Annotated in this window: 51 protein-coding genes, 1 pseudogene and 1 riboswitch (2 of these 53 running past the window's edge); of the genes and pseudogenes, 15 read left to right on the top strand and 37 right to left on the bottom strand. The window is 38.1% G+C overall.

Translation table 11 applies throughout. The features are described 5' to 3' along the window. A protein-coding gene (locus I5435_RS03990) for a class I SAM-dependent methyltransferase (RefSeq protein ID WP_337983293.1) crosses the window boundary here: on the top strand, nt 1–318 show its 3' portion. Its footprint begins 279 nt before the window's first position; only the last 318 of its 597 coding nucleotides appear in the window; the start codon falls outside the window, past its left edge; it ends in the stop codon at nt 316–318. A 69-nt stretch (nt 319–387) separates the two neighbouring features. Here the strand turns inward: I5435_RS03990 and I5435_RS03985 are convergent, their stop codons facing one another. The 7 genes from I5435_RS03985 to pdhA form a co-directional block, all read right to left on the bottom strand. Further along, the gene (locus I5435_RS03985) at nt 388–1,065 is read right to left on the bottom strand and encodes an LrgB family protein (protein ID WP_337983292.1); all 678 of its coding nucleotides are present in this window, start codon (nt 1,063–1,065) and stop codon (nt 388–390) included. Beyond that, nucleotides 1,058–1,501 (bottom strand): CidA/LrgA family protein, encoded by a 444-nt coding sequence (locus I5435_RS03980; RefSeq protein WP_038509463.1) that lies wholly within the window; start codon nt 1,499–1,501, stop codon nt 1,058–1,060. The genes I5435_RS03985 and I5435_RS03980 overlap by 8 nt, the downstream gene beginning before the upstream one ends. Nucleotides 1,502–1,718: 217 nt before the next feature. After that, nucleotides 1,719–2,501, bottom strand: coding sequence for an SDR family NAD(P)-dependent oxidoreductase (locus I5435_RS03975; protein ID WP_337983291.1), 783 nt, complete (start codon nt 2,499–2,501; stop codon nt 1,719–1,721). Between the two features lie 121 nt (nt 2,502–2,622). Continuing rightward, nucleotides 2,623–4,038 (bottom strand): dihydrolipoyl dehydrogenase, encoded by a 1,416-nt coding sequence (lpdA, locus tag I5435_RS03970; RefSeq protein WP_024362203.1) that lies wholly within the window; start codon nt 4,036–4,038, stop codon nt 2,623–2,625. Nucleotides 4,039–4,043: 5 nt separating this feature from the next. Then, nucleotides 4,044–5,387 (bottom strand): dihydrolipoamide acetyltransferase family protein, encoded by a 1,344-nt coding sequence (locus tag I5435_RS03965; RefSeq protein WP_107895635.1) that lies wholly within the window; start codon nt 5,385–5,387, stop codon nt 4,044–4,046. 47 nt (nt 5,388–5,434) lie between these two features. After that, nucleotides 5,435–6,412, bottom strand: coding sequence for an alpha-ketoacid dehydrogenase subunit beta (locus I5435_RS03960; protein WP_024362205.1), 978 nt, complete (start codon nt 6,410–6,412; stop codon nt 5,435–5,437). A gap of 3 nt (nt 6,413–6,415) precedes the next feature. Further along, nucleotides 6,416–7,531 carry a pyruvate dehydrogenase (acetyl-transferring) E1 component subunit alpha gene (gene pdhA / locus I5435_RS03955; protein WP_024362206.1) on the bottom strand — a complete coding sequence of 372 codons (1,116 nt, stop codon included), beginning with the start codon at nt 7,529–7,531 and terminating at the stop codon, nt 6,416–6,418. A 395-nt stretch (nt 7,532–7,926) separates the two neighbouring features. On the opposite strand from pdhA, the gene def reads away from it, so the two are divergent. Continuing rightward, the gene (def, locus tag I5435_RS03950; protein WP_024362207.1) at nt 7,927–8,484 is read left to right on the top strand and encodes a peptide deformylase; all 558 of its coding nucleotides are present in this window, start codon (nt 7,927–7,929) and stop codon (nt 8,482–8,484) included. A gap of 262 nt (nt 8,485–8,746) precedes the next feature. On the opposite strand, the gene phnX is transcribed toward def, so the two are convergent. The 5 genes and pseudogenes from phnX to I5435_RS03925 all read right to left on the bottom strand — a co-directional run bounded on the left by phnX (nt 8,747) and on the right by I5435_RS03925 (nt 13,996). Further along, the gene (gene phnX / locus I5435_RS03945) at nt 8,747–9,535 is read right to left on the bottom strand and encodes a phosphonoacetaldehyde hydrolase (RefSeq protein WP_029747190.1); all 789 of its coding nucleotides are present in this window, start codon (nt 9,533–9,535) and stop codon (nt 8,747–8,749) included. Further along, on the bottom strand, nt 9,525–10,625 hold the full coding sequence (gene phnW / locus I5435_RS03940) for a 2-aminoethylphosphonate--pyruvate transaminase (protein ID WP_337983290.1): 1,101 nt from the start codon (nt 10,623–10,625) through the stop codon (nt 9,525–9,527). The genes phnX and phnW overlap by 11 nt, the downstream gene beginning before the upstream one ends. A gap of 14 nt (nt 10,626–10,639) precedes the next feature. Then, the gene (locus I5435_RS03935; protein ID WP_024362209.1) at nt 10,640–11,623 is read right to left on the bottom strand and encodes an extracellular solute-binding protein; all 984 of its coding nucleotides are present in this window, start codon (nt 11,621–11,623) and stop codon (nt 10,640–10,642) included. 2 nt (nt 11,624–11,625) lie between these two features. Then, nucleotides 11,626–13,251 (bottom strand): annotated as a pseudogene (locus I5435_RS03930) (ABC transporter permease subunit). Next, nucleotides 13,244–13,996 carry an ABC transporter ATP-binding protein gene (locus I5435_RS03925; protein ID WP_024362211.1) on the bottom strand — a complete coding sequence of 251 codons (753 nt, stop codon included), beginning with the start codon at nt 13,994–13,996 and terminating at the stop codon, nt 13,244–13,246. Before I5435_RS03925 ends, I5435_RS03930 begins: the two are co-directional and overlap by 8 nt. A gap of 147 nt (nt 13,997–14,143) precedes the next feature. Here I5435_RS03925 and I5435_RS03920 point away from each other — a divergent pair, with 147 nt between their 5' ends. After that, the gene (locus tag I5435_RS03920; protein WP_024362212.1) at nt 14,144–14,902 is read left to right on the top strand and encodes a DeoR/GlpR family DNA-binding transcription regulator; all 759 of its coding nucleotides are present in this window, start codon (nt 14,144–14,146) and stop codon (nt 14,900–14,902) included. A 108-nt stretch (nt 14,903–15,010) separates the two neighbouring features. Here the strand turns inward: I5435_RS03920 and I5435_RS03915 are convergent, their stop codons facing one another. Then, nucleotides 15,011–15,781, bottom strand: a complete 771-nt coding sequence (locus I5435_RS03915; protein ID WP_337983289.1) for a Cof-type HAD-IIB family hydrolase — start codon at nt 15,779–15,781, stop codon at nt 15,011–15,013. 439 nt (nt 15,782–16,220) lie between these two features. Between I5435_RS03915 and I5435_RS03910 the strand changes: the two genes are divergently transcribed. Beyond that, entirely contained in the window at nt 16,221–16,430 is a 210-nt protein-coding gene (locus I5435_RS03910; protein WP_024362214.1) for a DNA-dependent RNA polymerase subunit epsilon, read from the top strand. A 5-nt stretch (nt 16,431–16,435) separates the two neighbouring features. Next, complete coding sequence (gene rnjA / locus I5435_RS03905) at nt 16,436–18,103, top strand: ribonuclease J1 (RefSeq protein WP_024362215.1); 1,668 nt, start codon at nt 16,436–16,438, stop codon at nt 18,101–18,103. 381 nt (nt 18,104–18,484) lie between these two features. On the opposite strand, the gene I5435_RS03900 is transcribed toward rnjA, so the two are convergent. Further along, the gene (locus tag I5435_RS03900) at nt 18,485–19,318 is read right to left on the bottom strand and encodes a TetR/AcrR family transcriptional regulator (protein ID WP_025218729.1); all 834 of its coding nucleotides are present in this window, start codon (nt 19,316–19,318) and stop codon (nt 18,485–18,487) included. 99 nt (nt 19,319–19,417) lie between these two features. On the opposite strand from I5435_RS03900, the gene I5435_RS03895 reads away from it, so the two are divergent. Both I5435_RS03895 and I5435_RS03890 read left to right on the top strand, forming a co-directional pair. Then, nucleotides 19,418–22,507 (top strand): efflux RND transporter permease subunit, encoded by a 3,090-nt coding sequence (locus I5435_RS03895; protein WP_025218728.1) that lies wholly within the window; start codon nt 19,418–19,420, stop codon nt 22,505–22,507. A 102-nt stretch (nt 22,508–22,609) separates the two neighbouring features. Then, a complete protein-coding gene (locus tag I5435_RS03890) occupies nt 22,610–23,299 on the top strand; it encodes a DUF4085 family protein (RefSeq protein ID WP_337983288.1) in 690 nt (229 codons plus the stop codon). A gap of 110 nt (nt 23,300–23,409) precedes the next feature. On the opposite strand, the gene I5435_RS03885 is transcribed toward I5435_RS03890, so the two are convergent. The 5 genes from I5435_RS03885 to I5435_RS03865 all read right to left on the bottom strand — a co-directional run bounded on the left by I5435_RS03885 (nt 23,410) and on the right by I5435_RS03865 (nt 28,922). Next, nucleotides 23,410–23,907 (bottom strand): GNAT family N-acetyltransferase, encoded by a 498-nt coding sequence (locus tag I5435_RS03885; protein WP_024362218.1) that lies wholly within the window; start codon nt 23,905–23,907, stop codon nt 23,410–23,412. 304 nt (nt 23,908–24,211) lie between these two features. Continuing rightward, on the bottom strand, nt 24,212–26,734 hold the full coding sequence (gene mprF, locus I5435_RS03880; protein WP_337983287.1) for a bifunctional lysylphosphatidylglycerol flippase/synthetase MprF: 2,523 nt from the start codon (nt 26,732–26,734) through the stop codon (nt 24,212–24,214). A gap of 110 nt (nt 26,735–26,844) precedes the next feature. Then, the gene (locus I5435_RS03875) at nt 26,845–27,507 is read right to left on the bottom strand and encodes a potassium channel family protein (protein ID WP_024362220.1); all 663 of its coding nucleotides are present in this window, start codon (nt 27,505–27,507) and stop codon (nt 26,845–26,847) included. 180 nt (nt 27,508–27,687) lie between these two features. Continuing rightward, complete coding sequence (locus I5435_RS03870; protein ID WP_024362221.1) at nt 27,688–28,140, bottom strand: TlpA family protein disulfide reductase; 453 nt, start codon at nt 28,138–28,140, stop codon at nt 27,688–27,690. Nucleotides 28,141–28,379: 239 nt separating this feature from the next. After that, complete coding sequence (locus tag I5435_RS03865; protein ID WP_025218725.1) at nt 28,380–28,922, bottom strand: peroxiredoxin; 543 nt, start codon at nt 28,920–28,922, stop codon at nt 28,380–28,382. A 404-nt stretch (nt 28,923–29,326) separates the two neighbouring features. Here I5435_RS03865 and I5435_RS03860 point away from each other — a divergent pair, with 404 nt between their 5' ends. From I5435_RS03860 to thiW, 7 genes are all read left to right on the top strand, one after another. Further along, nucleotides 29,327–29,869: a helix-turn-helix domain-containing protein gene (locus I5435_RS03860; RefSeq protein ID WP_024362223.1), complete on the top strand. Its 543-nt coding sequence runs from the start codon at nt 29,327–29,329 to the stop codon at nt 29,867–29,869. 17 nt (nt 29,870–29,886) lie between these two features. Beyond that, nucleotides 29,887–30,993, top strand: a complete 1,107-nt coding sequence (locus tag I5435_RS03855) for an ABC transporter ATP-binding protein (protein ID WP_024362224.1) — start codon at nt 29,887–29,889, stop codon at nt 30,991–30,993. After that, a complete protein-coding gene (locus tag I5435_RS03850; protein WP_024362225.1) occupies nt 30,983–31,792 on the top strand; it encodes an ABC transporter permease in 810 nt (269 codons plus the stop codon). Before I5435_RS03855 ends, I5435_RS03850 begins: the two co-directional genes overlap by 11 nt. Next, on the top strand, nt 31,789–32,586 hold the full coding sequence (locus I5435_RS03845) for an ABC transporter permease (protein WP_024362226.1): 798 nt from the start codon (nt 31,789–31,791) through the stop codon (nt 32,584–32,586). Before I5435_RS03850 ends, I5435_RS03845 begins: the two co-directional genes overlap by 4 nt. Further along, nucleotides 32,583–33,656, top strand: coding sequence for an ABC transporter substrate-binding protein (locus I5435_RS03840; RefSeq protein ID WP_337983286.1), 1,074 nt, complete (start codon nt 32,583–32,585; stop codon nt 33,654–33,656). The genes I5435_RS03845 and I5435_RS03840 overlap by 4 nt, the downstream gene beginning before the upstream one ends. A 254-nt stretch (nt 33,657–33,910) precedes the next feature. Next, nucleotides 33,911–35,107, top strand: coding sequence for an MFS transporter (locus tag I5435_RS03835; RefSeq protein ID WP_025218723.1), 1,197 nt, complete (start codon nt 33,911–33,913; stop codon nt 35,105–35,107). Nucleotides 35,108–35,170: 63 nt separating this feature from the next. Continuing rightward, a riboswitch (TPP riboswitch) is annotated at nt 35,171–35,278 on the top strand. A 121-nt stretch (nt 35,279–35,399) separates the two neighbouring features. Continuing rightward, nucleotides 35,400–35,891 carry an energy coupling factor transporter S component ThiW gene (thiW, locus tag I5435_RS03830; RefSeq protein WP_024362229.1) on the top strand — a complete coding sequence of 164 codons (492 nt, stop codon included), beginning with the start codon at nt 35,400–35,402 and terminating at the stop codon, nt 35,889–35,891. A 53-nt stretch (nt 35,892–35,944) separates the two neighbouring features. On the opposite strand, the gene I5435_RS03825 is transcribed toward thiW, so the two are convergent. The 10 genes from I5435_RS03825 to cbpB all read right to left on the bottom strand — a co-directional run bounded on the left by I5435_RS03825 (nt 35,945) and on the right by cbpB (nt 49,380). Then, nucleotides 35,945–38,542 (bottom strand): VWA domain-containing protein, encoded by a 2,598-nt coding sequence (locus I5435_RS03825; RefSeq protein WP_337983285.1) that lies wholly within the window; start codon nt 38,540–38,542, stop codon nt 35,945–35,947. Further along, nucleotides 38,526–40,271: a vWA domain-containing protein gene (locus I5435_RS03820; protein ID WP_337983284.1), complete on the bottom strand. Its 1,746-nt coding sequence runs from the start codon at nt 40,269–40,271 to the stop codon at nt 38,526–38,528. The genes I5435_RS03825 and I5435_RS03820 overlap by 17 nt, the downstream gene beginning before the upstream one ends. A gap of 11 nt (nt 40,272–40,282) precedes the next feature. Further along, nucleotides 40,283–41,155 carry a DUF58 domain-containing protein gene (locus I5435_RS03815; RefSeq protein WP_024362232.1) on the bottom strand — a complete coding sequence of 291 codons (873 nt, stop codon included), beginning with the start codon at nt 41,153–41,155 and terminating at the stop codon, nt 40,283–40,285. After that, nucleotides 41,152–42,147: an AAA family ATPase gene (locus I5435_RS03810; RefSeq protein ID WP_337983283.1), complete on the bottom strand. Its 996-nt coding sequence runs from the start codon at nt 42,145–42,147 to the stop codon at nt 41,152–41,154. The genes I5435_RS03815 and I5435_RS03810 overlap by 4 nt, the downstream gene beginning before the upstream one ends. Nucleotides 42,148–42,159: 12 nt before the next feature. Beyond that, nucleotides 42,160–43,536, bottom strand: a complete 1,377-nt coding sequence (locus I5435_RS03805) for a hypothetical protein (RefSeq protein ID WP_337983282.1) — start codon at nt 43,534–43,536, stop codon at nt 42,160–42,162. A 12-nt stretch (nt 43,537–43,548) separates the two neighbouring features. Next, nucleotides 43,549–44,394 (bottom strand): ABC transporter permease, encoded by an 846-nt coding sequence (locus tag I5435_RS03800; RefSeq protein WP_024362235.1) that lies wholly within the window; start codon nt 44,392–44,394, stop codon nt 43,549–43,551. Then, nucleotides 44,391–45,326 (bottom strand): ABC transporter ATP-binding protein, encoded by a 936-nt coding sequence (locus I5435_RS03795; RefSeq protein WP_024362236.1) that lies wholly within the window; start codon nt 45,324–45,326, stop codon nt 44,391–44,393. The genes I5435_RS03800 and I5435_RS03795 overlap by 4 nt, the downstream gene beginning before the upstream one ends. Continuing rightward, nucleotides 45,326–47,716, bottom strand: a complete 2,391-nt coding sequence (locus tag I5435_RS03790; RefSeq protein ID WP_024362237.1) for a hypothetical protein — start codon at nt 47,714–47,716, stop codon at nt 45,326–45,328. The genes I5435_RS03795 and I5435_RS03790 overlap by 1 nt, the downstream gene beginning before the upstream one ends. Before the next feature lie 264 nt (nt 47,717–47,980). Continuing rightward, nucleotides 47,981–48,868, bottom strand: coding sequence for a transcriptional regulator CcpC (locus tag I5435_RS03785; RefSeq protein ID WP_024362238.1), 888 nt, complete (start codon nt 48,866–48,868; stop codon nt 47,981–47,983). Nucleotides 48,869–48,936: 68 nt separating this feature from the next. Next, entirely contained in the window at nt 48,937–49,380 is a 444-nt protein-coding gene (gene cbpB, locus I5435_RS03780) for a cyclic-di-AMP-binding protein CbpB (RefSeq protein WP_024362239.1), read from the bottom strand. A 285-nt stretch (nt 49,381–49,665) separates the two neighbouring features. On the opposite strand from cbpB, the gene I5435_RS03775 reads away from it, so the two are divergent. Next, a complete protein-coding gene (locus I5435_RS03775; RefSeq protein ID WP_337983281.1) occupies nt 49,666–50,502 on the top strand; it encodes an alpha/beta fold hydrolase in 837 nt (278 codons plus the stop codon). Between the two features lie 109 nt (nt 50,503–50,611). Here the strand turns inward: I5435_RS03775 and I5435_RS03770 are convergent, their stop codons facing one another. The 8 genes from I5435_RS03770 to I5435_RS03735 all read right to left on the bottom strand — a co-directional run. Next, the gene (locus tag I5435_RS03770; protein WP_024362241.1) at nt 50,612–50,851 is read right to left on the bottom strand and encodes a hypothetical protein; all 240 of its coding nucleotides are present in this window, start codon (nt 50,849–50,851) and stop codon (nt 50,612–50,614) included. A gap of 109 nt (nt 50,852–50,960) precedes the next feature. Beyond that, a complete protein-coding gene (gene fadH, locus I5435_RS03765; protein ID WP_337983280.1) occupies nt 50,961–51,728 on the bottom strand; it encodes a 2,4-dienoyl-CoA reductase in 768 nt (255 codons plus the stop codon). Between the two features lie 268 nt (nt 51,729–51,996). Further along, on the bottom strand, nt 51,997–52,401 hold the full coding sequence (locus I5435_RS03760) for a DUF1700 domain-containing protein (protein ID WP_337983279.1): 405 nt from the start codon (nt 52,399–52,401) through the stop codon (nt 51,997–51,999). A gap of 2 nt (nt 52,402–52,403) precedes the next feature. Then, on the bottom strand, nt 52,404–52,577 hold the full coding sequence (locus I5435_RS03755) for a hypothetical protein (protein WP_337983846.1): 174 nt from the start codon (nt 52,575–52,577) through the stop codon (nt 52,404–52,406). 149 nt (nt 52,578–52,726) lie between these two features. Then, the gene (locus I5435_RS03750; protein WP_337983278.1) at nt 52,727–53,911 is read right to left on the bottom strand and encodes an iron-containing alcohol dehydrogenase; all 1,185 of its coding nucleotides are present in this window, start codon (nt 53,909–53,911) and stop codon (nt 52,727–52,729) included. A 17-nt stretch (nt 53,912–53,928) separates the two neighbouring features. Beyond that, nucleotides 53,929–54,690 (bottom strand): 3-hydroxybutyrate dehydrogenase, encoded by a 762-nt coding sequence (locus I5435_RS03745; protein ID WP_029747191.1) that lies wholly within the window; start codon nt 54,688–54,690, stop codon nt 53,929–53,931. A gap of 15 nt (nt 54,691–54,705) precedes the next feature. Beyond that, the gene (locus I5435_RS03740) at nt 54,706–56,022 is read right to left on the bottom strand and encodes a GntP family permease (protein WP_337983277.1); all 1,317 of its coding nucleotides are present in this window, start codon (nt 56,020–56,022) and stop codon (nt 54,706–54,708) included. A gap of 253 nt (nt 56,023–56,275) precedes the next feature. After that, nucleotides 56,276–57,671: the 3' portion of a CoA-acylating methylmalonate-semialdehyde dehydrogenase gene (locus tag I5435_RS03735; RefSeq protein ID WP_229388675.1), read on the bottom strand. It continues 122 nt past the right edge of the window; the window shows 1,396 of its 1,518 coding nt (coding positions 123–1,518); its start codon lies off the right edge, out of view; its stop codon occupies nt 56,276–56,278.

Here is a 57,671-nt window from a genome sequence, read left to right as displayed (position 1 = left end):
CCAGTAGAAACATTTGACGCTGCCGTGATGGTATTTGGTCATTTTCCCGCAGAACAGCAACATGCCGTTTTTCAACGCATCGTCAATTCGGTTAAACCCGGCGGTCGTATTATGATGGAATTATATTCCACGTCTCAATTATCCTATGCAACAGGCGGTCCACAAAATATTAATTTCCTATATAATCCAGCATCGGTGCTTATGTGGTGTCAGCCCTATAAAATTATTCATTTCTTTACCGGTGAACAAATACGCCATGAAGGTACTCTACACACAGGACTTGCACATACCATTCAATTAATCATTGAAAAAAGTTAACTATGCTTGTGTCAAGCGAAAATGCTAGCACCCTTTACAAGCCCATTATGCCTTGTAAAGGGCTTTCTTTTATAAAAATAGATAGACAAAGAGTGGACAGAGAAAAGCTCCTATAATCGCTGTTAACCCCATAGAAAGCGAACCAACCGATAATTCTTGCTCACCATACTCTCTTAGTTTTACAAGCCCAACACCGTGCGAGGCACTTCCTACTGCTACACCTCTACTGACAGCAGAATCAATTTTTCCATATTTCAATACGAATGGCCCAATAATAGCGCCGACAAAACCTGCAATCATAACAAAAACCGCCGTTAAAGGAGGAATTCCGCCAATTGTTTCACTTACCTGCATGCCAACAGGCGTTGTTAAAGATTTAGGTAACGCCGTCAGCATCCAATTTTCTTTAACACCGATCCATTTGAGCATAACAAAAATGGTTACTAATCCAGTTATCATCGCTAATATGATACCGGATAAAATAGAAACTTTATATTTCATAATGATGGCTCTCTGATTATAAAGCGGGTAGGCAAGTGCAACAACAGCTGGCCCCAACATTTTTTGTAGCCATTCTCCTCCTACCATATAGGTTGAATATGGAATATTAAAAACAAGTAAGATAGCTGCACTGACAATAGTTGTCGTCACTAATGGAATTATTAATGGGTGGGGAAACCGTTGATACAGCTTTGTAAATAATATAAACAGTCCAATTGTACCAAGTACAACAATAAGTTCAATCAACAAATAATTCTCCCTTCCCCTCTTCAATAGTTACTGCTTGTTCTTTCTTCGCTACTTCTCTTTTTTCAATCAGTTGGGTGAGTATTCCCGTTACATAAATAGCTATTAATGTACTAGCAATAACCGCCAAAATAATCAGCAGACCCGTTGTTGACATCAGTTCTGGATAATCAATAATACCAACAGTTGCTGGAATAAAGAACAATGTTAAAACGCCAATTAAAAAGCCAGCACCATCTTGAATGTATTCTACTTTCATTAGTTTAAAATTGAGTAAAAGTGCCAATAACAGTAAGCCAATTACACTTCCTGGAAGCGGAATGTGTAAGTAAGACACAATGCCCACACCGATGTAATAAAAAATATTAAGTATGCCAATTTGGACAATAATACGAACAACTCGCATTAATATCATAGTAAAATTTTCGTTCATCATTTCGCCACCGTTCCCCCCTGTTACGCTTATTCTACAACTGAAGGAATTTTCTGTCTATTACAATTTTAGAAAAATAATAGAAAAAAGAGTCAACCCAAACACGAATGAGTTGCTCCTTTGTGTACAAAATCCGCTTAACTGCGCACTTTTTCTATATTTACGCTATTGCAATAATTTAAATAAAAAGTACTAAATATAACGACATACTTGTCGCTCCCTATAAGGCGTGCCCTGAACCACCGTCAATATTTACAGCTGTTCCTGTTACATAACTTGCTGCATCTGACACTAAGAAAGTAATGACATTAGCTGCTTCTTGCGTTTCCCCTACACGACCTAGCGGAATAGATTGACCAACTTTACGAGAGTAGTCATCCCACGAAAGGTCTTGTGCTTCTTTTTTCCATAAATTTTCAATTTGATCACTTCGAATTAAACCAATACACACTGAATTCACACGAATATTATCTTTTCCTAAATCTTTGCTCATGGCCTTCGTTAAAGCGAGCCCAGCTGCTCGACTAACAGTAGTAGGAAGTGAACTTGCAGGAGGCGTTTTAGCCATTACTGCCGTTACATTAACAATCGCACCGCCGCCTACCTTTCGCATATAAGGCACAGCATATTTAGAGCAATTGATAGCACCAAACACTTTTAAATCGATATCAGCTTGCCACACTTCACTGCTGACCGTTTCAAACGGATTAGCTGACGCTGTGCCTGCGTTATTAATCACAATATCTACGCGTCCATAATGCTCCACAGTACGTTCTATAAGCCTCTTACAGTCTTTTTCCTTCGTAATATCCGTCGGTACAATTAAGACTTCCTCGCCCGTTTCATTTTTAATGCATCCAGCGGCCACCTGTAGCTGTTTTTCACCACGTGCACTAATTACTACCTTTGCACCTTCTTTTACTAGCTGCATCGCCGTATAATAACCAATCCCTTTACTTGAACCAGTAATAATTGCTACTTTTCCCTTTAAGCCTAATTCCATTTCGCCCCACCTCTATGTTTTCAAATAGTTATTTACTAGTTTTACTGTATCAAAGTTAGTAAAATTATACAAAAAAACGACTATAAAGCGAACATGCTTTATAGTCGTTTTATATGTTCAATTATTTTTTCGCTACAATATGGATTGGGTTGCCTAGTAATACTTCAGCAGCTTCCATTGTAATTTCACCTAATGTTGGGTGAGCATGAATTGTTAACGCGATATCTTCAGCAGTCATACCGCCTTCGATTGCTAAGCCCATTTCAGCGATCATATCAGATGCACCAGCACCTACGATTTGAGCACCAATTAATAAGCCATCTTCTTTACGCGCAACTAGTTTCACGAAACCTTCTGTTTGGTTTAATGCAAGCGCACGGCCATTTGCTGCGAATGGGAATTTCGCTGCAGTATATTCAATACCTTCAGCTTTTGCTTGATCTTCGTTATAACCAACTGTTGCCATTTCTGGATCAGTGAAGCATACAGCAGGAACAGCTAGATAATCTACGATTGATTTCTCGCCAGCGATTGCTTCAGCAGCCACTTTACCTTCATAAGAAGCTTTGTGTGCAAGCTGAGGACCTGCTACGATATCACCAATTGCATAGATGTTTGGAATGTTTGTACGGCATTGTTTGTCAACTTTAATAAGGCCACGTTCACCGAATTCAATGCCAACACCTTCAAGACCCATTTCATCTGTATTTGGACGACGACCTACAGTTACTAATACATAATCAGCTTCAACTTTTTTCTCTTCTCCGCCAACTTCATACGTAACAACTACGCCGTTTTCTGTTTCTTCAACGCCTTTAGCAGATGCGTTTACTTCAATTTCAACGCCTTTCTTTTTAAGGCCTTTTTTCACGATTTGTGTCATTTGTTTTTCGAAACCAGCAAGAATATCTTTGCCACCTTCGATAATTGTTACTTGTGAACCTAGGTTTGCATAAGCTGAGCCTAGCTCTGTTCCAATGTAACCTCCACCGATTACAACTAATTTACTAGGTACTTCTTGTAAAGAAAGTGCGCCAGTAGAGTTTAGTACACGCTCAGAGAATTTAAACGTTGGAATTTCAACTGGACGAGAACCTGTTGCAATAATAACATTGTTAAATGTATATGTTTGAGCAGATTCACCATTGATGATACGCACTGAATGAGCGTCAACGAAATACGCTTCACCTTGTACAATTTCAACTTTATTTCCTTTAAGTAAGCCCTCAACACCGCCAGTTAATTTCTTAACAACACTGTCTTTAAAAGCTTGCGCTTTTGAAAAGTCTAATTTCACATCAGAAGCGATGATACCCATGTCATCTGAATGTTTAGCATGCTCAAAGCGGTGACCCACTGAAATTAATGCTTTTGATGGAATACAACCTACGTTTAAGCACACACCACCAAGTACATTTTTTTCAACGATTGTTACTTTTTGGCCAGTTTGAGCTGCACGAATTGCTGCTACATATCCTCCAGGACCTGAACCAATGACAAGAGTATCTGTTTCGATTGGGAAATCTCCTACTACCATTTTTGTTACGCCTCCATTAATAATAATTCTGGCTCACTTAACAAACGCTTTAAGTGATTTAAAGCATTTTGCGCAGTGGCTCCATCGATCATGCGATGATCAAAGCTCAATGATAATGCTAACACAGGTGCAGCTACAATTTCACCATTTTTTATTACAGGTTTTTCAGAAATTCGACCAATACCTAAAATCGCTACTTCAGGGTGGTTAATTACTGGCGTAAACCATTGGCCACCTGCAGAACCGATATTCGTGATAGACATGGAAGCGCCCTTCATTTCATGCGGAGCAAGTTTACCATCTCGCGCTTTTGTCGCTAAGTCATTAATTTCATTTGAAACTGCAAATACTGATTTGCGATCTGCATGTTTAATAACTGGAACTAATAAACCTTTTTCTGTATCTGCTGCAATACCGATATTGTAGTAGTGCTTCTGAATAATTTCTTGTGTTGCATCATCTAAAGAACGGTTAAATTCTGGGAATTCACGCAATGTTGAAATAAGCGCTTTTACTACGTATGGTAAATACGTTAATTTTACACCTTTTTCAGCAGCAATATCTTTGAATTTTTTGCGATGTGCTACAAGAGCTGTTACATCAACTTCATCCATTAGTGTAACATGAGGTGCTGTTTGTTTCGAGTGAACCATTGCCTTGGCAATCGCCTTGCGAATACCAGACATTTTTTCACGTGTTTCTGGGAAGTCTCCTTCAAGAACAACTGGCGCAGCTTGGGCAGTTTCTTGTTGAGCAACTGCTTCTTCATTTGCCACTGGAGCTTCTGCAGCTTGCACTGCTCCACCACCATTTAGGAAATTCTCAATATCTTCCTTTAGAATACGACCGTTTTTACCAGTACCTGACACTTCATGAATATTTACTTCATTGTCTCTTGCAAATTTACGAACAGAAGGCATTGCAATAATACGTTTTGTACTATCTGCTGTTTCTTGTTTTACAGCTACTTCCGCTGTTGCTGGAGCTTTTGGTGCTTCTTCTTTAGCAGGCGCTTTTGCTACATCCTGACCAGCTTCAGCCGTTGACTGAACTTGTGCCTCCGTTTTCGCCTCTGCATGATCGTCACCTTTAAGTTTTAAATCTTCGTAGCCTGGAGCATCTAAACGGATTAATACATCGCCAACAACAGCAACTGTACCTTCTCCTACTAAGATTTCCTCTACTTTCCCTTCAACTGGTGAAGGAATTTCTACAACTGCTTTATCGTTTTGTACTTCACAAAGAATATCGTCTTCTTTGACAGTATCCCCAGCTTTAACGAACCATTTTACAATTTCGCCTTCGTGAATACCCTCGCCAATATCCGGTAATCTGAATTCAAATGCCATGTGTACCCATCCTTTCTCTTTGCTTTTCTTCAAATATGCAAACTACATTAGAATGTTAAGACTTTTTTCGCTGTTTCCATTACATCTTTATAGTTCGGTAACCAAACACCTTCAGCTTGTGGGAATGGGTACACTGTATCTGGTGCTGCTACACGAAGTACAGGTGCTTCTAAACTCAAGATAGCTCGTTCTGTAATTTCAGCGACAACATTCGCAGCAATACCTGCTTGTTTTTGTGCCTCTTGAACAACGATTGCTCGGCCTGTTTTCTCAACTGACGCAATGATTGTTTCTATATCGATTGGTTGAATTGTACGTAAATCAATAACTTCTACAGAATGCCCTTCTTTTTCAAGTTCTTCTGCTGCTTTTAAGCTTTCATGTACCATTAAGCCATATGCAATAATTGTTAGATCTTTACCTTCACGTTTTACATCTGCCTTACCTAATGGAATTTCATATGCTTCCTCAGGTACTTCTTCGCGGAATGAGCGATATAATTTTAAATGCTCTAAGAAAATGACTGGATTGTCATTGCGAATAGAAGATATAAGTAATCCTTTAGCATCGTAAGGTGTTGATGGTACAACGACTGTTAAGCCCGGCTGTGCCGTCATTAAACTTTCTAAGCTATCTGAGTGCATTTCTGGTGTATGCACACCGCCACCAAATGGAGAACGGATTGTAACAGGTGCGTTATATACACCACCGCTACGGTAGCTTAAACGAGCTAATTGTCCACTGATTGAATCCATCACTTCATAGACGAAGCCGAAAAACTGAATTTCTGGAACTGGTCGGAAACCTTGAAGCGAAAGACCGATTGCTAAGCCACCAATACCTGACTCTGCTAATGGTGTATCGAATACACGATCTACACCAAATTCTTTTTGTAGGCCTTCAGTTGCACGGAAAACCCCACCGTTGACGCCTATATCTTCCCCGAATAACAGAACGTTTTCATCATTCTTTAATTCTGTGCGAAGCGCATCTGTAATTGCTTGAATCATCGTCATTTGTGCCATAGGTTATTTCGACTCCTTCTCTTTGTAGATTTCATACTGTTCTTTTAAATTCGAAGGCATTTCGCCTTTGTACATATTTTCCATTAACTGTGTTACTTTTTGCTTTGGTGCAGCATCGGCTTTTTTAATTGCGTCTTTAATTTCTTCTTTCGCACGCTCAATAACAGCCTCTTCTTTTTTCTCATCCCATAGTCCTTTACCCTCTAGGTATTTACGGAAACGAACTAACGGGTCTTTTTGAGCCCACTCGTTATCCGTGTCAGACGTACGGTAACGTGTTGGATCATCCCCCGCCATTGTATGTGGACCATAACGGTAACACATTGTTTCGATAAACGTTGGACCCTCACCATTGATTGCGCGCTCACGTGCATCACGAGTAGCAACGTACACTGCAAGTGCATCCATACCATCTACTAAAATACTTGGGATACCTGCTGCAACACCTTTTTGTGCAATTGTTTTTGCAGCTGTTTGTAATTCACGCGGTGTAGAAATTGCGAATTGGTTATTTTGTACGATGAAAATGGCAGGTGATTTAAATGCACCAGCAAAGTTCATTCCTTCGTAGAAATCACCTTGTGATGACCCACCATCACCTGTATAAGTAACTGCTACAGCTTTTTTACCTCGTTTTTGCATACCAAGTGCCACCCCAGCAGCTTGGATAAATTGTGCACCAATAATGATTTGTGGTGGTAAAACATTAACACCTTCTGGGATTTGATTGCCCTCGAAGTGACCACGTGAGAATAAAAATGCTTTATCTAACGGTAAACCATGCCATACAATTTGTGGTACATCACGGTAACCTGGTAAAATCCAATCTTCTTTTTCTAATGCAAAGTGAGAAGCAAGTTGTGAAGCTTCCTGACCAGCTGTTGGTGCGTAGAAGCCTAATCGACCTTGACGGTTAAGAGAAATGGAACGTTGATCTAAAATACGTGTATAAACCATACGCGTCATTAACTCAACTAACTCTTCATCTGCTAATTTCGGATCTGCCTCTTCATTTATAATTTCGCCTTCTTCGTTCAAAATTTGAAACATTTCAAACTTTTCTTCGATTTCAGTTAGCGTTTGTTGTGGATCAAAAATATTATTGTTTTTTTTGCTCATTTGTCACATCTCCCTTTCAACTGTATTAAAATAAATCACTTTCAAACTAGTACAACTTATTCTTAGGACTCAGTATACTGAATAAAATACAGTCGGTCAATCATATATTACGCCTTATACCAAAGAATTTTTCTACAAAAACGTTAAGAGTAGACTGTCCTATACTGTATCACTAATAATAAAAATCTGTATTACAACAACTTCCTTTAAGCGCTCAAACATTACGTTTCTCTAAATAATGACCAATAGTAGAATACCCCAGTTTTCTGTAATCTAATAGCTACACAAAAATTTTTTAAGTTTATTTAAATAAAGTCTTTTTTCATGTGCATGTTTTAATGCGTGATGTATACTTATAAATAAGGTAATACAAAGATTGAAAGGAAGATTCTCACATGATTTTAATGGATGATATAATTCGCGAAGGCCATCCGACACTCCGCACTAAAACAGAGGAAGTTCAATTCCCTTTAACTGATGAAATAAAACAGCTTGCTACAGATATGCTACAGTTTTTAATTAACAGCCAAGATCCTGAAATTGCCGATAAATATGATTTACGCAGCGGGATTGGATTAGCTGCTAACCAAGTAAATAGTCTACACCGCATGTTTGCCCTTCACTTAAAAGATGACAAAGGAGAACAATTGAGCTTTATCGCAATCAATCCGAAAATTGTTAGCCATTCTGTTGAAAATACCTATTTGCCAACTGGCGAAGGTTGCTTATCTGTTGATCGCAATGTCCCTGGGTATGTGCCACGTCACGCACGTATAACCGTGAAATTTAAAACAATGGACGGCGAAGAGAAAAAAATGCGTCTAACTGGCTTGCCAGCTATCGCCTTCCAGCATGAATTAGATCATTTAAACGGCATTATGTTTTATGATCGCATCAATGAAAAAAATCCATTTGCTGAAATTCCAGACGCTGTTCCATACGAACGCGACTAAGACTCACTAGTAGCTACGACGGATGCTTTCCGCTGGCGCACACGTAAGCGCCTACCATCGCTGTCGCGCGGTCTGTTGCGTCTTACATTGCTTGCGTTCCCCCAGGAGTCTACGTGGATTTTTACTTGGCAAGTCATAAATACATGGCTAACACGGAAATTGAATTAGTTGCCTGACACTTACTCTTATATGCATAGCAAAAAGTGTTAGATTGATTGCAGTCAATCTAACACTTTTTCGCTTTTATTCTATCTGCTATCTTTTAAACTAATCGCGCATTAATCGTCTCAATTAATGCCGGCAGTTCACGCATTGTTTGAATCGTATAGTGTGCACCCGTTTGTTCAAAAATAGCTTTTGTTTTTTCAATAACGGCTTGTTGCTCTTCATCAGATAGACTCATAAATTCTTGTTCTGTTAAACCCATTTCAGAACTTCCGACTATAACGCCAACAGCCCAAACTCCGGCATTTAATGCCTCTTGTATATCTGACGTAGTATCCCCGACTTTAACGACTTGCTTTGTCGCTTTCACGCCAAGTTCTTCTAAATTTCTGAAAATCATATATGGATAGGGACGTCCCTTATCTCCTATATCAGTCGGTGTAACTAAAAAATCAGGCTTGTATCCTTTCTCAGCAGCGTGATGTGTCACGACTTCCATCATAGCGGCAGTATAGCCTGTTGTGGAGCCAATGCGTATTCCGGCTTGTCTTAATTGTTGAACCGTTTCTTTCACATGTGGAATCGGGTCCGTATACTTAGCAAGCGATGCCATTAATTTCGTTTCAAACTGCGAATACAGTGCCTGTACATCTTGTTCTGTAAATGAACGGCCATACACACGTGCCCATGCTTCACTCACTCTTGGCATCTCAAGCATCGTCCGAATATGGTCAATTTTCAACATGCCCATCGGTTTGCGTGCTTCTTCTAGTGTCACCGCAACACCTGCATCTTCAAAAATAGTAAGAAATACATTGACAGGTGCAAAACAACCAAAGTCAACCGCTGTACCTGCCCAATCAAAAATTACCGCTTCAATTTTCATTATTTTTCACCGCCATATAGTTTTCAATAACATTACATAATGTAGTCATATCTTCCTCATGAACATCCCCTATATTACCGATTCGGAATGTATCAAATTCAGTTAGCTTACCAGGATAAATAACAAAGCCTGCTTGTTTCATTTCATGATAGAAATGCTCGAAAGAAAATCCTTCATATGGATATAAAAACGTCGTGATAATCGGTGATTGCATTTCCGCTGAAATATAAGCTTCAAAACCACAGCGTGATAATCTTTCACGCAATAGTTGATTATTTTTAGCATATCGTGTGTAGCGTGCCGCAACGCCACCTTCTTCAGCAAGTTCCTCCAACGCCTTTGCAAAGGCCGCTACAACATGTGTTGGTGATGTAAAACGCCATTTCCCGTCTACACTCATCACTTCCCATTGTTTGTATAAATCTAATGCTACACTCTTGGCTTGTCCTTTACATTTTTCTAACGCTTCTATTTTCGCAACAACAAATCCAAAACCTGGCACGCCTTGAATACATTTGTTAGCACTACTGATTAAAAAATCAATTTGCATATTCGATAAATCCATTGGCACGCCACCAAAGCTACTCATTGCATCTACAATAAATGTTTTATTAAACGATTTTACAACTTTGCCTATTTCATCAATAGGATTTAATATCCCCGTTGTCGTCTCACAATGGACAATCGCGACATGCGTAATAGCAGCATCTTTTTCAAGTATAGCTTGTACTTCTAAAGGTGATGGTTGCTCATGATACGGTACACTGTAAACAACATGCTGTAATTGAAGGACTGTTGCCATTTCTACGATTCGTTCCCCGTACGCTCCATTTGTAATAATGAGTACCTTATCTGCATTTCCAATAGCAGTTGTCAGAACCGATTCAACGACAAAGCTCCCACTTCCTTGCATTAAGATAGCTGTATAGTCTGTATCATCAACCTGCGCTATCGCCACTAACTGTTTGCGTATTTCTTGTGTAACTTGCTTGTAGTCGTCATCCCATGTACAGCGATCCACTAGCATCTCTTTTTTTACTGCTTCTGTAGTTGTTAGTGGACCGGGAGTTAATAATTTGTAGGTATTCATATTGTTAGACTCCTTTATTGTTGTGCTTCTTTAAAGAATGTTTGATGTTTTTCTAATAAATCGACAGTTAAAGTCGTATCCCATTTTTTTAAGTATTTTGGAACATATTTTTCCTCTACTTGCTCGCCTTCATAAAGTGCTACAGGATATTGTTTTAACAAATCTGCTCGCGCCTCAGTCGCAATGACCTTTGCTATTTCACTCGCCAATGCCTCGTCCCCTTCTTTATCTACAACGGCAACAGATTCTGTTAACGTGAAGTTACCTTCCGTTGGGTCAATATAGTCGATTGGTAAGCCCTCATTTTTGGCATCAATTGCTTGAATACGTAAGCCAAACCCTGCTGCGACTTCTCCTGTTTTCACCTTTTTAATAGGGCCAGAACCAGAACTTTCAATATGCGGTCCAGCATTTTTAATTAAATCTGCTAATACTTGCTTTCCTTCTTTTTCGCCATATTCACTCATAATCGCCTGTACTAATAGCCAGCCAGTAGAGGAGTCTAAAATATTTGGAAAAGAAACTAAATCTTTATATTCTGGCTTCGTTAAATCTTTAATTGTTTGTGGCACAGGTAGCCCTTTTTGCGCCAATAAATCTGTATTGATAAAAATAGACCCGACATTCCCTAAAATCGGTAATGCATAAGTTGAACCACCATCTAACGGCTTTAACTCAGAAGTTAGTTCGACAAACATTGATTTAGATGTTTGAGCACTTTCGATAAAGTAAGAAGCCATTGTTACCACATCTGCTTCAATATCCTTACCCTCTGCCATCATTTTCCCACCTAATTCAGATGTACCGAATGATTGGATAATATACTTTCCTTCATACCCCTTTTTATCGAGTGTGGTTTGCATTACTTCAATTGCTTCATCATCAGCATTAGAATAGATAATAACTTGATCCTTCGTATCAGCCTCCGCACCTCCACACGCTGCTAATACAATTGCAGAACTAACCGTTCCAAACATCATGACTGTCGACTTTTTCATCATTACATCTCCTTAAACTTTTCTTTATTTGTTGTTATATAGTCACAACCTAATTTCACAATGAGGTTTGTACATAAAATAAAAATTGAGAGAACAAAAATATCCGTATACTTCGCAAAATGCTGCAATTCTTTAATGCGCGTAGAGACAAGCATCGTTTTCGTACTGACAAGGAAAATTACGCCACTAACTGTCACCATGGCATTTAAAAAATAATAGCTAAACATTTGAAAAATAGTAGGTCTTATATTCGGCAAAATAACGCGAATGACCGTTTGAAGTCAAGAGTCCTTTAATAACTCTCCCGTCACTTCCCATGTTGGGTCCATTTTTTGCAAAGAGTTTTTCGCCATTAAATACGGTGTTGTAAAGAAATGGACAACCGTATAGGCAATAATGATAAAGAAGGTCCCTTTAAGCGAACTCCCATTGAAGAAAAATAAATAAGAAAGACCGAGTACCATACCTGGCACTGTATTGGTAATCATTGACGCAAAATCTAATGTACTTCTCCCTTTTAACGGTGTTCTGACATTTAGAAGTGCTGAAACAAACGCGATGCCCACACCTAAAATTGCTGTAAAAAAGGCAACAATAAGAGAATTCATATAAGCCCTTGTTAAATTTTTTTCTGCTAAAACATTTTGTACATGTTCCAATGTGAAACTAAAGTCATATGGATAGCCCTTAGTAAACGGCACGATAAACATTGTTGAGAAGATGATAAAAATCGTACTTACGCATACTAACGATAGCACTGTAAATATACTGTCTCGAAGACGATGCACGACTAGAGCACTTTGACTGACATGCTTATATTGAAAATTAAATCGATCTAGCACACTTAGCATCACGATGCCAAGTACAGCAGGTACAAGCATAAGTACGGAAATTACCGCCCCTTGCTCAAATCGCACAATAGAGCCAAGCATCGCTTGATATAGCTCTGTTGCAATCACTTTATAACCCCCACCTACCGAAGCAGGGATACCAAAATCGGTAAAACTTAAAATAAACGTTAAAATAAATGCTCCACCAATTGTTCCTATCATAGGTCGAAATACGGTATGGTAAAATCGACGTGATGGTCTATCATGCATTAGCATCGAGACAAGCAAAAAGCGTTTATCAATGTACTGCATGGAATTTTGCATTAAAATAAATGCAACAGGCAATGTGTAAAGCACATACCCAATCAACAAGCCATTAAATCCATAAATTGTCACTAAGGGCTTCCCCAGAAGTTTTGTTATAATTCCTTGATTGCCAAATGTGTAAAGCAATACAAAACCATAGGTAATTGTCGGCAAGAGCATCGGCAATGTCACCCCGATATGTACAAGCTTTTTTAAATGTTGATTCATCGTCGTAAAATGCATGGCATAGGCAAGAGCAAACGCTAAACAAGTAGTAATAACGGCAGCGACAAATGACACTTGGAAACTATTAAGAAACGCTTCCCGAATTTCAACGCTCTGTAATGCTTCTACATAGTTTTGAATCGTTACGCTATTGCCTTTTTTCAAAGACTGCCAAAACATATAAAGTAATGGCACAATTAAAAAGAACAGAAAAAAGAAGACAATTGGCAGAAAGAGAATTTTCACCATTTTATTCGTTTTAAGCATAGGATTCTCCAAACAGTTGATAGATGTTATGACGTTTAATATGAAGTTGCTTTAATATAAAGTCTTCCACAAATTGATTTTTTGGTGTTTTCAATATTTCGTGAGGTGTGCCATATTGTGAGACAGTTCCCTCATTAATGATGAGTACTTTATCTGATAATGTGAGCGCCTCCTCAGGATCATGTGTCACAATAATAGTTGTTAATTTAAATTGGCGAGCAATTGATTTAATGCGCTCCTTAATGGATTCTTTAATCACACCATCTAGCGCACTTAACGGTTCATCTAGCAATAAAATTTTCGGCTGCATAACAAGCGTTCTAGCAATAGAGACACGTTGTTTCTGTCCACCAGATAATTCGTGAATCTTTTTATGTAAATGTGGAGCGAGTTCTAAGAAATCCACATACTCCTGAATCTCAGCTTTTGACATTTGCTGTTTTTTATTTTTCAAGCCATAGACGATATTATCGTAAGCATTCAAATGTGGGAACAACGCGAAATCTTGGAAAACGATATTAAATCCTCTATCCTGCATCGATTGTTTCGATATATCTTGTCCATTGTAAAAAAGTTGCCCATCTGTTTGTTCTGTGAGACCTAAAACAATGTTGAGTAATGTCGTTTTCCCACAACCACTCGGCCCCAATAACGAAACAATTTCACCAGAATCTATCGTTAAATTTATATCTCTTAAAACATTTTTATTTTTATAACTTTTTGAAATATTTTTTAGTTCTAACAAATTGCTCACTCCTTTTGAGTTGTTAACCACAGTATAGAGACAATTTGTAAAGGGGAATCACATGTTTGTGTAAATGTTGAGTAAATTCTGACTAACTGTTGACAAACTTATTACTACTTTGAGTAAATAACAATAAGAGGTGATGTAATGTATACAGTAGAAAGGCAACAACATATTTTGCAATTCATTCGGAATAACAAGGTAGTAAAATTAGTAACCCTGACAAAAGAATTCAATGTATCGATGGAAACTATCCGAAGAGATATTCAACAACTTGTGCAAGAGAAGAAAATCGAGAAGTTTTATGGGGGTGTAAAATATATTGAACCCGTTGAAGGATTAATGGACAATCGATTAACACAGCAGTTAACAGAAAAAATTGCCATTGCCAAAGCTTGTGCTTCTTTAGTTAATAATGGTGACTGCATTTTTATCGATAGTGGCTCAACAACTTATCAAATGACACCATTTCTACTAGGCAAGGAGAAACTAACAGTCGTGACGAACTCTCTTCCTGTAGCATTTGATTTAATTGGTTCTAATATTGAAGTGATGATTATCGGCGGAAGAGTGCGACATTCGGAAAAATCGGTCACTTCAAATGACTTTCTTTTCCACTTCGACCATCTCAATATTAATAAGGCATTTATATGCGCTAGTGGCGTGACATTAGAAAAAGGAATATCCGATTTTAGTTTAGAAGAAGCGATGACGAGGAAACAGCTTATTAATATTTCGCAGACAGTTTATGTTGCAACTGATTCTACCAAATTCAATAAAGATGTGGCTATTCAAGTATGCCCGCTAGAAGAGGTCGATATGATACTTACTGATAACGGACTGCCCAAAGAAACATTACATCAATTTACGGAGGCTGGCATTCAGCTGAAGGTTGTTGATATCTAAAGCATTGTTTGAGTAAATTGTTTGAGTGACTGGCACCAATAATACGTAAAAAACCCACTTCTCGTGGGTTTTCCTTTTAATATTCAAAATTGTTTGAGTGACTGGCACTTAAATAATTTTTAAATAGCGCATCGCTTTCGCAAGTCCGTCCGCATCTACATGATCGGTAATATGTGTCGCGACCGCCTTTACTTTTTCATGTCCATTTCCCATTGCCACGCTCGTACCAACAGCCTCTAACATTTCAATATCATTCATACCATCACCAAAAGCAATGGCATCCTCTAACGTTAAGCCCATTTTCGCGAGCACTTTTTCTATTCCAGCAGCCTTGGAACCTCCTTTAGGTAAAATATCACAAGAATATTCATGCCAGCGCACGAACTGGACATTTGGAAATGCCTCATCATACAAATGTTCATCTTTCTCTTCCATAAAGATGAGTGTTTGATAAACATCGTGCTGCATATAATAAGATGAGTCTAATTCTGGGTACGGGTATTTTAACGTGTTTAAACTTACGGATACCTTGTTATGCCCCCCAACTGACGCAATCATTCGCTTGTCATCTAAAAAAACAACGGGTTCATTGCGCGCTTCTCCAAAGGCAATAATTTTCTCTAATTCTTCTTTTTCCACACCATTTGCGTAGACAACCTCGCCTTGATAAACGACGTACTGTCCATTAAAAGTCACATATGTGTCAATATCAAGCTCTTCTAGCAATGGTTCAATCATAAATGGTGCACGTCCAGTAGCAATTGCAAGCTCATATCCTTTACGACGTGCTTCTAATAGCGCTTCTTTCGCAGAAGCAGGCAATACTTTTTCACTGTTATAGAGCGTTCCATCTACATCAAAAAATAAAATTTTTTTCATCCTATAATCCCTCTCTTTATGTATGATGTTGCAAAGGCTAAATCCTTTACACAGGCATTGTTTTTAATTATAATGATCCTAAGGAGTGATGTGCCATGCTGAAGAAACTAAAGCGAAAATTGTTGAAGCGACTTCGTGGCGTACTCGGAAAAAAATCAATTGCCTAACATTTGCCCTTCATTATTTGAAGGGCTTTTCTTTATTTTAGAGTAGCTGCGTGATAATATAAAGGAAATGCATTTATTTGACTATGCGCAACCACTGTCTCATTGCTTTTCATGAAAAGTGCAAGATAAAAGTATTGAGATACAAGAAATTCAAACGCTCATTTCTTTATTCGTCTAAAGTATACTAGAAATTCGCGATTTTTTCTTGTAGTACGTGTGTGGTAATAGCCAAATGTGCAATAATAATGTACGCAATCAAAGGAGAGCAAACTATGATTTACAAAGTTTATTATCAAGAAAAAGCAAATGAGATTCCAGTTCGCGAAAACACTAAAAGTCTATACCTTGAAGCTGCTTCAGAACGTGAAGTACGTCAAAAGTTACAAGACCGTCATTACAACATTGAGTTCATTCAACTGCTTGAAGGTAACTATTTAGAGTACGAACAAGCAAGTCCGAACTTCGTCTTGGAGGAAATTTAACAAACATGAAGTTTGTTAAAAATGACCAAGCAGCTGTTTTCGCGCTCGGCGGACTGGGCGAAATCGGCAAAAATACTTACGGTGTTCAATTTCAAGATGAAATCATCTTAATTGATGCCGGTATAAAATTTCCAGAAGACGATTTACTCGGGATTGACTATGTTATTCCAGATTACACGTATTTAGTACGAAACGTAGATAAAATTAAAGGGCTATTTATTACGCACGGACACGAAGACCATATTGGTGGTATCCCTTATTTACTACGTCAAGTAAATGTTCCTGTTTATGGAGGTAAGCTTGCACTTGGCTTATTGCGCAATAAACTAGAAGAGCATGGTTTACTACGTACAACAAAACTAATCGAAATTAAAGAAGAAGATATTATTAAATTTAGAAAGACATCTGTCAGCTTCTTTAGAACAACGCATAGTATTCCAGATGCTTACGGTATCGTCGTTAAAACACCTCCAGGCAATATCGTGCACACAGGTGACTTTAAATTCGACTTTACACCTGTAGGAGAGCCTGCAAACTTAACAAAAATGGCTGAAATCGGACGTGACGGCGTTCTTTGCCTATTATCTGATAGTACGAATGCTGAAAAACCAAATTTCACAATGTCTGAACGTACAGTTGGAAAAAGTATCGATGAAATCTTCCGCAAGGTTGATAGTCGTATTATTTTCGCAACATTTGCATCCAATATTCACCGCTTACAACAAGCAACAGATGCTGCCATTAAATACGGACGGAAAATCGCTGTATTCGGTCGATCTATGGATAATGCCATTACAATCGGCCGTGAGCTAGGCTACATCAACGCACCAAAAGATACTTTTATTGATGCGCAAAGCATTAACCGTTTACCTGCCAATGAAGTAATGATTTTATGTACAGGCTCACAAGGTGAACCAATGGCAGCACTATCTCGTATTGCCAATGGTACACACCGTCAAATTCAAATCCAGCCTGGCGATACAGTTGTCTTCTCTTCTTCACCAGTACCAGGGAATACGGTTAGCGTAAATAAAATTATCAACTTACTGTTCCGTGCTGGCGCAGAAGTTATTCATGGTGCATTAAATAATATCCATACTTCTGGTCACGGTTCACAAGAAGAACAAAAGCTTATGCTACGACTGATGAAGCCAAAATTCTTTATGCCTATTCACGGTGAATTCCGTATGCTAAAAATGCATACGCATTTAGCAGAAGATTGTGATGTTCCACTGGAAAATACATTCGTCATGGAAAATGGTGATGTTCTGGCATTAAGTGCAAATGAAGCACATGTGGCAGGTCGCATCCCTTCTGGTGATGTCTATATTGACGGTAATGGTATTGGAGACATCGGTAATATTGTCTTACGTGATCGTCGCATCCTTTCTGAAGAAGGTTTAGTCATTGTTGTTGTCAGCGTTGATATGGAAAACCAAAAAATCGTTTCAGGGCCTGATATTATTTCACGAGGGTTTGTCTATATGCGTGAATCCGGCACAATGATTAACGAAGCACAAAAAATGCTAAATCGTCATCTAAATGAAACAATCCAAGGTAAAACACCTCAATGGACAGAACTTAAAAATGAAATCACTGATGTTTTAGGACCTTATTTATTTGAGAAAACAAAACGTCGTCCAATGATATTACCAATTATTATGGAAGTATAATCTTCTATATTAAGAAGCTACGCACTATTCGCGTAGCTTCTTTTTTTTGCATAGAAACTCTATTTTTCTTCGATAAAGTAATATCCTTGTGCAAGCCTCCTCTATGGATGGAGTTGAATAATTAAATCAGGACATCCCCCATTACTCTTTGTGGCAAAATAATCCGTCTTTATCATTTTTGTTCTGATAGCGCTTATTTTGTCCCACGTTTAAAAATGTTAAATGTGATTTCATAAATTTTTAAAATTTTGAAACCTCCGCCAACATTTTACGTATATAGTAATATCCTCTTAAAAAAGTGCACCATCTCTTTTCAAAAACAAATACAAAAAAATAGAATTATCCACAATAACAAAACTGTGAACAATTCTATTTCAACAATTAAAACTGAAAGTATTTATCCAATACATAGACGACCCATTGACACCCCGGCTGCAGACGAATATTTTCAATTAAACCTTTGATAATCGCTTGACTATATGTTGTATGCTCAACCTGATTTTTTAAAAGCTCCAAAGATTCCCGCTCAATAGACGGCTCTAAGTTATGAATACTTTGATCAATTAACTGTAATAGCGATTCCTGCGTTATTTCTTGATCACATGGTCTTGCTACTAATTGAGCAAGTTCCTCGGTAATAAAAGGAATTGTCGTATGTCGAGCAATTATATCGGTCTTTTCCGCTAAAGATTGCGCCAACTGATCTAGGTCGAGCGGTAAATCAGAAAATATAAATAGCTCGGCATAACTTTTCATAAACCCTTTTACACAATACATAACATCGTACTTTGTCTCTTGTAGCTCTTCCTGATACAACTGTTCAAGCATTTGGACTATAGACTTCGACATATCTGCTTCATAGGCACTCACTTTGAGAAACAACTCTTTATTTGTAAGAAAAACCTTTTCATTAAAAAAAACACGTGATGATGCTGCATGTTTTTTGAATGCTTGAAAAATATTTTTGTAGAAATCAACCAGCATGACATCTTTTTTATTCGAATTTCTGACTACGTGGTCAATGTCTGCAATAAATTGCTGTAAGTAGTAGTCAACCATTGAGAAAAGAAGCTCATCTTTTGTTTTAAAAGACAAATAAAATGCCCCTTTAGAAATACCACAGCGTTCCGTAATTTGCTGTACAGATGTTGCTTCAAAGCCTTGTTCAGAGAACAGTTCTAATGCTTTCTCCATAATTAATTGCTTTTTTAACATATTTTTAAATCTCTCCTAATGCATTTCGTTGACAAATGACTGATTAGTCATTAGTATAAATAATTGAATCTAGTAAGTCAATAAAGGGTAGGTGTGAAGGTGAAAGGTTTAGTTAATTTTGTATTGAAAAACAAATTGGCAGTGTGGTTATTAACAATTATCATCACTGTCTCAGGGATTTATTCAGGTACAAGAATGAAAATGGAATCAATCCCTGATATATCGATTCCATACTTAATTGTAATGGGCGTGTATCCAGGTGCCACGCCTGAACAAGTCATGAATGAACTTTCTATTCCATTTGAAAAATCCATTGAAAGTTTAGAGGATGTTAAAGCCGTTTATTCCACTTCCTCTTCAAACGTTGCCCAAGTGCAAGTCGAATATGACTATGGCATTGATATGGATGAAAAGAAACGTCAGTTAGAATCCGCTCTCGATAATGTAAAACTGCCTGAAGGCGCGCAAGAACCAACAATCATGGCCATTAGTATGAACATGATGCCGGTTGTCGCATTATCTGTGAGTAGTTCGAAGGAAGACATTGTTGACCTAACATCAACAGTAGAAGATTTATTACTTCCTAAAATCGAAAAAATCGACGGTGTTGCGTCAGCAACGATTACTGGTCAACACATTGAAGAAGTTTCGTTTAAATATGACGAAGAAAAAATGGCTGCTCTTGGCTTAACTGAAGATGCAGTAAAACAAATGATTCAAGCAAGTGATATGTCATTATCCCTTGGTTTATATCAATTTACGGTTGGTGAACAAGCGGTTTCCGTAGATGGTAAAGTTAAATCTATCGATGAATTAAAAGATTTATTAATACCTGTCACACCTTCAGCTACACAACCTTCTCCTTTCGTTCGTTTAGGCGACATTGCTACGATTGAAGTTGAAGGTAAAGTACAATCTGTATCTCGTACAAATGGTAAAGATGCCATTGCAATTCAAATCGTAAAAAGTCAAGATGCAAATACAGTAACGGTTGTCAATGCAGTAAAAGAGCTGATTAAAGATGAAGAAAAAAGAATTGACGGCTTAAAAATTGATATTTCACTTGACCAAGGTGCTCCAATTGAAGATTCAGTCTTCACAATGATCGAAAAAGCGGTATTCGGTGGCGCAATCGCGGTTTTAATTATCTTATTATTCTTACGCGATTTCAAATCAACTATTATTTCGATTATTTCAATTCCAGTTTCAGTTTTCATGGCATTACTCTTATTAAACTGGATGGATATTACGTTAAATATTATGACACTTGGTGCAATCACCGTCGCCATTGGACGTGTAATTGATGACTCCATTGTCGTAGTAGAAAATATTTATCGACGTATCCATTTAAAACAAGAAAAATTAACAGGTCGCGCACTGATTCGTGAAGCAACTATTGAAATGTTTAAACCAATCTTGTCTTCTACATTAGTGACGGTAGCGGTATTCGCCCCACTTATGTTTGTAGGCGGTATGGTTGGTGAATTATTTATGCCTTTCGCATTAACGATGACATTTGCTTTAGGTGCGTCATTAATAGTAGCAATTACCATTGTACCAGCTTTATCCCACTTCTTATTCCGTAAAAAAATCTACGGAGAGAAAAAGGAAAGCCAGCATCAAGAAGTTGGTAAACTAGCTAATTGGTACAGAGGTATATTAGAAAAAGCATTAAATCATAAAATCATTACATCTACGATTGCGATTTTAATGCTTGTTGGTTCCCTTGCTTTAACACCATTAATTGGCTTTAGTTTCATGGGATCTCAAGAGGAAAAGGTCATGTATTTAACATATACACCTGGTACTGGCGAGCTAGCTGATGAAACAGAAGTAAATGTAGCACAAGTTGAAAAAGAATTAATGAAACGAAAAGATATTGATATTTTACAAGTTTCAATTACTGATGCTACAAATGCTGACCCAGCAGCAATGATGATGGGTGGCACAGCTGGTGGTGCATTAATGTACCTCATCTTTGACCCAGAGATGGAAGACTTCCCTGCTGCTCGTCAAGAAGTAGAAGACTATGTATTTAATCTTGACCAATCAGGCGAATGGAAAAGCCAAAACTTCTCATCAACGTCTATGGCTTCAAACGAGGTAAGTTACACATTATACAGTGAAGACTTAAACAAGTTACGTAGCGCTGTTAAAGATGTTGAAGGATCACTCAAAGAAGTTAAAGGTCTAGAAGATGTGAAGTCTGATTATGAAGATCCATATGTAGAACATGTCTTAAAAGTAGAGCAAAAAAATGTCTTACAATATGGCTTAACGACTGCTCAAATTGTCATGGCTTTAAATTCTACTGCTTCACAAGAAGTGTTAACAACAGTTGAACGTGATGGCAAAGACATTAACGTCATTGTCAAACGTGATGCCAAGGCAGCAGCCTTATCAATCGATGATGTTTTAAAAACTGAAATTAAAACGGCTTTAGGCACAACGATGACCATTGGTGAATTAGTAAACGTTGAAGAAGGTACTACGCTTAATTCACTATCGCGCTCAAAAGGTGAATATTTCGCCACTGTATCTGCCACAATTATTGGCGATGATATTTCAAAAGCAACGACCGCAGCAGATAAAAAGATCGATAAATTAGACTTACCTAAAGGTGTGACAACAGGCGTATCCGGTGTAGCGGCAGATATGCAAGAAACATTTACGCAACTAGGTATTGCGATGTTAGCAGCTATCGCTATCGTTTACTTTATTCTTGTCGTAACGTTCGGTGAAGGTTTAGCACCATTTGCTATCCTCTTCTCATTACCATTTGCAGTCATTGGCGCATTTGTTGGCTTATATGTAACAAATCAAACGATTTCTGTATCCGTTATGATGGGTCTCTTAATGTTAATCGGTATCGTTGTGACCAACGCCATCGTACTTGTAGACCGTATTATCCATATGGAACGCGACGGACTTGGGATGCGTGAGGCCATTTTAGAAGCAGGCGCAACACGTTTACGTCCAATTTTAATGACTGCCATTGCAACAATTGGTGCAATGATTCCAATGGCAATTGGTAATGGCGGTAGTGGACTAATTTCGAAAGACCTCGCGATTACAGTAATTGGCGGTTTATTATCTTCAACATTATTAACATTAGTAGTCGTACCAATTGTCTATGAAATGCTATCCAAAATGTTAAAGAAAAACCGTAAAGATGTTGAAGAAAACTAAAGAATACAAGCAACAATCCGAAAGAGAGTGCTCCTGCAATGGAGCACCCTCTTTTTTTAAAGAATTGTTTGAGTGCCTGGCACTTCAGATATGGAGGAAATAATGAAATATTATACGAAGGAATTATATGATGAAATGCAGATATACGGATCTTTAGTATTTCCTGATTCAAAGGAGGAATGGAAGGAACTTGTACAATCATATGATGATATGGACATTGACTATATAGAGAGATTAAAAGCAGAATTAGCGTATAGAAAAAATGACTTATTAACGTTCCTTCCTGTATCACTCCACCCAGCAATTAATAAAGGAACATTTATGATCGACTATCCATCACAAGAAGAAAGAGAAGTAATAGAGCAATGTCGCAGTCGTTTTAAACATAAATTAGAAACGATACGAAATGAATGTAAAGCTAATTATGCATTAATTAAACATTTACTTCCGGAAAATGCTGTGCGAATATATGAGGATGTTTATACACATGATGCAACCGTGCTTGCTGTTGACTTCTGCCAAGAAAGACAGGAATGTATATTATTATTAAATAATATTGATGGAAATGGACAAACCGTTGATATTAAATTAACATTTACGGGAATCCACAAAATATCAAATCTTGCGCATATTATCGATGCATGGTGGATATACGATGAGGTGTATGTAACCAATCATGGTTTTGAACTACATGTATTGTTCAATGGTCCATGCGAAATGTGGGAAACAACTATTGAAGCAACAGATGTCTTCATTGAATATCTATCTTCATCGATTGCTAAAGACCTCTAATTGATTTGCGTTGCCCGGAAAAAGTTAGCCACGAATCTAACTTTTTCCGGATTTTTATCTCTCTAGTAGACCACCTTTTCCCATCTGCTTTCCCTATCCTTTGTTTACTTTTAACAACCATTATTTGTGCTTAGTAACTGATAGACAGCTTGTTCCTGCCCAAACCTTTCTAATACTTGTATTTTTTCCATACCTATTTTTTCTAGCACCCGACAGGAGGCAATATTGGCAGTTTGTGTTTCTGCTACTAGCTTGGATAATTGTAAACTAGTAAATCCATAATGGATGACCGCAGTTAAAACTTCTTGTGCGTAACCTTTACCCCAATATTGTGGCAAAAATTGATAGCTAAGCTCATAGGTTGTTTGTTCATGGTATTCATCAATCGATACTAGACCAATGAAGTCATTCGTGTTCTTTAATGATATGGTAAAGTATGAATTAGGAAATGATGATTGCAACATGCTGTTAAAGGAAGAAAGAATATAGTTTTTATCTGGAATCCCTCCAAGAAATGCTCTGACATCCTGATTACAATATAAAGAATAAATATCATCTTGATGGTGTGGCTTTAAAAACTCAATTACACAATTTTCAGTTATTAGCATACTATTCCTCATTATTAGAATTTTCTTTATTATGACAAAGACATTGTGTAAAATCAAATATATTTTCCCAAATTTACCATAAAAAAAGACTGCATCCAATATAATCTTGAATGCAGTCCCATATTCACTTTAGCTTCCCATTTTCTCTTAACAAGCCCATGCGAATGCCATCATATTAAAAGCCCTCTTTAAAACACACTTTGCAAATTCCGCTTCCTATTGCATCATGAATGTCTTTCATACTTGAATCATGTGCTTGTTTCCTTACCCTGTTGTAAACCTAACCGCGCACTTACAAACTCACTTATTTTCTCTTTCGTCCAATCAATAATGTAATTTGTGCCATCGTAAAGGGCAACGATGATTTTTTGCGATACGCTACATATTTTGGTTCCCAAAAATCTGCATATTTTAATTTAAAGTTTTTTAAGCCTTTAAAATGATAGAAATACTGGCCATGTAAAAATATTTGTGCTGCAATTTTTTCGCTTAAAAAAGAGTATCTAGATTGACCGACATTCGATAACGGAGACATGCCCATATTAAATACATGGTATCCTTGTTCTTTCGCCCATTGAAACAGCGATAAGAAAATGAAATCCATTGTACCAGACGGTGCCCCAGGTTTAAAGCGCATCAGGTCGACTGAAATTCTTTCGCCATTATCATACATAGGCATGATGCTTGCAAAGCCAATGACGCCTTCAGCTCCTCTTAACACAGCAATTTTTGAGGTGTTCAAATAATTTTCATCGAAAAAGCCAAGAGAAAATCCCTTCTCGGCCCTTCCTTGTAGCCATCTTCTTGATACTTCCGCTAGTTCAGTCATAACCTCCTGTGAGTAAGGCGGACTTAATATTGTGACCGTATAGTTCTCGCGTTCAAATCTATTTTTTACCGCCCTGCTGCCCTTCATTTCTTTTCCAGCAAATGTGAACATCTCTAAATCAACAAACGCTTCCTCTCCCAGCTTAAAAAAGCTATAACCATGCTCATGTAACACAGGGAAAATCTTGTTGTTAATTTCATAAAAAACAGGTGTATAGCCATGCCTATCTGCTACTTCCAAAAACTCCTGAATAGCCGATAATAAATCACTTTCTGGACCTACCGGATCGCCTAGTACCACGATTTTATCTGCATAGATTTGATAGGCGAATAACACCGTATTTTCTTTATTCCAATAGACAAATTTGTCATGCAAAAAAATGAGATGTGAAAACTCCGTTCCCGTATACTCCATAAGATGACTTTTGATTTTGTCTTCATGTTCTTTTGATAGTAGCTTGTACATTTTTTTAGGTCCACGTGTAAGATAACCTAAGTAAAAAATAGCGCAAGCGATGAGGATACCGATCATTGCACTGAAAAATAAATCCCGATAATCTGTAAGGATATAATATTGCAATGGTGTCGGAATATGAATTTTTGCGGTAGGTAAATTGATATAACCTATTAATAAGTACATTGCCGTAATGAAAATAACCGCCGCAAGGTCAAATAAGATAGTACCCCATGTTAAGACATAACTTTCCCGATAAAATTGTTTTTTGGATGCCATTAACAATACAGCGACTATCAGTAAAAAAATGGCTTCTTCATAATCAAAACCTTTACTAATTGAAAATAAAGCCGAACTGCTAAGCACGATAATGGCAAGTTGATAAGCCGTTTTCACTTTATATTTAATTCCCCTACACAACCCTAATAGAATAAAGCCTGCCGCAACAGTTAATTGATGGGAAATATTCATAATTGGTGATGATAAAAACTCCTGAGCGATTTTTAATCTGCTTAAAATACCTGGTACCGATGCTGATAACAATAAGACAATGCCCGAGATAAATACTAAACTGGTTAACAACATATGACTAATCTTTTGAAAAATAACATTTGGTACATCGTCCCACGACCGATTCCAACGCTCCCAATAATCTTTCATAAATAATAGTACGGACACTAAAAACGGTAGTACAAAGTAGCCCACACGATACAAAATTAATAAAAAGAGTACTTTTTCTTCGGCAATTCCAACACTTTGCGTCCCCCATAAAAAAACAAGGTCAAATGAGCCAACCCCTCCCGGAATCATGCTTACTATACCTGCACATGAGGCAATTAAAAATATCGGTATTAGCGTAGAGAGCTCCATCGGTATTTGGATGATGATTGTTAACATCCAAATGACAAAAAAGACCGCAAGCCATTCAGCAACAGAAGTAATCATTAACTGTAGGAATACTTTATACGTTAAGGCACTTCTTTTGTTATAGCGAATAAGATGCGTCACTAAAAATACAGGAACATAGAGGCTGACCACAATGACAGCAATTGATAACCAGCGAATTTCTTTTAACATTGGGAAATCCCAAAAGAACAGATACATCAACCAAGTTAACAATGAAATCCCTGTTAAATAAAAAAGAGTAACGGTAGCAATGCTCTTTAACAAGCCTTCACGATCCACTTTATATTTTGAATAAAAATAATTTCGTAGAAATACACCTACTAAACCGCCAAAGCCAATAAGGTTCGAAAATGTGTTGACGATAAACGAATTATTCACTAAAGTACGCTTGTTTATTTTCATTCCTAATAGTTTTACCAAAATAACATCGTAAAAAATCATCGGAGTAATCGCACAAAACGTAATGAAAAAAATCAACAACAGTTCCCATACTTGCAATTGACTAACTTCATTTCGCAGTAAATTTACATTTACCCCCCTTAGCGATTGTTGTATTTCGTAAATCGCTATCGCTAAAAGTATGATTGGAAATATAATTTTTAGAAACCGTAGTAATCGTTCTTTCCTAAATTTAAACATGTGCTAAACCTACTCCCCATCAGCTTTCTTAACATACTTCATAAAAAAAGTTGGATTGTATATTTAAAAAATGGAGTATTGTAAACCAACTACAATATTCCACTTCTTTCTTATTCTTTCATTGCCTTCTTCACAAAACGGTTAATATCCACATCAGCACCGATAAGAAGCATAATATCTCCAAGTAAAATTTTGTCGCTTGCTTGTGGAGAAACGATAATATCCGATCCTCGTTTTATGCCGACAATGTTAATGCCGTATTTTGCGCGGATATCTAAATCCATAATCGAATAACCGGCAATGGCATCATTGGCTTTTAATTCCATAATCGAATGCTCATCTGACAGCTCTAAATAATCGAGCACCGTATTAGATAACATATTATTCGCTATACGAATACCCATATCACGCTCAGGATGAACTACAAAATCTGCTCCAATTTTTCTTAGCACTTTTTCGTGGTAGTCATTTTGAGCTTTTACTGTAATTTGCTGAACACCAATTTCTTTTAAAATAATAGTCGTTAAAATACTTGCCTGAATATCTTCGCCAATAGCGACAATGACATGTTCAAAATTCCGAATACCTAATGAATTTAATACCGATTCATCTGTTGAATCGGCAATAACAGCTTGCGTTGCGATAGCAGCAAACTCATCTACCCGTTCAGATGAATGGTCAATCGCCATTACTTGCGCACCTTGACTCATTAGCTCACGAACAATACTCCCTCCGAAACGTCCAAGTCCAATGACGGCAAACTCTTTTTTCATCATTCAAAATCCCTCCGAAAACTACAATTACTTTATTTTAACTTATTCTCGCTTATATGTATTGTCAAAACAGGAGACCAATCGTCATTTTACCTTTTCTATCTAGTATTTTCGACATTCTATACTATTACTATAAAAAAAAGCGAGGATTTAAACATCCCCGCCTAGCAAATATTAAAATTATGCGTTACGCATTTCATCGAGAACTCGATTCACACGTTTTTCTAACATCTTCATACCGCTACCACCAGCTTGCATATGGCGAAGCTGTCCGTCTTTATCGAATACGAAGTAAGCGGGTACGTATTGGTTTTCAAAAGCATCCGTTAACTTCATTTCATTATCTACAAAAATAGGTTGTGTAATATCATGCTCTGCTGCAACAGCTTTGATCGTATCCAAATCAGTATCTGCTTCAGAACGTGGCATATGCACAGCAATAACGTTTAATTCATCTTTATATTGGTCACGGAAATTATTCACTTCCGGCATTGCTTCTTTACATAAATGACAGCTTACAGACCAAAAATGGATTAGTGTTGGTTTTTCGCCAACTAATTGTGCTTTCGTTACTTCACCATTTAACCATGTTGTTGCACCTGTAAGTTCAGGCATTTGTTCACGAAGTTTCATAAAAAATCCTCCCTTGAAAAAAATATCCCCACAAGCGTGTCGTGGGGACCCATTATTCATTTTATGCATGAATTGAGCCTTGGCGTAATTGCGTCTATATTTTTTTCAAAAAGCTCGAAAAAAATCTAGACAGTGCCAGAGTACTCCGACTTGCTCAATAGCTGTACCGCTACTGATTTCATTGCATAATTCGCATTCATCCCGCTCTTTCTAAAAGTGAAGGACTTTGCTCAATTCAATTAAAGAGTTGCTTGACCTGGGCGCCAGTTTGCTGGGCAAAGACCACCAGTTTGTAGAGCTTGTAATACACGTAAAGTTTCATCAACATCACGGCCAATATTATTATCGAATACTGTTTGATATTTTAATTCGCCTTCTGGATTAATGATGAATAAGCCGCGTAGTGCGATACCTTCTTCTTCAATTAAAACGCCATATTCTTTCGAAATCGCATGGTTCGTATCTGCTGCTAATGGGTATTTTAATTCTCCAAGGCCATTTTGCGTGCGATCTGTGTTAATCCAAGCTAAGTGCGTGTGGATTGTATCAGTTGAAACGCCGATTACTTCTGCATCTAAGTCTTCGAACTCATCATAACGATCGCTCATTGCAGTAATTTCTGTTGGACATACAAAAGTGAAGTCCATTGGGTAGAAGAACAGTACAGTCCATTTGTCTTGTGCTTTAATTTCTTCTAAAGATACTTTACCAAAAGATTTGTCTGGAAGTACTGCTTCCATTGTGAAGTCTGGGGCTTGTTTACCTACCATGCGTTCTGCCATTATAAATCCCTCCGAATAATATGTAGTTTTATATTCCATTCGCACATGCGAACCGTCTTCTACGATAGCAAAGAAAGCACAGATTTTCAACGAAGTGCACTTCGCCACGCTAATCGTTTCAAGTGTACTGACAAATTTTTGTCAAATACCCAATAAATAATCATCACTACACTATAGTTATTAGCTTCTTTTCGTAAATTTATTCTAGAATAACACAAAAAACTGCTCGAAAATAGAGAAGCTTCTTTTCTTTCAAATACATCTGCATTTTTTCCTCCAAAACGATTGCAAATTTTTCATTATTATGTATAATAGTAATGTTTTTAGTAAACTAAAAGTTTCGTTAAAGTAAACTTCATTTTCTGAAAGTTTATGATTGCTAAACTTCTTCTAGGAGGGAAAGGATGCAAATTGGAGGAAAAATTAAAGCACTTCGTTTGAAAAAAGGTCTTACCCAAGAAGAGCTTGGAGAACGTACAGATTTAAGTAAAGGCTATATTTCACAACTAGAGCGTGATTTGAATTCGCCTTCTATTGAAACGCTTTTTTCATTATTAGAAGTTTTAGGATCGACGCCCAAGGAATTCTTCGATGATGATGCACCTGAGCAAAAGGTTGTCTACACCGAGGAAGATCAATCGACTTATACAGACGAAGAAAAAAAATATGAAATTCAATGGCTTATTCCTACATCTAATGAGAAAGAAATGGAGCCCATCTTTTTGACACTTGCTGCTGACGGCGAATTCAAACAGTTTGAACCATCGCTATCAGAAACATTTATTTATATTGTCAAAGGGCGTATTCGTCTCGTTTTAGGGAATGAACAATATATAGCTAGTGAAGGCAATGCGCTCTATTTTGACGCGGCAGATCATCATCAAATTTTTAATGCCCATGACGATGAAACAAAAATTTTACTCGTCGCAACGGATTCTTATTTATAGCTTAAGGAGGCGCTTCAATGACAACAAATTCTATTATCCGCTTTGAAAATGTATCAAAATCATATAGTGACGGCACAGTCGTCCTAAAAAATATTAACTTAGAGCTTGAAAAAGGGAAGTTCTATACGTTGCTTGGTCCGTCAGGTTGCGGTAAAACAACGATATTACGCATTATTGCTGGTTTCACAGAACCAACTACAGGCGATGTGTTTTTCCACGATAAAAAAATTAACACTGTTCCAGCAAATGAACGTCAAGTGAACACAGTATTTCAGGATTATGCGTTATTTCCACATCTAAATGTTTTTGAAAATGTAGCATTTGGATTACGCATTAAAAAACTTCCTGAAAATAACATTAAAGAACGTGTTGGAGAAGCGCTAAAATTTGTCAACTTAGCCGGCTATGGCAATCGAGAAATTTCTGAAATGTCAGGTGGTCAGCGTCAACGTGTTGCAATTGCACGAGCTATTGTTAATGATCCAGAAGTAATTTTACTCGACGAGCCTCTTTCTGCGCTTGATTTAAAACTTCGTACAGAAATGCAGTATGAACTACGTGAATTACAACAACGACTTGGTAAAACATTTGTATTTGTCACACACGACCAAGAAGAGGCACTTGCCATGAGTGATGAAATATTTGTCTTAAGCGAAGGGCAAATTCAACAATCAGGTACACCAGTAGATATTTATGATGAACCCATTAACCGTTTTGTTGCCGACTTTATCGGAGAATCAAATATTGTTAACGGCGTTATGATAGAAGATTTTAAAGTGGAGTTTGCTGGGAAAGTGTTTGAATGTGTTGACCAAGGAATGAAACCAAATGAAAAAATCGATATTGTTATTCGTCCAGAAGATTTGGAAATCACAACAGTCGACAAAGGAAAACTAATTGTTAAGGTTGATACACAATTATTCCGTGGAGTCCATTATGAGCTCTCCACTTACGATAAAGCTGGTAATGAGTGGCTTGTCCATTCATTGAAGAAAGCTGAAGTAGGGACAGAAATAGGTTTAGACTTTGATCCAGAAGCCATTCATGTAATGCGCCTAAATGAAACTGAGGAAGAGTTCGATAAACGTCTAGAATCCTATGGAGATGACGAAGATGCAAACTAAAACTTCGAAATCAGCGTTATTTCCATACGTTTTATGGATTGCACTATTTGTTATTGCGCCGATTGCCCTCGTTGTTTACTACTCCCTACTAGATTTACATGGCAATTTTACGCTCAATAACTACAAAGCATTTTTTACATCTGTCTATTTAAAAATGACACTTAGTTCGTTTTGGTATGCGTTTTTAATCACCTTCTTTACATTGCTGATTTCATACCCAACAGCTTATTTTTTAACGAAGACCAAACACAAACAGCTATGGCTATTGCTCATTATTATTCCTTCGTGGATTAATCTTTTGTTAAAAACATATGCGTTTATAGGGATATTCGGTTTATATGGTCCTATCAATGCAGCCATTGAAGTATTCGGCTTTGATCCGAAGCAAATGCTATTTACTGATATGAGCTTTGTCTTCGTATCCGTTTATATTTTTATTCCCTTTATGATTTTACCAATTTTCAACTCGTTGGATCGTCTTAACCCAACCCTTGTCTACGCAGCTCGTGACTTAGGTGCTTCAGCCTTTACAACATTCCGTCGCGTTGTACTGCCACTAACAATGGACGGTGTTAAATCAGGAATTCAAGTTGTTTTCATCCCTGCTTTATCACTTTTCATGATTACGCGCTTAATTGCAGGAAACCGCGTTATTACGCTCGGTACAGCAATTGAGCAACAATTCCTTGTAACGCAAAATTGGGGCATGGGTTCAACGATTGCCGTATTTTTAATTTTATTTATGGTAATCATCATGTTCATTACGGGTCAAAAGGATAAAGGAGGTCGCGTACGATGAGCAAACTGTCCACATCTGCAAAAGTGTATTTAGCGATTGTTTTTATCGTCCTGTATGCTCCTATTTTTTACTTAGTCTTTTACTCATTCAATAGTGGGGATTCCATGACAAACTTCCAATCCTTCACATTGGATCATTATAAAGCTGTATTCGAGGATTCTAGATTACTCGTTATTTTAATTAATACGGTGATTGTGGCTTTGCTTTCTGCACTGATTTCCACAATTATTGGCACACTAGGCGCAATCGGGATCGTTACAGTAAAAGATTCGAAAATGCGCAATACCCTGCTTTCCTTAAATAATGTATTAATCGTGAGTCCAGATGTTATTATCGGTGCAAGCTTTTTAATTTTATTTACAATGGTAGGCATTAAACTGGGCTTCGCTTCAGTATTATTAGCCCATGTCGCGTTTAGTGTTCCTATTGTTGTACTGATGGTTTTACCAAAATTATTAGAGATGAATAAGTCGTTAATTGATGCGGCTTTAGATCTTGGCGCAACGAAAAAAGATGTTATGATGCGCGTTATTTTACCGTATATCCAACCAGGGATTTTTGCTGGTTTCTTTCTCGCTTTAACGTATTCACTAGATGACTTTGCTGTAACATTTTTCGTGACAGGAAATGGCTTTAGTACTTTATCTGTTGAAATTTACTCGATGGCACGTGCTGGTATTTCTCTGACAGTGAACGCCATTTCTGGTTTAGTATTCTTCGTTACAATTATAGTAGTAGTCGGCTATTATTTCTTCACAAGTCGTACGAGTAAAAGAACGGAGGGACAACAATGAAGTCTTTAATTCAAGCTACCATCGCCATACTTGTCGTCTCCGCCCTGTTAGTGTACGCGGCTGATGCAATGAGCGCTACCGGTGGTAAAAGTGGAAAAGATACATTAACTATTTTTAACTGGGGCGAATATATAGACCCCGATTTACTAAAGCAATTTGAAAAAGAAACAGGCATCCATGTCATTTACGAAACATTTGATTCCAATGAGGCCATGATGACGAAAATTAAGCAAGGTGGGACGGCATACGATATTGCTGTGCCCTCTGAGTACATGATTGAAAAAATGAAGGAAGAACATTTATTACTTCCTTTAGATAAAACAAAAATCCCGAACTTTAAAAATATCGACCCTTATTTTTTAGATTTGCCATTTGATGATAACAATAAATACTCTGTTCCTTATTTTTGGGGCACAGTTGGCATTGTCTATAATCCGGATTTAGTAGGTAACTTAGATTTCTCTTCATGGCAAGACTTATGGGATCCTTCTTTAAAACGTAAAGTCTTTTTAGTAGACGGTGCACGTGAAGTCATCGGTATGGGTTTGAACAGTCTTGGACACTCCCTGAACTCGTTAGATGACCAAGAGTTACGTCAGGCCACAGACAAACTGATTACACTCGCACCAAACGTCAAAGCGATTATTGGTGATGAGATTACACCGCTTATGATTAATAACGAAGCAGCCATCGCACTCACTTGGTCTGGTCAAGCCGCAGATATGCTATCAGAAAATGAAGATTTAGACTTTGCTGTGCCAGAAGAAGGTTCGAACTTGTGGTTTGATAATATGGTAATCCCGAAAACTTCGAAAAATATTGATGGCGCACATGCTTTCATTAACTTTATGTTAAATGCGGAATCTGGAGCTCAAAATGCAGATTATGTAGGCTACTCTACTCCAAATACTGCAGCAATGAGCTTAATGGATGAAGAAGTTATTGCTGATGAGCGCTTCTACCCTTCAGAAGAACAACGCAAAACGTTAGAAGTCTATAAAAACCTAGGACCCGATTATTTAGGGAAATACAATGAATTATTTTTAGAATTTAAAATGAGTATTCGATAAATACGAAAGAAACGAAGCCAAAAAAGTGTTAGATTGACAGCCATCAATCTAACACTTTTTTGATGGGACTGTTGATGTCCGCTACGGCAATTGGTGGCGATTGATGATTTTTAGTGGCAATTTTCTTTATTCTGTCGCCTTGTACTTGTATCATAACCATGACAGCTACCTACGACTATAATCTGATAGCCAAGCATTATTTCTTTATGATAGACTTTAGTAATGTTTTAATAGTAAATAAAGGGGGGTATTCGATGACCCAGCAGAAGTCTAATAAGGCCGCGTTGTATATTTTAATGTTTAATATGTTTATCGCAATGGGGAGTATTGGGATTATTATTCCTGTTATGCCAGAGTATTTAAAAATATTTGGAGCTGCAGGACAAGTTCTTGGCATGCTAATTGCAACGTTCGCCTTAGCACAATTCGTTTTTTCTCCAATTGCTGGGAATCTCTCAGATCGATATGGTCGAAAAAATTTGATTATCTTTGGTCTGATTGTCACTGGCCTTGGGCAAATTTCATTTGGTTTATCTACAGATGTATGGATGCTTTTTGTTGCCCGTTTCTTAGGTGGTTTAGGTTCAGCCTTTGTTGCACCGCCTATTATGGCGTTTGTGGCAGATGTCACAACGTATGAAGAACGAGGAAAAGGAATGGGCATGTTAGGAGCTGCCATGTCTCTTGGTTTTATGATTGGACCTGGTATTGGCGGGTTTCTATCGAAAGTTAGCTTGCATTTCCCATTCTTTACGGCTGGTGGAGCAGCTATTATTGCTTCTATTCTATCGGTATTTTTACTACCTTCCACAAAGCCCACTGCAGCTCAGAAAGCTCAAAAACAAGAAAATCTTGCAAAGCAGATGGTACGTTCAGTCAAAATGCCATACTTTGTCATGCTTATTATTATGCTAGTATTCTCGTTTGGCATCGCTAATTTTCAAACGACATTATCATTATTTGTAACGGACAAGTTTAATTACACGCCTGCCGATATTGCTATCTTGCTGACTGTAGGTGGTGCATTTGGTGTTATTGTTCAAATGTTTGTCATTACACCACTCTTTAAACGTTTTGGTGAAATGAAAGTTGTGTTAGTCAATTTATTTATTGCGGCTGTAGCAATTTATGCAATATTATTTGTATCTGGTTTTGCACTAATATTAATTGTTGCAACGATTTTCTCAACAGCCACTACACTAATTCGCCCTGCCGTTAACACATTAATTTCTAAACTGGCTGAAAATGAGCAAGGCTTTGCCGCTGGTCTTAATAATGCGTATATGAGCCTCGGCAATATGATTGGGCCAGCACTAGCAGGCGTTCTTTTTGATTGGAATATAAATAGTCCTTATATTTTCGGGGCAATTATTTTAATGGCCTGCTTCTTCTTAGCACTTATTTGGACTTTAAAAAAGGCGCCACATCTTATGCAACCTGACTCGAAATAATGTGAAATAGCGTTGACTAATATAGATGTTATGTTACATTTATTAGTAGAAATTTAATATCATGTTTACCACTAGGGGAGTCTTTACAAGGCTGAGACGTATATGGTCATATACGGACCCTTTGAACCTGATCTAGTTCACACTAGCGGAGGGAAGTGGCGACTCTTGCTTATTGTGTCATTATCAAATACAAGACCGCTTCCTTTTGTTTAGAGGGAGCGGTCTTTTTGTCATCCATTAGGTCGTTTTACCAACAATTCCACATGTTCTATAAAATAAAGGAGGAACTATCATGGCTATTCAAAAACTAACTATCATGGCTTTATTGGTTGCTATTGCTGTAGCAGGCTCCATATTTGTCTCGATTCCAACTGGGATTGCTCGTGCCTATCCTGTACAACATGCTATTAACGTTATCGGTGCCATTTTACTAGGGCCTGTGCCTACCATTATCGTTGCTTTGCTAACAGCCATTATTCGCATACTAACAGGCACGGGCTCTCTTTTAGCGATTCCCGGAAGTGTCATCGGTGCAGCATGTGCTGCTTTTGCTTATAAATATAGCGGCAAGAAATGGCTAGCAGGAGTTGGTGAAGTATTCGGCACAGGTATCCTTGCTTCACTAATCGCTGTACCTTATGCGCAATTATTTATGGGAACATCCGTAGCTGCATTATTTTTTATGCCCGCCTTTTTGACATCTAGTTTGATTGGGGCATGTCTCGGCATTATCATCGCGAGCAGTCTTCGGAAAACCGCACCGTCTATTCTTATTACTAAGTAGCTATGTTCAAAAAAAGATGGCACATGCTTTTTTCGCAATGTGCCATCTTTTTATTATGAGCGTTTTTTCATGCCTTTTAATAACTGCGCAACATTGGTGTTTTCCACCTGCACGGCTGTTTCGTCTACAGGCTTTTCATTGTGCCTGCGACTTGTTATAAAGCGCCAACCAAAGCGTCGAATCGTAATATCCAAGAAGAATAGCAACATCCCTGCTAAGAGTAGCCATGTCGCAATACTTTGGCGCTCTGCTCCTTTGTTTGTGAAATCACGGAACACTTCTTGTGGTTCTTTCAATACTGAGCCGCCAGTTTGCTTTGTTAGTTGCTCTACAACGGTTTCATTCACAGGACGTAATTCATATTCAGCACTGTAAGGTACACTAAGACCTGCTTGGTAAATAGCCTGCTCTTCATCAGCGATGCGGAAGAAAATTAAACCAGGCTTCGCTTGGACAACCGCGCGTACTTGCGAGGCAGATAGCGTTTCAAGCTGTATATCAAGCTCCTCACCAGCTTCATCGACAGCAACAATATCTAAAAATGCTGCTTCATTTGTCGGATCGGTGATAATAAATGAACCATCTGTATCAAGACGTACATCATAGGCGACATCATTATAACTTGGTAGCATTTGCGATATAATGGTTTGCCAAAATGTTCCCCATTCCTGCCATCTTGCCCAGTCACCAGCCCATTTCCCCGTTGAATCGGATGTGAAAGCAAAAGTTTTACCAAGTCCATATTGCCATTGTGCTAATACCGGATCTTCTTTCTCACTTTCTGCTATAACAGCAGCTCCCTGCTTCGCTGTTGTGCCAATGTAGGCATTCATTTGTGGCACACCATTCGCAAATAATGCATTCCAGCCAGATGCATTGTAGATTGTTGGATAGAAAGGATTGTCTTCAATATACGTACGTGAAATCATCGCTGTCTCACGTGATAAAATCGAAGGAATTGTCTGTTCATCGATGACATCATAGAAGCGACCACTGCCCATTTCACTTAGCCCTTGCAGAAGATTGCCATCAGCATCTTGTCCAATCGCCACAGTTGACAGTGTCACTCCTTGTTCTTTCCCCGTTTCAATTAAATCCTCATAATTGCCAGCTTGTGATTGTCCATCTGTAAGTAAAATAATATGTTTCCTTTGCAATTTTAAATCAGCTAAACTATCATAGGCTGCTGCCAATGAACGATAAATTTCTGTACCACCACCAGGCGTAACCGATAAAATCGTATCGACGGCTTCTTCTTTATTGCCTAATGGTCCAGTTTCGATGATTTCCCAAGGGCGATCATCAAAGGCGATAAATCCTAGCGTATCTTCATCTCGTAACATTTCAACAGATCGAGCCGCCGCTTCTTTCGCAAGCTCTAATTTTGAGCCATACATACTTCCTGAACGGTCAAGTACAATGACGAGCCCTAAAGATGGCAATTGTTCTTTGCCTTTTATCTCCATCTCAACAGGTAGTAATGTTTCAATCGGTGTTTTAAAATAACCACCCAAGCCGAAGCTATTTTCACCGCCGACCATTGTAAAGCCAACACCAAAGTTTTTCACTGCCTGTTCAATAACGCTCATCTTCGCCTCTCCAACTAAGTGTCCAGGAACATTATCAAAAATAATCGCGTTATATTGCAAATAACTAGACAGTTCATTTGGTAAGCTTGCTGCATCCACAACATCATAGGAAATTGAATTTGATCCTAGAGCTGCAGCAATTGGTGATGCCGTATCGTAGCCATTGACAATCAGTAAATGTGGCTCGCTTTGTACCATCGTCACACTTGTTAATTTATTATTTTCAAAAATAGCATCCTGTCCAACTTGCACGAGCGCCTCATATTTCACAAGCCCCTCTGCAGTTGCCGTATGTTTATAAGTAAAAACATTGGAACCTTGAGCAAGCTCCACCGACTCTCGATGAATCAGTTTGTCATTTTCGTACAGCAATAATTCACCTTGCCCTGCCGCTGTGGCATTGACTTCCGTCACAAGCTGTTGCTGTTCACCTACGTAAGCTATTTGTGGTGTCACAAAGCTTTTCAGTGACACATCATTCGTCACATTTTGATGAAACGGCACGACATCTACACTAATATTGGAGCCTTTTAGCTTCGTGGCAAATTCTAACGCATTGCCTTGTGTTTCATTGGCATCTGTTAGTAATACAAGTCTAGTTGCCTTTTTCGGATCAACAATACCTGTTGCAAGCTGAAGACTTTGTTCTATATTTGTTTGGTCTGTTCCTTTAACCTCAGTAAATTTCGGAACATCTTTTAAGGATTTTGATAAAATCGCTTCCGTTTGGAGAGTTGATGAAAATGAGTAAATCCCTGCAAGTTGATCTTCCTTTTTCGATTTCAAACTTTCCTCTATAAAACTAACGATTTCTGCCTCTGTACGATTCATGGAAGCAGAGCGGTCAACTAAATATAATACTTGCTCGTCCTTTACTGGCAATAACAGATAAGGTGCTGCCAATGCAAAAACTAAACAGACGATGGCTATTACTCGAATGCCCAGTACAACTAGATGACTTTTTTTCAGGCGCCTGCGCTCGCGCCAATAAGTCCATCCAAAATACATAAACAATGGCAGTAATAACAATAACGCTAATGGCATATCAATTCGTAAATCCACGACGTCGTTGCACCTCCCACTCTGCGACAAGCAAACTTAAAATAATGAGTATTAGCCAAGGTACAAACGAAGCTTTCGACACTTCTTCCTTGCCATTTTGCTGAAGCTCTCCAAGCGTATAGCTTGTTCCTTCTTCTATTACACGTTCCTGTGCTTGTAGTTGCACGATAAGACGCTTTTCCTCACTGTTTGAGCGAGCTGTATACATACCTGGCTTCATTGGAGCAGTTAGTAAGCCATTCGTAATAGTCGATAAAAATTCATCATCCTGAGAATAAACACTCCAATCACCCTGTGATAACGCGACTGAACGTTGCTCATTTGGTGCAAAAATCCCAAGGGAACCTACCGATTCAGATAATTGCTGTTCCACACTCCATAAAAATAAAGGAAACGATGGATAGAGTGGCCAATCTGTATCTGCAATATCAGCAAGGACGATAATATCCCCTTCAGGTGTTCGTTGGATAAATGGTTTTTCTCCAACTGTGGCGATTGTTTTATAATCATCGAATGGAGGATATAAAGCACTGACATAAATATCATTTAACTCACTAAATGCAAATAAAGCATCGCTCGTTGTTTTTACTTCACCATTAACATCTACTTTTTCAATATCATCCCGCCCAAATAATACAATGGGTCTCTCCGTCTTTTGAAGTAATGATGTTTGATTCGTTACAATGGTAGCTCCTTGATTATCCGCAAGCTGCAAGGGCGGTACAATTTTTACGTTGTCATTAATAGCTTGAAACCCTTTTTGAATAAGCTGATGCATGTTTTGATCGACTACAATATTCGCTGTAGCCGTTTGTAACACGACTGATTGAATATTATCAATCGCATAATCATCTTTTACATTAATTTTAGCTGTCACCGTATCCATTAATGGTAAATCTTTAAATGATTTAGATACTGCTTCGTTTGCTGCCAAAGAAATAGGTTCGTCTACTAGTACATCACCTTTACTATTTTGTAGTGTAAGTGTTAGCTTTTGCTCTTTATCGGTATCATTTTGGAGCTGCACTAACGCCATCGTAGATTTACCATCTGTCGTCGCAGCAAAGCGCGTAATAGCAACATTCGTTAAATCTTTTGCAGAACCGTGTACAAGCCATTTCACAGATTCCTTTTCCATCGGTAATTGCTTTTTATCAAGTGCATCTGTGAAAACATAAATTGACGTTGGACTATCACCAACAAAAGCTTGTGCCACATCAAGCGCTTTATTCATTTGGGCAGTTTCATATGTTACATGTAAATCTTGTATGGTTTTTTCAATCGTTTTTACATTTGTTTCTTGCTGTAACACTGCTTGTGGAGCATTGCCAGTCGTAATTAATGTAACAGGTCGTCCGTCCAGCTGTTCTACCAATGATTGCATTTCTTTTTTATGAGCATCAAATGTAGATTGCTCTTTCCCTGCTAACATTGTAGCTGATGTATCCACGATAAAAATCGTCTGTGCACCCACAATCGTACTTTTTTTCATATAAGGATTGATGAGTGTTAACACTAGTAAAAGTAATGCCAGCAATTGCAAATACAGTAATGCATTTTTTTGTAAATGCTTTAAATATGGAGAAACTCTTGTTTCTTGCATAATTTCAGACCAAAAAAGTGTTGAGGACACTGGTTGATCGGTATATTTTTTTCGGAAGAAATAATAGAGCAGGACAATGACCGGGAAGATGGCCGTCCAGCTAAAAATAATTTGACTAAAGCCCATAACGGCTCACCTCACCTAATCCAATGTGCTTTTAGTAATTGTTGAAAGATTGCATGTTGCAAACCGTCTTCTACCTTAAGCTGCAGTTTACGCACACCAAAGCGACGGCAAATAGCTTCAAACTCTTCTTCATGGAGGCGACGCCTTGTGTCATACGTATCTAGTACTTTTGATGACATCGTGACATTGACATCACGCCCTGTTTCACTATCCACTAAACGAACATCTCCCGCATATTGCGGATGAAGTTCTTCTTCTGTGACAACTTGTATAATGCGGACATCTCCTGCAAAACGAGGCAATCTTTTCAATAACTGTTCCCATTCCTCGATCGATTCAAGCCCATCTGTTACGATAAATAATACTGTGCTATCTTTTGGTATAGCCTTTAATGCCCCTTGAGAAAAGCTTGCTGTATAGTTGGCTTCTTCTATATCTGTAACAACTTGCAAAAATGCGCGACGGTACATAGCCCCTTTACGACGAAATGGAGGTTTCACGTCATCTTGCACATAAGAAAATGATAAGCGATCATCACGACCAAGTACCATTAAACCAAGTGATGCAACAATTTGCCGAGCAAATGTCCATTTGACTTGCTCACCCATTGATTTTGTTGCATCCAATAAAATATGCACCCGCATTTCTTGTTCATCTAAAAAACGTTTAATAAAATATTTATCGGTTCTCGCAAAGACGTTCCAATCTACTTGTCGCACATCATCACCTAAATGATATTCGCGAAAATCAGAGAAATCGAGGGATGCCCCGAAGCGCTGCGAACGATGCGAGCCTTTATGCTGGCCACGCAATTTGGAGGCAGTCGCCACTTGGAAACGACTTATTTTCGCTAACCAATCCTCGGGCAAAATATTTTTTGTCATCGACTTACGCCTTGTTGGACTTTCTCTAAAATAACGTCTATCACATCATCTGCTGTCTTACCTGAAGCCTCCCCTTCATAATTCAGCAGCATTCGGTGACGTAAGACGGGCTTCGCCACTGACTTAATATCCCCAACAGATACATGAAAACGTCCACTCATCAGTGCTCTAGCTTTTGCCAATTTAATTAAGCTTTGTAAGCCACGTGGACCGCTACCATACATGACATAGCGCTTTACTTCATCTATAGCATCTTCTTTTTCAGGATGTGTTGCCACTACAAGGTCTGCTGCAAACTCAAGCATCTCATCGGCAATTAGTACTTCCTTCACCATTTGTTGTGCCAAAATTAGTTCATCAGTATCCAACACTTTTTGCAAGCTAACTTCGTGCGCACCTGTAGTACGTTTCATAATTTCCATTAGTTCATTTTTCTCTGGATATGGGACGAGAATTTTGCACAGGAAACGGTCCATTTGCGCTTCTGGTAAAGGATATGTACCCTCCATTTCAATTGGGTTTTGTGTTGCCAAGACGAAAAATGGTTTTGCCATTTTCTTCGTATCTCCTAAAATCGTTACCGTTTTTTCCCCCATCGCTTCAAGCAACGCACTTTGAGTTTTAGGTGTAGCACGGTTAATTTCATCGGCTAAAACCATTTGACTAAAAATTGGTCCTGGCTGGAATGTAAACTGCTGTCTCCCATCTGCTGTTCGCTCAATCATACTTGTTCCTGTAATATCAGCAGGCATTAAATCTGGGGTAAATTGAATACGTGAGAACGATAAATCTAGCACTTCAGAGATAGTCCGAATAAGCATCGTTTTCCCTAAACCAGGAAGCCCCTCTAACAGTGCATGGCCATCTGCAAGGACTGCATATAATGTGTAATCAATTGCTTCCTCTTGTCCAACAATAAAGCGATGAATTTCATCTTTTACTTGTTGTAATTTCGTACCCATTTCGACATACTGTTGTTCTGTAAATGCCATTTTTTTCTCCTCCTACTGCGACTCAATTGTCGTGAAATAAGATTGCACGACATTTTGTAAATCCTTCGGCAATTGTAAACGCTGTGAGCTTTCCAAATAGCTATCTTTATAGGAGCCAATCACTTCATCATACGGTCTAATGGTACCTTTTGTAATCGGTCCATTACCTTGTTGCTCGGAAACATGCGAACCGTCTCCTAATTGCCCACTATCGACAGTCGTTTCGCTAGAACCGCCAAGCCTTGGTGTAGTCAATAAATCTCGGCTTCCTTGACCACTCCCCGCACCCTTTCCTAGACCTGAACCACTTCCTTGACCTTGACCCTGTCCTTGTCCTTGACCTTGATCTTGCCCCTGTCCTTGGCTTGGTTGCTTTCCTTGTGACTGGCCATTACTTGTTGCTTGCTGGGAATTATTTTGACCTTGTTGACTACTAGGTTGTGCGTTACCGGAAGAGTGTTGATTCGAATTTGCACTGTTTTGCTGATTATTATTTGTGCTGTTTGCACTAGCAATGGCATTTTGCAATGTATTACTAGCTGGTTTCCCTAAGTTGCTCATCGCTGTTTGCGTTGTATTTGCACTTTGTGTAAGCTGTTGCTGCATTTGGGCAAGCTCTTTCAACTGTTCGAGTTCCTCTTGTGATAAAGCTTTATTATCGCCAGCACCATCTTTATTCGCTGTCTGCTTATCTTTTAATTGCTGTTCTTTTAAAGCTAATTCCTTCTGCTTTTTCACGACTTCTCGTAATGCTTCTTCCGCTGTTTGCGTTTCTTTTAACGTATTTTGTAATTCTTTTAGCTGCTCTTTCACTTCTTTTGTCTCAGCTTTTTTTTCTAACTTCGCCACTTCTTTTTTTATGTCCTCAATCACAGCCTTTTCTTTTTCCACTTCAATCGCTTCAATTTGCGTTGCCGCTGGGAACATATAAAGTATTGCTAAAACAATAGCTGTGGCAAAGAGGCCAATAAATGCTTTAGGTCGAAACAAATTTTTCTTTCTTGCTTTAAACTGAGCAAATGCTTGTTCTGACTTTTGAATCGCCTTTGCAAGTAAAGATTGGATCAGTGGGTCATCGTCGTTTTTAAAAGACAGTGCCGTTACAAGTTCATTATGTGAAAAATAATAGTCAAGTGCATACAATGCTTCCTTTTCTTTGACACGTCGCCACCACATCATAACAATTGTTGCAAATAGGCCAAGTATAAAGACAACAACAGCAATTTGACGATAATAAGGCCAAACAAATAATCTTGATACGAGGACAAGTGAAGCACTCGAAAGCAATGCTAAAAACAACCCGTATTGTGCAATAGGTAGGCTTCTCTCAAAAGTTAAACTGTGTTGTGCACGCTGAATATATTTTCGTAATTGCTTCCGACGCTCCATGCTGTTTCCTCCTCATCGATTACTTTTCATATTGGCACGTAATTTCTTAATCGCAATCGTTAAACTTAACACAATAATCAAAACATAAATTAGTAAGTAGGTTATCCATACCGGTATATCAATGCCACTTAGCTCTGCTAACGCATCTCCCATAGAGGGCGAAATAAGCGTAAGCATTAATGCACCTGGATTAATCGAAGCCCAGAAGTACGTCATAAAGGATGAGCTTGTAGCAATCGTATTGCCCATTTGATGGAATGCCATTGATAGGAAGAAGAAAAATGCTGTAATTCCTCCTAAGAAAATGATGGAGCCATACGTAGCAATCATAGCAACAATCGTTTTCTTCGTAATAGTTGAAAACATAACTCCAACGCTACCGATTGCAACAACTGTTAATAGGTAAAATAAAAAGATTGAAATTAGTTGGGAAGGGGATACCCCACCAAATAGAAAGACTAAACTATACAATGGTAGCCCTGCGACTAACATCAATACTAAAAATGCTACCGAAGATAATAATTTACCAATAATAATTTGTGTCGAGCTTTGTGTTGTTGTTAATAAAATATTTAACGTTTGTTTTTCTCGTTCACTACTAATTGCCCCAGCAGTTAAACTCGGTGTAATGAAAAGAACGAGTGCCATTTGCAATATTGTTAGTACGGCAAACATCATAAAACTTGTATCAGGTCTAAAAAACCCTTTGCCCGTAAATTCTGTTGTCAGCAGTAAGAAACCTGCAATAAAAATACAAATCACCGCTAGATAAAACATTAAACCAGAAAAACTTTTAAAAGAACGGAAGCGTAACTTCAATTCTTTTACAAGGACGGGATTATAAAATCTTTCCATCATTGACTGTCCGCTCCCTTCGTAATCGCCATAAAGACGTCTTCTAAATCTTTTTCTTCCTCGCTTAATGCATAAATTGGTAAATCTGCAAGCATCGCTTTTTTCAGTAATACTATTTGTTCCTGATCTGTGCCGCGATAGTTAAAAGCAATTTCTAAACGATTGTCCATAACATCTATTGAAGAAATTAATGGATCTTCCTCTAAAAATGCGCGTACCTCTTGTAAACAATCTGATACTTTGATAACGATTCGCTTTTCACCTTGTAGCTGAGCTTGAATGGAAGCAACATTGCCATGTGCAATCAATTTACCATTATCAATAACGCCGATTTCATCACACATTTCCGCTAGCTCTGGCAAAATATGCGAGGAGATTAAAATAGTTTTCCCCATGGATTTTAAATTTCTTAAAATATCTCGCATCTCTACTCGTGCGCGTGGATCTAGGCCTGAAGCAGGTTCATCCAATATTAAGACCTTTGGATCATGAATCAGAGCTCGTGCTAAACAAAGGCGTTGCTTCATCCCACGCGATAGTAAATCAACATATTCAAAACGTTTATTCGTTAAATTAACTAACTCTAATAACTGCGGTATAAGAACTTTACGCTCCTGCGCGCCAATGCCATAACTCGCCCCATAAAAGTCTAAATACTCATCTACTTTAAGTTGATCGTACACACCAAAGAAATCTGGCATATAGCCTATTTGTTTCCGAACTTCTTTCGGTTCCTTAATCACACTTTTTCCATTGATCAATGCATCGCCTGAAGTTGGGGATAGCAATGTAGCTAAAATCGAAAACGTTGTCGATTTTCCGGCACCATTAGCCCCTACAAAGCCAAATACTACACCTTCCTCCAGTGATAGATTTAAATGATCTAGTGCTGTGAAAGCGCCGTATTTTTTCGTTAAATCACGAATCTCTATCATTACTTCGCCACTCCTTTCAGCTCTATTTCAGGTAATTTTGTCTGCTCGCCTGTTTGATCTGGTCCAAATTTAATCTCCAACAGCAGCTTACCCTTATCATTGAAGTATTGCGTAATATCATTTGTAAACACTTGCTTCGTATCAACTAACGGTTCATAGTCGCCCGTTTTGTTATTCCAAATGGATAACTGCATTCGTTGAACATCTTTATTCGAAATTGTAAGTTCATCTAGGGTTTGAACAAAGTCCATAAAATGGTCTGGCATCTCTATCGACAATTCATATAAACCTTCTGACATGTACCAAGTATTTAATTGCTCATCCATTTTATCGAAAACGGCATTTGGCGATTGTGCGCTCAAATTATATGAAAAGTTATTACGTTTTAACGTAAATGGACCTGACATTTCAACTTTTCCATCGAATGGCTGTACGAAATAAGAAATAGGTGACATGTTGACACTTGTTTCAAGTTCTACACCTACAATTGCTTGCTCTGCCCAAGCTGTAATGACAGGTTGTTTCTCACTTTCTAGTAATAGAAGGGCTTGAGACTTCATGCGCTCAATGCGTAATGGGTCAACCTCTTCCTTCGACTTTGGATAGTTATAATTATAATTATTAAAGTGTGTTGGTTTTTGAAGAACTGTTGTTTTCAGCTCTTTGTCCACCTTCAGTGTAGCATTTGGTTCAATATCACCAAGCTTCACTTCTTTTGTACCCGAAATAACCGTGACATCCTTTAATGCAAACGGGAAGTTATTTTTAACTGTCCCAGACAATTTTTCATTTTTCAATGTAATATCAATATCCATTTTACCTATCTTTTGAGCAGCTGTTTTCCCCCCAAAAGATTGGACAGACCAATAACTTAAATCGCGCAATGTTAATGCGGATCCATTGGCGTGTTCCTTAATATACGACGATTCATGTAACGCGCCTACTGAACCTGTAAGATTATAATTATTGCGGAAAGCTACTGCAGTCGTATCTTTATCAGCATTCACTACAAAATCACCACTGCGATTTGTTAAAATCGATTCTACATAATAACCATTCACGCTGCTATCTTCATTTACTTTAAAGAATGCGGATTGTTGTACTTGTGGCTGCACAATACGATCTTTTGCGCCAAAAACAAATAGGACAATCGACAGTACCACTGAAATCGTAGGAATAACCCACCATGCATGCTCTCGTTTATCCATTCTCTTTAATACAAAGTAAAGGATTGGACCAATTACTAAAATATAAAGAATAATGACGATAAGCATATAGCTAACGGACACTTCGAATGATGGGAATAATTCGTTAATACTACCTAACTCGCTAGAAAGCTGATCCATTGTAGATTGACCTTGCATCACTGTTTGCTGAGACATAGTTTGAATGTCGAACATTTTCGCTGTTAATGCCGCATAGCCGTCCATAGATGCTAATGGCTGGTCTCCTAATGAAAAAGTTGTTTGGACAATTTCTCCACTACCAACCTTTTTCTTAGCAGCTAGAATATTAGTATTGTCTTTTAAAACAGGGATACTGCCTTCATTTTCCGTTGCTGTATAGACCGAAATTGCCTGCGTGAAAATACCGCCTCCCGATAATTTCGTTAAGCTATCTGCTGAAACAGTCGTCGTTTGTTGGGATAATGTAAGTGGCAAATATTCTTTAAAAATACCTGCAGTTGCATTGATTTGCTCAGAGCTGCCAAGCAATAATGTACCACCATCTTGCACCCATCTTAATAATGCTTCCTGCTGTTTTTGCGTTAAATCAGCTATGGCAACCTCATCTACTGCAATGATATCCGCCATTGCATAGCCTTGTGCAACATCAGGTAATGTGTAGTCTTTTAATTGATTTAAGTTAAATACTTCTACACTATTGGATGGAAAAAGTTGCGGTAACTTTAAATAGGCAGTCAAACGGTCGCTTTTATCTGTTAACGTATAAATAAATGTTGAATTGGCTTCTAAAAAATTCGCCTGTAACCGCTTTGTTCCTTTATAAGCAACTTTTTTTCCTTTTTCAATGTTGCCCTCATAAAAGGCAAAAACATCGCCATCGGAATACCCATAATCAGCTAAACCGTCCAAATAAAGTGTAACTGTTTTTTCCTCACCTGCTGCTATATCTATTGGCACAACTAGTGCTGAAGCTGCTTGATAAGAATTAAAGGCATTGATCGCCATATCTCCAGAAAAATCAGGCCCGTTATTTTTTACAGTTACTTGCAAAGGCGTAACTGATTGATATTTTGCCTTTCCTGCAATTCCTGTTTTAGCTTGTACCTCTAAAGTAGGTGCGGCGCTCGCCTCAGAAATAGGCAGAGCATAGCTCATAACAAGCATTAATAAAACTATTAGTGCGGTAATATTTAATTTCTTCAAAAACTCAACCCCTTTTCCTTTGCTTTTAGATGATTACATAATTATACGTTTTTTTGTGCATTTTGTTCCATTTCTTATGATATCTTCATGAATATTCATAAACTCTTAAGATTTAGGGAGGTGCCAGGCACTCAAACAATTTAATTAATGGTAGCGAAGACGCGACCTGCGGGACAGCATGGACAATACGAAAAAGTGTTAGAATGAATGCGATCAATCTAACACTTTACTCTTTAATCCGAAGCCACTTTAGCATGAAAATATTTAATTTGTATAGTCAAACAGGCATCGGGCATGATCTTGTACAACCTCTACAAATGCTTCTACTTGGCGTAATTCAAAGGAAGACTCATAGCCTATTAACCATGTATCTCGTGTTAAACCAAATTCTTTTTCATTGTTAGTGAGCGCAATTTTATTAACCCCATCATGCTCATTTAGCGTGATGGACGGTAGTATGGCATAACCTATGCCATTTAACGCCATTTGCTTACATATTTCAATTTGGTCTACTAAAATTTGTCTTCTAGGATTTGAAGCAAAATGCTGTTGCCACCATTGCTGTATTTCCTGATAGTAATTGGAATCACTTTTAAATTGAATAAATGGGCGATCAGTTGTCAGCACATCTTCAATCGTTTTTAACTCCCGATCTACTAAGTACAACGTATCGCGGAAAAGATGAATCTTTTCACCTTTCCAATCAACCTGCCCACGCACAATGCCAATATGGGCCTCGCCCTCATATAAAGCTTTGACAATTTCCGAGCTCCAACCAGTCATAAGTGATATTTTAGCTTCTGGATATTTTGTTACAAAATCTTTTATTATTTTAGGAAGCCAGTTTTGCCCGACAATGGAAGCACAAGCAATTTTCAATGTCCCATTTACTTTTGTTGTTAACGATTGAATCATTTCAAAGATTTCTTCTTTTTTAGCAAGCATATCTGTTGCATACGCTATAACGTGCTCTCCTGCAGGGGTTGCTGTAAGCCCCTTTTGCGAACGAATAAACAGCTGTGCACCCCAATCTTTTTCAATCGATTGCAACCGTTGTGAAAGTGCAGGTTGCGATAAAAACAACCGCTCCGCTGCTTTACGCATATTGCGTTCCTCAGCTAAAACTTTCAAAATTTCTGCCTCTGTTGCCATCAATCACCTAAACCTCCAATACAAGTAAAGGGGGACCTCAAGATGTTGCACCTGAGTCCCCTCTTACACTACTTCTCTTTTTGATAGATATATTTTTTCAACTGTTTTAAAATAACGCGTCTTGTTAAAATCCCTGCAAATGTACCATCTTCATCTATTACACATAAAAACGCATGGTTAATAACCAAATCTAAAGCTCGTTGGAAAGTATCCGTCATCTTTAGAACGGCTATATCTTTTTCCATTATTGTATCTACTTTAATATTTGGTAATTTTTCATATTCAATATGTTCGAGACCTAGAATAGATTCTGTAATCATTTTCATGCTCAATAAACCTTGAAGGCGATATTTCAAATCTAATACAGGTATGGACGAGTACCCTGTACGTGTCAGTACAAGCAGTGCATGCTCGGCACTATTACCACTTTGTACATGTGCAACCTTTTCGGATGAAATAATAAAATCACTAATTGGCATTGCTAATAAGTCTTTGCTGTTAGTTGAAATCATGAACTTCTTCTCCTTTTCTGTCCTTGCTTTGCAGAACAGGATCCTTCTCTTTTATCATATCACAATGTTTCCGACTATGACCACGACAAGGTCAAGAAGAGTTTTTCATAAACAATGTATATTATGGATATTTTTGTTTTAGACAATATGAAATATCAATTTATTTTCCCCGTTTTTCTAAAGTTAATGCAAAAGACCGACTATAAAATCTTTGCACAGTTGTAAAAACTAATTTTTTACATTTTTGTATTGCTATAATGAAATAAAAAACATTGGAGGTATTTTATGTGGACGCAAAATATGGTTGAAACTCCTCGCGGAAACTTCGAGTATTTTAAAATGGGAAAAGGTGAGCCACTCTGTATAACACATCAATATACAGCGTTTAATAGTAATGGCAATATTTTCGCTGCACCTTTTACTACACACTATACAGTCTATTTAATAAACTTAAGGGGCTGTGGAAACTCAAGTGATTCAACAGTACACGATGATTTCAGTTTTAAAAATAGTGTCCAAGATTTAGAAGCTATTAGAAGTGCATTAGGCTTTGCACAATGGAGTTTTGCTGGACACTCTACAGGTGGCATGCTGGGGTTAAATTATGCATTGATGCATCCTAATTCTTTGAAAAAAATAATAATAGGTGGTTTATCCGCATCTTCGCATTATATGTCGCATCCTGATAGCATTTACTGTAAAAGTAATCCGAATAATTCGAGGCTATTGGAAATTTTAAAACTGCTTAAAGATCCGACAAAAAGTCTTGAAGAAAGAAGAGCTTTAAATAAAGAATGGAACCTCATGTCCATTTATAAAAAAGAACACTATGACAAAATCATGGCAAGACCTAATAGCGGAAAGGTAGTAAACAAAAGATTAGATTACTTTATATCTACTGAACTAAAGAACTTTGATCTCACTGAAAGTTTAAAAACAATAAAATTGCCTACTTATATTTATTGTGGCAAATATGACACGCAATGCCCTTTAGTTTTTTCTGAAGAAATTGCCTCTCTTATACCAAATGCTTACTTAACAATCTTTGAAGAAAGTAGTCATAATCCCTTCGTCGAGGAAGAAGGAGTATTTAATAGCTTTGTAAAAACGACAACACAATAACAAAAAATTTTCTTATAATATTTAAAGTTTGTGGGAACATAATCTTTACAAATGTCAAAACGAAGTATCACATAAACCAAGGCAAATGTGATACTTCGTTGAAATCTGATTAATACCCTGTCTTAGTCCAGTAGTAAAAAATCATTATTCCTAAAAAAAGTAAAAAGATGATGTACACCCAAACAATTGGATTTAGCATCGTTGCATATTCTTCGACTGTTTCTGAAATCGGTGTATCCTTTTCTGATTTCCGCTCTGACGTCATTTTGGCAATTTTCATAGTCGAAACAAATGAAATAACCGAAATGATTGTGATTGCAATAAGAGACGGTATCAACCACATACTCATAGGCAAAACTCCTTTCTTTGCCCTTAGTATGTATCAACACCGCTCTTCATTATGCAATGAATTTCAACAAGGAAAAAGTCACTTAACTACATTGACAGCCTAGATAATGCTAAAAAGGATACTGATTTAACCACTGTCCTCCATCTAAAGTGACACATTCACCATTCATATAGCTGGCTTTATCCGACATCATAAAAGTTGCTAAATCCGCTATTTCTTCTGGTGTACCGATGCGTCCAAGTGGTACAGCATCAAGTGTACGAGCTGCTGCTGCTTCTGATTCCCAAAGTTTTGCTGCTCCGCCCGTTCGTTCAATTGGCCCTGGCGCAATGGCATTGACACGTATACCATAACGTTTGCCCCATTCAACAGCTAACGTTCTTGTCATTGATAATACACCAGCTTTTGCAGCCGCCGAATGTATTACACCAGCACCTGCATTCCAAGCATAGGTCTCCACCATATTAATAATCGATCCGTTAATTTTTTGGTCAATCCAATATTTACCGACAGCAGAAGAACAATAAAACGTACCATTTAAAACGATATCCACAACTGCTTTCCAACCATTTGGCGACAAATCTTCTGCACGCACAATAAAATTACCAGCAGCATTATTGACAAGTCCATCCACTCGACCAAATTTTTCAACTGCAAACGCCACCATTGCCTGCGCCTGTTCTGGTATACGAACATCCATCTGGAATGTTTCGATTGTATTGCCTGCTGCTAATATAAACTCTTTTGCCTCCGCTAATCGCTCTTCGTTACGCCCTACAATTACAACGTTTGCTCCTTCAGCAACGAATTGCTTCGCCATATAAAGCCCCATACCACTTGAACCACCTGTAATAATAATCGTTTTCCCCTGCAACATCGTACTTCCCCCTTTAAGAAAAATGAATAACCATTCATTTTATTTTACTATATTTTCTCGTAAATGTCATATTAATTCTACTATTTGTGGATATCTGTATTTTTTAGAATATCAACCTATGAAAACAAAAAGACTAACTTGACGCTCTTGGTCATTTTAGTGTTATTATGATTTTTCCATGTAATCGAATCGTTCAAACAACAAACTCAAGACAAATAAAAACGAATTATTTAGCATTCCCCAATGTTAAATAATTCGTTTTTATTTATTAATTTCTGATTTCTTCATACTCAACAATTCCATTTGTGTCAGTAGGTTTATCTGATACATTTGCTATAAATACAGCAATCGCTAAAAAAGCAGGGAAAATAATGACCACTACTAAAACAGACAATATAATCCATATCTTTTTGCTACTCTTTTGTTTGATAGGAGGCAGATTTTCAACAGAAGGTGCACTATACAAGTATTGATACTCAGCTTTAATTTCCTTAGCTAATTCGTTAGGTAAAAGAAAGCTTTTTAATACCTCGTCCACTGATTTGCCATTCGTTACGGACTGCAATAAATGATCTTTTACTTCCATGACATGATTATCTCTATCCTTTTTTGGTAATGGCTCTAACTCCATTTCCAGTTGACGTATATAGTCATTTATCTTGTGATTATCCACGACTAATCCACCCCCTTAATTTCTTCAAAATAGTTTAATATTGTTTCTAACTCCTTCAGTCTATTTTCTACTAATGCTTTTCCTAAATCTGTAATACGGTAATACTTTCTAATTCTTCCTTCGTATTCTTCTGAAAATACATCCACATAATCATTCGCCGTCAATCGTTGTACTATTGGTAAGTATAATTTATATAATTATATTCTTTAATGATATATATTATCTAAGAAATTTTAAGAACACTACAAGTAGCAAATGAAAGCTTCAACTAATCAAAAAGCGCCTTCCTCTTTTGCTTAACGGAAGGCACTCTGTCTCATACTATTTAAAACTCATAATGATAAGCAACCTTGTACAGCTCCATTAACTCATCCTGTGTTGGCACTTTAGGGTTATTGGCAGGACTACCACTTGCCATTGCATCGATTGCCATTTTCGGAATTGCCGCATAAAATGCATCCTCCTCAATACCCCATTGCTGTAAATTGCCAATATTCATCTTTTTACATAATTCTTTTATTGAGTCGATAGCTAAAGTCGCTAGTTCCTCTTGGGTACTATACTGTCCTTTTGCGTTGAAAAATTTTCCTATATCTGCTAGGCGCTCCACGCATGCATCCTTGGTAAATTCTAATACCGCTGGTAGTAACATCGCATTGGAAATACCATGAGGCACATGAAAAAGTGCACCGATAGGACGTGACATACCATGTACTAAAGCAACTGATGCATTGGAAAACGACAGTCCTGCCTGCATTGAGCCTAAAGACATCGCCTCTCGCGCATCAATATCGTCCCCTTGCTCGTAGACCTTCAAAATATTATGAATAATTAAGTCCATTGCTGACAACGCAAGCACATTCGAATAAGGATGTGCTAAACGAGACAAATAACTTTCAATTGCGTGGCTTAATGCATCAATACCCGTCGCCGCTGTAATGGCTGGAGGAGAGGTTACCGTTAGCATCGGATCGACAATGGCAATTGGTGGCATAAAAGCTGGTTGTTTTATCATCATTTTCACATCATTCGTCGTGTTGGTAATCACTGTAGCATCTGTTGCTTCAGAGCCTGTGCCTGCTGTTGTTGGAACAGCTATATGCGGGATAGGTGATTGCTCGGCGATTTTCGCTAGTTTCATATAATCGCCGATATAACCACCATTTGTTGCTACAACAGCAATTGCTTTGGCTGTATCGATACAACTTCCACCCCCAACAGAAATGATAAGATCACACTGTTCTGTTTGCAAAATACTAAGACCTTGTGCTACATACGTATCCACTGGCTCAGTTGTTACACCTAAATATGAAACCGCTTCCAAACCATTCGCTGTTAATAATGCCTTACACTGATTAACAAACCCTAATCCATCCATGATTGGATCGCTAACGATAAGTGCCTTCGAACCTAGTTTTTTGGCATATACGCCTACTTCTTCAAATGCATCTTTTCCATAAACAATCGTCGCAGGAGAATTTACTGTGAAATTTGTTTTTGTTTGTATCATAACGCATCGCTCCTCCATTATTGGGCAGTATAACCGCCATCTAATACAATCGCCTGACCTGTTAAACCTTTGGCCACATCACTTGCTAAATAAAGTGCAAGCCCTGTAATTTCTGAAACATCAAGCAAGCGCTTTTGCGGGACAAGTGGATATAGCACCTGCTCCAACACTTCTTCTACTTGAATCCCACGTGTCTTTGCTAAATCTGTAAATTGATTACGAACTAATGCTGTATCCACATATCCTGGACAGATGGCATTAACCGTAATACCGTCATTGGCTACTTCAAGTGCAGCGACTTTTGTTAATCCTATTAAGCCATGCTTTGCTGCGTTGTAACCCGCTTTACCAGCAAATCCAATAACACCGTTTATCGATGCCATATTTAGAATGCGACCAAATTTATTTTTCTTCATATGGGGTAAGGCATATTTCATCGTAATAAATGGCGCTACAAGCATTACTTTTTGCATTTGTTCAAAGACTTCTGTGGGGAAATCTTCGATGTAAGATACATGTTGAAATCCTGCGTTATTAATCAAAATATCAATGCTATTAAATTTACTAACTGTGAAAGCAATCGCCTCACTAATAGCTTGTTCATCCGTGACATCACATGTATAGGCTGTTAAGTGTGGATTTTGTGCTACCACCTCAGCTAATCGTTGCTCATTTATATCTGAAATAACAACATTTGCTCCTTGTTCAGCAAATGCTTGAGCAATAGATAGGCCAATTCCACGAGCAGAGCCCGTTATAAATACTGTTTTACCTTCCATCAATTGCTATCCCTCCTACATTCCAAGTGAGAATAATACGATCGCCACGATAGTCCCAATAATTGGTATAACAACGGTTAAAGCACCGAAAGGCAAATAGGCATCCTTATGTTTTTCATTACATACAGAATTGATTGTCGTCACTACATAACCACCATGTGGTAATGAATCGAGCGAGCCAGATGCAATGGCTATTGTGCGGTGTAATGCTTCCGTATTAACGCCCATATCAATATAGTGAGGAGCTAATAGTGGCATTGCAATTGTTTGACCACCTGAAGCTGAACCTGTTAAACCGGCTATTACTGCGATTGCAACAGCTCCCCCTATAAGTGGATTGCCAGGGATATTTGTCATCACATCGACAGTTGCTACAAATGATGGTGTAGCTTTTACAACGCCCCCAAAGCCTACAACTGCTGCTGTATTTGCAATAGCTACAACAGCGCCCATTGCACCTGCGGCTAACGTTGCACTAACTGATTTTACATATTTATAGCTTACTAAATACGCCATAATACAACCGCTCGTTAATGCAACAATTAGAGCTGATGTGCCAAGAGAGTCATGGAAGATAAACGAAATCAATAAAACGACTACTAATGGTACTAAACTTAAGATTGGACTAGGTAATTTACGCGTTTCGTCAACTACAGGATCTGTTGAACGTTCGATAAATACCTCCCCTTTTTTCACTGCCCGTTTAATCATCCAATTCAACCATAGTGCTCCACCGATCGCCATAAATAATGCAACGACAATACTCACCTGCCAACCTGCATATGGGGTTGTTCCTAAATAGGGAATCGGAATCCAGTTTTGGATTTCTGGTGAGCCTGCTGACGTCATTGTAAACGTTACAGAACCTAAACCAAGTGCCGCAGGAATAAAGCGTCTTGGAAGATTCGCCTGTTTAAATAAACTAATCGCCATCGGATAAACAGAGAAGGCTACGATAAATACTGAGACACCACCATATGTTAGTACAGCTGCTGCCAGTACTACGGCATATGTAGCATACTTCACCCCAATTTTTTCAACAATCCATTTTGAAACACTATCAGCAGCACCTGTATCTTCCATTACCTTGCCAAAAATGGCACCTGCCATGAACATTAAATACCAAGAACCAACGAAGCCCGTAAATCCATCCATATAACTTGTTAAGAAATTAGCTTGATTGTCATTTGCAGTTTGTGGGAAGAAAGCAAGACCATTTGTTAAAGCTGCAATTAAAGCAGTTAATGGTGCTGAAATTAGTAAATTGACACCCCTCATTGTTAAATAGACTAGTAGTACTAAACTTCCAAAAAGCCCAATATACGCTAACATCCACATCCCACCTATCTTTTAGAAAGTGCTATAGAGTTACATCTTATATTGCTATATGGCGTGCCTGTATACCTTCATTTCTATCGTTTCTGCGCTTAGTCACTTGACTTCCATTACTTCTTAAAACGTTCTGTACACACAGCATTGTAAACAATATGTTGGGCTACAGACGGACACTATCTGCTAGCTAGCACCGATTACTTTTTTAGCGTCCGCCTGCGGTCTTTAACATACGTTAAGGCTCTCTATGTCATTAATCATTATTACTTGGAAATGCAAATGTAGATGCTGTTTCAGTATTCGTCACCCAACGCTCTGATATTGTTTTTGTTTTCGTAAAGAAACGTGCCTGATCTGGGCCAAACATATGCCCTTCTCCAAATCGAGAGCCTTTAAATCCTGCAAAGTTATGGTAACCAACTGGAATAGGAATTGGTACATTCACCCCTACCATCCCCACATCAATTTCTGTAGTAAATTTACGTGCTGCAAGTCCATCATTGGTAAAAATTGTGACACCATTGCCAAGCTCATGCTCGTTAATTAGCTGTATTGCCTCCTCTAACGAATCAACACGCACTACATTGCGAGCAGGACCAAATACTTCTTGCTCATAAATTTCCATTCCTGGTGTTACATGATCTAATAATGTTGGACCGACAAAGAAGCCTTTTGATTCGTTTACAATCGCTAGCTCACGTCCATCACAAACAACAGTCGCCCCTTCTGCTTCTCCTTTATGAATTGCAGCAAGAATCGCTTCTTTTGATTGCTGTGAAATAACCGGGCCAAAATCAGTATCTTTCTCCGTATAAGACCCTACTTTTAATGCTGCAATTTTTTCTTTTAAGATGGCTACTAAACGATCTGCGGTTTCTTCGCCCACTGGCATGATTGTTGAAATGGCCATACAACGCTGAGAAGCTGCTCCATAGGCCGCTCCAATAAATGCATTTGCCACTTGCTCAAGGTCTGCATCAGGCATTACGACCATATTATTTTTACCACCACCTAAAGCAGTGACACGTTTACCATATTTTGAGCCAGTTTCATAAATATATTTAGCAACAGGCGTAGAACCTACAAATGAAATCGCTTGCACAATTGGGTTTTCTAATAGCTCATTAACCGCATCTTTATCGCCATTTACGACTGTCCAAATACCATCTGGTAAACCAGCTTTTTTCCATAACTCACTTACATATAACGCGGTCATTGGTACTCTCTCTGAAGCCTTTAAAACAACTGCGTTCCCTACAGCAATCGCCATACTTGTTTGCGCTAATGGCACCATAATAGGGAAGTTAAATGGCGAAATTGCCGCTACCACACCTAGCGGATATTTAGCAGAGTAGGCATTAATTTGACCACCAACATTTACAGAGTATTCGCCCTTTACTAAATGAGGAGCCCCAATTGCTAAATCGACGGATTCTAAGCCTCGTGTAATTTCACCTCTCGCATCATCAATCGTTTTACCACTTTCCGTACAAATAATTTGTAATAATTCTTCCATATTATCTGTCACTAGATTGCGAAATTTTAATACTACCTCTGCACGTTTAGCTACTGACGTATCACGCCATTTTGGAAAGGCGGCCTGTGCTTTGACAATTGCCTCACGTGTCTCTTCTACTGTTGCTAGCGGT

The sequence above is a fragment of the Lysinibacillus sp. C5.1 genome (assembly GCF_016350185.1).
Classification (GTDB): Bacteria; Bacillota; Bacilli; order Bacillales_A; family Planococcaceae; genus Lysinibacillus; species Lysinibacillus sphaericus.
This window is presented reverse-complemented; position numbering and strand designations above follow the sequence as displayed.

Coding starts and splice junctions, on each gene's coding strand:
- I5435_RS03870 (WP_024362221.1), bottom strand. CDS start 28,140: ATGAAACTTCGTGAACAAATGCCTGAACTTACAGGTGCAACAACATGG.
- I5435_RS03795 (WP_024362236.1), bottom strand. CDS start 45,326: ATGATAGAGATTCGTGATTTAACGAAAAAATACGGCGCTTTCACAGCA.
- I5435_RS03815 (WP_024362232.1), bottom strand. CDS start 41,155: ATGACAAAAAATATTTTGCCCGAGGATTGGTTAGCGAAAATAAGTCGT.
- I5435_RS03850 (WP_024362225.1), top strand. CDS start 30,983: ATGCAAACTAAAACTTCGAAATCAGCGTTATTTCCATACGTTTTATGG.
- I5435_RS03775 (WP_337983281.1), top strand. CDS start 49,666: ATGTGGACGCAAAATATGGTTGAAACTCCTCGCGGAAACTTCGAGTAT.
- I5435_RS03840 (WP_337983286.1), top strand. CDS start 32,583: ATGAAGTCTTTAATTCAAGCTACCATCGCCATACTTGTCGTCTCCGCC.
- I5435_RS03890 (WP_337983288.1), top strand. CDS start 22,610: ATGAAATATTATACGAAGGAATTATATGATGAAATGCAGATATACGGA.
- cbpB (WP_024362239.1), bottom strand. CDS start 49,380: ATGATTTCAACTAACAGCAAAGACTTATTAGCAATGCCAATTAGTGAT.
- I5435_RS03865 (WP_025218725.1), bottom strand. CDS start 28,922: ATGGCAGAACGCATGGTAGGTAAACAAGCCCCAGACTTCACAATGGAA.
- I5435_RS03740 (WP_337983277.1), bottom strand. CDS start 56,022: ATGTTAGCGTATATTGGGCTTTTTGGAAGTTTAGTACTACTAGTCTAT.
- I5435_RS03750 (WP_337983278.1), bottom strand. CDS start 53,911: ATGATACAAACAAAAACAAATTTCACAGTAAATTCTCCTGCGACGATT.
- I5435_RS03835 (WP_025218723.1), top strand. CDS start 33,911: ATGACCCAGCAGAAGTCTAATAAGGCCGCGTTGTATATTTTAATGTTT.
- def (WP_024362207.1), top strand. CDS start 7,927: ATGATTTTAATGGATGATATAATTCGCGAAGGCCATCCGACACTCCGC.
- I5435_RS03885 (WP_024362218.1), bottom strand. CDS start 23,907: ATGCTAATAACTGAAAATTGTGTAATTGAGTTTTTAAAGCCACACCAT.
- I5435_RS03785 (WP_024362238.1), bottom strand. CDS start 48,868: ATGGCAACAGAGGCAGAAATTTTGAAAGTTTTAGCTGAGGAACGCAAT.
- I5435_RS03805 (WP_337983282.1), bottom strand. CDS start 43,536: ATGGAGCGTCGGAAGCAATTACGAAAATATATTCAGCGTGCACAACAC.
- I5435_RS03910 (WP_024362214.1), top strand. CDS start 16,221: ATGATTTACAAAGTTTATTATCAAGAAAAAGCAAATGAGATTCCAGTT.
- I5435_RS03915 (WP_337983289.1), bottom strand. CDS start 15,781: ATGAAAAAAATTTTATTTTTTGATGTAGATGGAACGCTCTATAACAGT.
- I5435_RS03855 (WP_024362224.1), top strand. CDS start 29,887: ATGACAACAAATTCTATTATCCGCTTTGAAAATGTATCAAAATCATAT.
- lpdA (WP_024362203.1), bottom strand. CDS start 4,038: ATGGTAGTAGGAGATTTCCCAATCGAAACAGATACTCTTGTCATTGGT.
- I5435_RS03960 (WP_024362205.1), bottom strand. CDS start 6,412: ATGGCACAAATGACGATGATTCAAGCAATTACAGATGCGCTTCGCACA.
- phnW (WP_337983290.1), bottom strand. CDS start 10,625: ATGAATACCTACAAATTATTAACTCCCGGTCCACTAACAACTACAGAA.
- pdhA (WP_024362206.1), bottom strand. CDS start 7,531: ATGAGCAAAAAAAACAATAATATTTTTGATCCACAACAAACGCTAACT.
- rnjA (WP_024362215.1), top strand. CDS start 16,436: ATGAAGTTTGTTAAAAATGACCAAGCAGCTGTTTTCGCGCTCGGCGGA.
- thiW (WP_024362229.1), top strand. CDS start 35,400: ATGGCTATTCAAAAACTAACTATCATGGCTTTATTGGTTGCTATTGCT.
- I5435_RS03860 (WP_024362223.1), top strand. CDS start 29,327: ATGCAAATTGGAGGAAAAATTAAAGCACTTCGTTTGAAAAAAGGTCTT.
- I5435_RS03965 (WP_107895635.1), bottom strand. CDS start 5,387: ATGGCATTTGAATTCAGATTACCGGATATTGGCGAGGGTATTCACGAA.
- phnX (WP_029747190.1), bottom strand. CDS start 9,535: ATGAAAATTGAAGCGGTAATTTTTGATTGGGCAGGTACAGCGGTTGAC.
- I5435_RS03900 (WP_025218729.1), bottom strand. CDS start 19,318: ATGTTAAAAAAGCAATTAATTATGGAGAAAGCATTAGAACTGTTCTCT.
- I5435_RS03770 (WP_024362241.1), bottom strand. CDS start 50,851: ATGAGTATGTGGTTGATACCGTCTCTTATTGCAATCACAATCATTTCG.
- I5435_RS03820 (WP_337983284.1), bottom strand. CDS start 40,271: ATGGGCTTTAGTCAAATTATTTTTAGCTGGACGGCCATCTTCCCGGTC.
- I5435_RS03875 (WP_024362220.1), bottom strand. CDS start 27,507: ATGAAAAAAGAGTTTGCCGTCATTGGACTTGGACGTTTCGGAGGGAGT.
- I5435_RS03980 (WP_038509463.1), bottom strand. CDS start 1,501: ATGATGAACGAAAATTTTACTATGATATTAATGCGAGTTGTTCGTATT.
- mprF (WP_337983287.1), bottom strand. CDS start 26,734: ATGTTTAAATTTAGGAAAGAACGATTACTACGGTTTCTAAAAATTATA.
- I5435_RS03975 (WP_337983291.1), bottom strand. CDS start 2,501: ATGGAATTAGGCTTAAAGGGAAAAGTAGCAATTATTACTGGTTCAAGT.
- I5435_RS03935 (WP_024362209.1), bottom strand. CDS start 11,623: ATGAAAAAGTCGACAGTCATGATGTTTGGAACGGTTAGTTCTGCAATT.
- I5435_RS03745 (WP_029747191.1), bottom strand. CDS start 54,690: ATGGAAGGTAAAACAGTATTTATAACGGGCTCTGCTCGTGGAATTGGC.
- I5435_RS03800 (WP_024362235.1), bottom strand. CDS start 44,394: ATGATGGAAAGATTTTATAATCCCGTCCTTGTAAAAGAATTGAAGTTA.
- I5435_RS03810 (WP_337983283.1), bottom strand. CDS start 42,147: ATGGCATTTACAGAACAACAGTATGTCGAAATGGGTACGAAATTACAA.
- I5435_RS03920 (WP_024362212.1), top strand. CDS start 14,144: ATGTATACAGTAGAAAGGCAACAACATATTTTGCAATTCATTCGGAAT.
- I5435_RS03845 (WP_024362226.1), top strand. CDS start 31,789: ATGAGCAAACTGTCCACATCTGCAAAAGTGTATTTAGCGATTGTTTTT.
- fadH (WP_337983280.1), bottom strand. CDS start 51,728: ATGTTGCAGGGGAAAACGATTATTATTACAGGTGGTTCAAGTGGTATG.